The 57671-nt window shown below is 50.7% G+C and carries 57 protein-coding genes and 2 riboswitches (1 of these 59 running past the window's edge); of the genes, 32 read left to right on the top strand and 25 right to left on the bottom strand.

Features of this window, described 5'->3' with window-relative positions; all coding sequences use genetic code 11:
• The 8 genes from amaB to DCCM_RS02740 all read left to right on the top strand — a co-directional run.
• Nucleotides 1-360, top strand: the 3' end of a protein-coding gene (gene amaB / locus DCCM_RS02780) for an L-piperidine-6-carboxylate dehydrogenase (RefSeq protein ID WP_104370940.1). Its footprint begins 1179 nt before the window's first position; the window shows 360 of its 1539 coding nt (coding positions 1180-1539); its start codon lies off the left edge, out of view; its stop codon occupies nt 358-360.
• Between the two features lie 180 nt (nt 361-540).
• On the top strand, nt 541-1260 hold the full coding sequence (locus DCCM_RS02775) for a FadR/GntR family transcriptional regulator (protein WP_104370939.1): 720 nt from the start codon (nt 541-543) through the stop codon (nt 1258-1260).
• 199 nt (nt 1261-1459) lie between these two features.
• Nucleotides 1460-1774: a (2Fe-2S)-binding protein gene (locus DCCM_RS02765; protein WP_104370937.1), complete on the top strand. Its 315-nt coding sequence runs from the start codon at nt 1460-1462 to the stop codon at nt 1772-1774.
• Nucleotides 1761-2834: an NAD(P)/FAD-dependent oxidoreductase gene (locus DCCM_RS02760; protein ID WP_104370936.1), complete on the top strand. Its 1074-nt coding sequence runs from the start codon at nt 1761-1763 to the stop codon at nt 2832-2834. Before DCCM_RS02765 ends, DCCM_RS02760 begins: the two co-directional genes overlap by 14 nt.
• A gap of 16 nt (nt 2835-2850) precedes the next feature.
• Nucleotides 2851-3393 carry a 4Fe-4S dicluster domain-containing protein gene (locus tag DCCM_RS02755; RefSeq protein WP_307718790.1) on the top strand — a complete coding sequence of 181 codons (543 nt, stop codon included), beginning with the start codon at nt 2851-2853 and terminating at the stop codon, nt 3391-3393.
• Nucleotides 3393-3671 carry a (2Fe-2S)-binding protein gene (locus tag DCCM_RS02750; RefSeq protein ID WP_104370935.1) on the top strand — a complete coding sequence of 93 codons (279 nt, stop codon included), beginning with the start codon at nt 3393-3395 and terminating at the stop codon, nt 3669-3671. The genes DCCM_RS02755 and DCCM_RS02750 overlap by 1 nt, the downstream gene beginning before the upstream one ends.
• Nucleotides 3664-4818, top strand: coding sequence for an NAD(P)/FAD-dependent oxidoreductase (locus DCCM_RS02745; RefSeq protein WP_104370934.1), 1155 nt, complete (start codon nt 3664-3666; stop codon nt 4816-4818). Before DCCM_RS02750 ends, DCCM_RS02745 begins: the two co-directional genes overlap by 8 nt.
• Before the next feature lie 13 nt (nt 4819-4831).
• Entirely contained in the window at nt 4832-6085 is a 1254-nt protein-coding gene (locus DCCM_RS02740; RefSeq protein ID WP_104370933.1) for a Glu/Leu/Phe/Val family dehydrogenase, read from the top strand.
• Between the two features lie 111 nt (nt 6086-6196).
• Here DCCM_RS02740 and DCCM_RS02735 read toward each other — a convergent pair whose 3' ends face one another.
• The 3 genes from DCCM_RS02735 to DCCM_RS02725 all read right to left on the bottom strand — a co-directional run bounded on the left by DCCM_RS02735 (nt 6197) and on the right by DCCM_RS02725 (nt 10209).
• Complete coding sequence (locus DCCM_RS02735) at nt 6197-7201, bottom strand: TAXI family TRAP transporter solute-binding subunit (RefSeq protein ID WP_165791995.1); 1005 nt, start codon at nt 7199-7201, stop codon at nt 6197-6199.
• Nucleotides 7202-7345: 144 nt separating this feature from the next.
• Nucleotides 7346-9205 (bottom strand): TRAP transporter permease, encoded by a 1860-nt coding sequence (locus DCCM_RS02730; RefSeq protein WP_165791994.1) that lies wholly within the window; start codon nt 9203-9205, stop codon nt 7346-7348.
• A gap of 233 nt (nt 9206-9438) precedes the next feature.
• Entirely contained in the window at nt 9439-10209 is a 771-nt protein-coding gene (locus DCCM_RS02725) for an IclR family transcriptional regulator (protein WP_128739064.1), read from the bottom strand.
• Nucleotides 10210-10503: 294 nt separating this feature from the next.
• On the opposite strand from DCCM_RS02725, the gene DCCM_RS02720 reads away from it, so the two are divergent.
• From DCCM_RS02720 to DCCM_RS02700, 5 genes are all read left to right on the top strand, one after another.
• On the top strand, nt 10504-11652 hold the full coding sequence (locus DCCM_RS02720; RefSeq protein ID WP_231702620.1) for a 2-oxoacid:acceptor oxidoreductase subunit alpha: 1149 nt from the start codon (nt 10504-10506) through the stop codon (nt 11650-11652).
• Entirely contained in the window at nt 11652-12470 is an 819-nt protein-coding gene (locus DCCM_RS02715) for a thiamine pyrophosphate-dependent enzyme (RefSeq protein ID WP_104370928.1), read from the top strand. The genes DCCM_RS02720 and DCCM_RS02715 overlap by 1 nt, the downstream gene beginning before the upstream one ends.
• 16 nt (nt 12471-12486) lie before the next feature.
• Nucleotides 12487-13011, top strand: coding sequence for a 2-oxoacid:acceptor oxidoreductase family protein (locus tag DCCM_RS02710; protein WP_104370927.1), 525 nt, complete (start codon nt 12487-12489; stop codon nt 13009-13011).
• A 27-nt stretch (nt 13012-13038) separates the two neighbouring features.
• A complete protein-coding gene (locus DCCM_RS02705) occupies nt 13039-14649 on the top strand; it encodes an FAD-dependent oxidoreductase (RefSeq protein ID WP_104370926.1) in 1611 nt (536 codons plus the stop codon).
• A gap of 175 nt (nt 14650-14824) precedes the next feature.
• Nucleotides 14825-15574 (top strand): transposase, encoded by a 750-nt coding sequence (locus tag DCCM_RS02700; RefSeq protein WP_104370925.1) that lies wholly within the window; start codon nt 14825-14827, stop codon nt 15572-15574.
• Here the strand turns inward: DCCM_RS02700 and DCCM_RS19675 are convergent.
• The gene (locus DCCM_RS19675) at nt 15525-15677 is read right to left on the bottom strand and encodes a 4Fe-4S binding protein (RefSeq protein ID WP_373855387.1); all 153 of its coding nucleotides are present in this window, start codon (nt 15675-15677) and stop codon (nt 15525-15527) included. The two genes, DCCM_RS02700 and DCCM_RS19675, sit on opposite strands and share 50 nt — an antisense overlap.
• A 353-nt stretch (nt 15678-16030) precedes the next feature.
• A complete protein-coding gene (locus DCCM_RS02695) occupies nt 16031-16606 on the bottom strand; it encodes a 4Fe-4S binding protein (RefSeq protein WP_104370959.1) in 576 nt (191 codons plus the stop codon).
• A 282-nt stretch (nt 16607-16888) separates the two neighbouring features.
• Between DCCM_RS02695 and DCCM_RS02690 the strand changes: the two genes are divergently transcribed.
• Together DCCM_RS02690 and DCCM_RS02685 are read left to right on the top strand one after the other, a co-directional pair.
• Nucleotides 16889-17731 carry an SPFH domain-containing protein gene (locus tag DCCM_RS02690; RefSeq protein WP_104370924.1) on the top strand — a complete coding sequence of 281 codons (843 nt, stop codon included), beginning with the start codon at nt 16889-16891 and terminating at the stop codon, nt 17729-17731.
• Between the two features lie 12 nt (nt 17732-17743).
• A complete protein-coding gene (locus tag DCCM_RS02685; RefSeq protein WP_104370923.1) occupies nt 17744-17935 on the top strand; it encodes a type II toxin-antitoxin system antitoxin in 192 nt (63 codons plus the stop codon).
• 59 nt (nt 17936-17994) lie between these two features.
• Here the strand turns inward: DCCM_RS02685 and DCCM_RS02680 are convergent, their stop codons facing one another.
• From DCCM_RS02680 to DCCM_RS02670, 3 genes are all read right to left on the bottom strand, one after another.
• Nucleotides 17995-19470, bottom strand: coding sequence for an aldehyde dehydrogenase family protein (locus DCCM_RS02680; RefSeq protein WP_104370922.1), 1476 nt, complete (start codon nt 19468-19470; stop codon nt 17995-17997).
• A 35-nt stretch (nt 19471-19505) separates the two neighbouring features.
• Nucleotides 19506-20921, bottom strand: coding sequence for an aldehyde dehydrogenase family protein (locus DCCM_RS02675; RefSeq protein ID WP_231702619.1), 1416 nt, complete (start codon nt 20919-20921; stop codon nt 19506-19508).
• Nucleotides 20922-21029: 108 nt separating this feature from the next.
• Nucleotides 21030-21146, bottom strand: a riboswitch (molybdenum cofactor riboswitch).
• Nucleotides 21147-21287: 141 nt separating this feature from the next.
• A riboswitch (molybdenum cofactor riboswitch) is annotated at nt 21288-21406 on the bottom strand.
• Nucleotides 21407-21519: 113 nt separating this feature from the next.
• Complete coding sequence (locus DCCM_RS02670; RefSeq protein WP_231702626.1) at nt 21520-22917, bottom strand: sodium:solute symporter family protein; 1398 nt, start codon at nt 22915-22917, stop codon at nt 21520-21522.
• A 481-nt stretch (nt 22918-23398) separates the two neighbouring features.
• On the opposite strand from DCCM_RS02670, the gene DCCM_RS02665 reads away from it, so the two are divergent.
• The 11 genes from DCCM_RS02665 to DCCM_RS02615 all read left to right on the top strand — a co-directional run bounded on the left by DCCM_RS02665 (nt 23399) and on the right by DCCM_RS02615 (nt 31709).
• Nucleotides 23399-24205 (top strand): cell wall hydrolase, encoded by an 807-nt coding sequence (locus DCCM_RS02665; protein ID WP_231702618.1) that lies wholly within the window; start codon nt 23399-23401, stop codon nt 24203-24205.
• Nucleotides 24206-24390: 185 nt separating this feature from the next.
• Complete coding sequence (locus tag DCCM_RS02660; RefSeq protein WP_104370920.1) at nt 24391-24888, top strand: NUDIX hydrolase; 498 nt, start codon at nt 24391-24393, stop codon at nt 24886-24888.
• Between the two features lie 136 nt (nt 24889-25024).
• The gene (locus DCCM_RS02655) at nt 25025-25486 is read left to right on the top strand and encodes a DUF4342 domain-containing protein (protein ID WP_104370919.1); all 462 of its coding nucleotides are present in this window, start codon (nt 25025-25027) and stop codon (nt 25484-25486) included.
• A gap of 185 nt (nt 25487-25671) precedes the next feature.
• Nucleotides 25672-26358: a response regulator transcription factor gene (locus tag DCCM_RS02650; protein ID WP_104370918.1), complete on the top strand. Its 687-nt coding sequence runs from the start codon at nt 25672-25674 to the stop codon at nt 26356-26358.
• A 31-nt stretch (nt 26359-26389) separates the two neighbouring features.
• On the top strand, nt 26390-27562 hold the full coding sequence (locus tag DCCM_RS02645) for a sensor histidine kinase (RefSeq protein WP_231702617.1): 1173 nt from the start codon (nt 26390-26392) through the stop codon (nt 27560-27562).
• Nucleotides 27563-27669: 107 nt separating this feature from the next.
• A complete protein-coding gene (locus DCCM_RS02640; protein WP_165791993.1) occupies nt 27670-28254 on the top strand; it encodes an arsinothricin resistance N-acetyltransferase ArsN1 family B in 585 nt (194 codons plus the stop codon).
• A 143-nt stretch (nt 28255-28397) separates the two neighbouring features.
• Complete coding sequence (locus DCCM_RS02635) at nt 28398-28715, top strand: MGMT family protein (RefSeq protein WP_104370916.1); 318 nt, start codon at nt 28398-28400, stop codon at nt 28713-28715.
• A gap of 43 nt (nt 28716-28758) precedes the next feature.
• Nucleotides 28759-29331: a class I SAM-dependent methyltransferase gene (locus DCCM_RS02630; protein WP_104370915.1), complete on the top strand. Its 573-nt coding sequence runs from the start codon at nt 28759-28761 to the stop codon at nt 29329-29331.
• 73 nt (nt 29332-29404) lie between these two features.
• Nucleotides 29405-30196, top strand: coding sequence for a lipid II flippase Amj family protein (locus DCCM_RS02625; RefSeq protein WP_104370914.1), 792 nt, complete (start codon nt 29405-29407; stop codon nt 30194-30196).
• Nucleotides 30197-30288: 92 nt separating this feature from the next.
• Nucleotides 30289-30897 carry a dienelactone hydrolase family protein gene (locus DCCM_RS02620; protein WP_104370913.1) on the top strand — a complete coding sequence of 203 codons (609 nt, stop codon included), beginning with the start codon at nt 30289-30291 and terminating at the stop codon, nt 30895-30897.
• Nucleotides 30894-31709: a helical backbone metal receptor gene (locus DCCM_RS02615; protein WP_104370912.1), complete on the top strand. Its 816-nt coding sequence runs from the start codon at nt 30894-30896 to the stop codon at nt 31707-31709. Before DCCM_RS02620 ends, DCCM_RS02615 begins: the two co-directional genes overlap by 4 nt.
• Before the next feature lie 290 nt (nt 31710-31999).
• Here the strand turns inward: DCCM_RS02615 and DCCM_RS02605 are convergent, their stop codons facing one another.
• Entirely contained in the window at nt 32000-33379 is a 1380-nt protein-coding gene (locus tag DCCM_RS02605) for an ATP-binding protein (RefSeq protein WP_104370910.1), read from the bottom strand.
• Between the two features lie 269 nt (nt 33380-33648).
• Here DCCM_RS02605 and DCCM_RS02600 point away from each other — a divergent pair, with 269 nt between their 5' ends.
• Together DCCM_RS02600 and DCCM_RS02595 are read left to right on the top strand one after the other, a co-directional pair.
• Nucleotides 33649-34815, top strand: a complete 1167-nt coding sequence (locus DCCM_RS02600) for an iron-containing alcohol dehydrogenase (protein WP_104370909.1) — start codon at nt 33649-33651, stop codon at nt 34813-34815.
• A gap of 195 nt (nt 34816-35010) precedes the next feature.
• A complete protein-coding gene (locus DCCM_RS02595) occupies nt 35011-35661 on the top strand; it encodes a DUF1287 domain-containing protein (protein WP_207655529.1) in 651 nt (216 codons plus the stop codon).
• Nucleotides 35662-35703: 42 nt separating this feature from the next.
• Here the strand turns inward: DCCM_RS02595 and DCCM_RS02590 are convergent, their stop codons facing one another.
• Both DCCM_RS02590 and DCCM_RS02585 read right to left on the bottom strand, forming a co-directional pair.
• The gene (locus DCCM_RS02590) at nt 35704-37110 is read right to left on the bottom strand and encodes a diguanylate cyclase domain-containing protein (protein WP_165791992.1); all 1407 of its coding nucleotides are present in this window, start codon (nt 37108-37110) and stop codon (nt 35704-35706) included.
• A gap of 248 nt (nt 37111-37358) precedes the next feature.
• The gene (locus DCCM_RS02585) at nt 37359-37991 is read right to left on the bottom strand and encodes a trimeric intracellular cation channel family protein (RefSeq protein ID WP_104370907.1); all 633 of its coding nucleotides are present in this window, start codon (nt 37989-37991) and stop codon (nt 37359-37361) included.
• A gap of 200 nt (nt 37992-38191) precedes the next feature.
• Between DCCM_RS02585 and DCCM_RS02580 the strand changes: the two genes are divergently transcribed.
• The gene (locus DCCM_RS02580; RefSeq protein ID WP_104370906.1) at nt 38192-39061 is read left to right on the top strand and encodes a uroporphyrinogen decarboxylase family protein; all 870 of its coding nucleotides are present in this window, start codon (nt 38192-38194) and stop codon (nt 39059-39061) included.
• 26 nt (nt 39062-39087) lie between these two features.
• Here the strand turns inward: DCCM_RS02580 and DCCM_RS02575 are convergent, their stop codons facing one another.
• From DCCM_RS02575 to DCCM_RS02535, 9 genes are all read right to left on the bottom strand, one after another.
• Nucleotides 39088-40926 (bottom strand): ASKHA domain-containing protein, encoded by a 1839-nt coding sequence (locus tag DCCM_RS02575; RefSeq protein ID WP_104370905.1) that lies wholly within the window; start codon nt 40924-40926, stop codon nt 39088-39090.
• 289 nt (nt 40927-41215) lie between these two features.
• Nucleotides 41216-41899, bottom strand: a complete 684-nt coding sequence (locus DCCM_RS02570; protein ID WP_231702624.1) for a CPBP family intramembrane glutamic endopeptidase — start codon at nt 41897-41899, stop codon at nt 41216-41218.
• 156 nt (nt 41900-42055) lie between these two features.
• The gene (locus DCCM_RS02565; protein ID WP_104370903.1) at nt 42056-42316 is read right to left on the bottom strand and encodes a hypothetical protein; all 261 of its coding nucleotides are present in this window, start codon (nt 42314-42316) and stop codon (nt 42056-42058) included.
• A gap of 81 nt (nt 42317-42397) precedes the next feature.
• The gene (locus DCCM_RS02560; RefSeq protein WP_104370902.1) at nt 42398-43876 is read right to left on the bottom strand and encodes a long-chain-fatty-acid--CoA ligase; all 1479 of its coding nucleotides are present in this window, start codon (nt 43874-43876) and stop codon (nt 42398-42400) included.
• Nucleotides 43877-43934: 58 nt separating this feature from the next.
• Nucleotides 43935-44216, bottom strand: coding sequence for an EscU/YscU/HrcU family type III secretion system export apparatus switch protein (locus DCCM_RS02555; protein WP_104370901.1), 282 nt, complete (start codon nt 44214-44216; stop codon nt 43935-43937).
• A 114-nt stretch (nt 44217-44330) separates the two neighbouring features.
• Nucleotides 44331-46760, bottom strand: coding sequence for a hypothetical protein (locus DCCM_RS02550; RefSeq protein ID WP_104370900.1), 2430 nt, complete (start codon nt 46758-46760; stop codon nt 44331-44333).
• Nucleotides 46761-47107: 347 nt separating this feature from the next.
• The gene (locus DCCM_RS02545) at nt 47108-48358 is read right to left on the bottom strand and encodes a hypothetical protein (protein ID WP_104370899.1); all 1251 of its coding nucleotides are present in this window, start codon (nt 48356-48358) and stop codon (nt 47108-47110) included.
• 347 nt (nt 48359-48705) lie between these two features.
• Nucleotides 48706-49512, bottom strand: a complete 807-nt coding sequence (locus tag DCCM_RS02540) for an MBL fold metallo-hydrolase (protein WP_165791991.1) — start codon at nt 49510-49512, stop codon at nt 48706-48708.
• A gap of 1 nt (nt 49513) precedes the next feature.
• Nucleotides 49514-50059, bottom strand: a complete 546-nt coding sequence (locus DCCM_RS02535; RefSeq protein ID WP_104370897.1) for a PadR family transcriptional regulator — start codon at nt 50057-50059, stop codon at nt 49514-49516.
• A 192-nt stretch (nt 50060-50251) separates the two neighbouring features.
• On the opposite strand from DCCM_RS02535, the gene DCCM_RS02530 reads away from it, so the two are divergent.
• Nucleotides 50252-51016 carry an alpha/beta hydrolase gene (locus DCCM_RS02530; protein WP_104370896.1) on the top strand — a complete coding sequence of 255 codons (765 nt, stop codon included), beginning with the start codon at nt 50252-50254 and terminating at the stop codon, nt 51014-51016.
• Nucleotides 51017-51037: 21 nt separating this feature from the next.
• Here DCCM_RS02530 and DCCM_RS02525 read toward each other — a convergent pair whose 3' ends face one another.
• Complete coding sequence (locus DCCM_RS02525; protein WP_104370895.1) at nt 51038-51457, bottom strand: MarR family winged helix-turn-helix transcriptional regulator; 420 nt, start codon at nt 51455-51457, stop codon at nt 51038-51040.
• A gap of 291 nt (nt 51458-51748) precedes the next feature.
• Between DCCM_RS02525 and DCCM_RS02520 the strand changes: the two genes are divergently transcribed.
• Nucleotides 51749-53659 (top strand): AMP-dependent synthetase/ligase, encoded by a 1911-nt coding sequence (locus DCCM_RS02520; RefSeq protein ID WP_104370894.1) that lies wholly within the window; start codon nt 51749-51751, stop codon nt 53657-53659.
• Nucleotides 53660-53763: 104 nt separating this feature from the next.
• Here the strand turns inward: DCCM_RS02520 and DCCM_RS02515 are convergent, their stop codons facing one another.
• The 3 genes from DCCM_RS02515 to DCCM_RS02505 all read right to left on the bottom strand — a co-directional run bounded on the left by DCCM_RS02515 (nt 53764) and on the right by DCCM_RS02505 (nt 56001).
• Entirely contained in the window at nt 53764-54522 is a 759-nt protein-coding gene (locus DCCM_RS02515; RefSeq protein ID WP_104370893.1) for a carbon-nitrogen hydrolase family protein, read from the bottom strand.
• 65 nt (nt 54523-54587) lie between these two features.
• Entirely contained in the window at nt 54588-55490 is a 903-nt protein-coding gene (locus DCCM_RS02510) for a LysR family transcriptional regulator (protein ID WP_307718791.1), read from the bottom strand.
• A gap of 115 nt (nt 55491-55605) precedes the next feature.
• On the bottom strand, nt 55606-56001 hold the full coding sequence (locus tag DCCM_RS02505; RefSeq protein WP_104370891.1) for a helix-turn-helix domain-containing protein: 396 nt from the start codon (nt 55999-56001) through the stop codon (nt 55606-55608).
• A 148-nt stretch (nt 56002-56149) separates the two neighbouring features.
• Between DCCM_RS02505 and DCCM_RS02500 the strand changes: the two genes are divergently transcribed.
• Nucleotides 56150-56389 (top strand): helix-turn-helix transcriptional regulator, encoded by a 240-nt coding sequence (locus DCCM_RS02500; RefSeq protein ID WP_104370890.1) that lies wholly within the window; start codon nt 56150-56152, stop codon nt 56387-56389.
• A gap of 249 nt (nt 56390-56638) precedes the next feature.
• Here the strand turns inward: DCCM_RS02500 and DCCM_RS02495 are convergent, their stop codons facing one another.
• Complete coding sequence (locus DCCM_RS02495) at nt 56639-57025, bottom strand: DUF4280 domain-containing protein (RefSeq protein WP_104370889.1); 387 nt, start codon at nt 57023-57025, stop codon at nt 56639-56641.
• Nucleotides 57026-57671 lie beyond the last annotated feature (646 nt).

Below are 57671 nucleotides of genomic sequence, written 5' to 3'. Positions count from 1 at the left end.
AAAGTGGTTCAGAATGAAACCTTCGCGCCCATTCTTTATTTATTGAAATATAAAGATCTGGATGAGGCCATTGAAATTCAAAATGGCGTTCCCCAGGGATTGTCTTCAGCCATATTCTCCACCAATATGATGGAAGTGGAGAGGTTCCTCGGGCCGGAGGGCTCCGACTGCGGTATTGCCAACGCCAATATAGGTACTTCCGGCGCGGAAATAGGCGGCGCCTTTGGCGGCGAAAAAGAAACCGGCGGTGGGCGCGAGTCCGGCTCCGACGCCTGGAAAGCCTACATGAGAAGACAAACGGTTACCATCAACTGGGGCTCCAGCCTGCCACTGGCCCAGGGAATTAAATTTGGCGAGTAGCAAACAGCGGGAGATACGCTAAATACCCCCTCCGGGCCTGTTTAGCCGATATGCCACAGGCATTAGACATAATAGCATTATTGGCGGCTGATAAAAAGCCGGAGCGGTTATAAGGTTGAAAGGTTGAACGGCATAATTGGTTAAATGTGCTATGCTGCGAAGGTGGGGGCGGATTAGGAAATGAACATAACCAGAAAGAAAAGAACCCGGCTTTACAGGGACATAGTGGCCCAAATAAGACAATTAATCCAGGACGGCTCCCTGGCGCCGGGGGACCAGCTGCTTCCTGAAAGGCAGCTGGCTGAAAAGCTGGGGGTAAGCAGGTCTGCTTTGAGGGAGGCCCTTACCGCCCTGGATTCAATGGGGATGATAGACATCACCCCCGGCGGGGGGGCGTATATAAGGAAAATCGGCGTGGAGAGCCTTATTGAGCCCCTGGCGGCGATAATGCTGAAGGAAAAGGAAAGCGTTTACGAACTGCTGGAGGCCAGGAAAATAATTGAGGTCCAGGTGGCCGGGCTGGCGGCGCTACGGGCCAGCAAAACCGAATTGTATCAAATAAAGGAAGCCGCCACGGAAATGCACAACGATGTGATCAACAACAGGGATGCCGGCGAGTCCGACCTGAATTTTCACCTGGCCATTGCCCGGGCATCGCAAAACGGTGTTTTATATAACATCATGGAGATGCTGTCCGGGCTGATGAGGGAAGCCTACGTGCCCAGCCGGAACGAACTGCTGCGGGACCCCGTTCATACCCAGGTCTGGTGCCAGCAGAATTTCCAGATATATGAGGCCATTAAGAACAAAGATCCCGAGGCGGCTTCGAGACTTATCCGGGAGCATATCAATACGGCGGAAGAAAGATTGAGACTTATTGACGACGGTGAAGCGGAGTGAGCGGGGCAGCCGGGATTGTGGTTTATCCTCTGAGCAATGGCGGTCCCGGCTGCGCCTGTAAAGGTAATATGCCCGGCGGGCGCCGGGCTCATCCGCCTGTGCCGCAAGACGGACAATTAGTTTGTCAACCGATATTTTTTTTAAAAAACGTGGTTTATTCTGGTCTGACCAAAATAATAAGTCAAACGGGGGTGTAAACTTGAGGATTGAAGAACATCCGGTACTGACTTTCCAGAGAGGCGAAAAAGTCAAATTTTATTTTGACGGCAAAGAAATCGAGGGGTACGAGGGCGAACCCATTGCGGCGGCGCTGCACGCCGCGGGTGTAAGAATTCTAAGGCACAGCCACAAGAAAAACCGGCCCAGGGGATTTTATTGCGCCATCGGCAATTGCTCGTCCTGCTTAATGGTGGTGGACGGCACGCCCAACGTCCGGGTCTGCGTGGAAAAGCTTAAAGCGGGCATGCGCGTTGAAACCCAGCAGGGGAGGGGTGAGTTAATTGCTAAAGACTGATATAGCCATTATCGGGGCCGGCCCCGCTGGACTGAACGCCGCCATCAGCGCCGCCTCCATGGGGGCCGGGGTGCTGCTCCTGGACAGGGATGAATTCGTGGGAGGGCAGCTGATAAAACAAACCCATAAATTTTTCGGCTCCCGGGAGCAGCATGCTTCCACACGCGGAATAGACATAGCCGGATTGCTGCATGAGAAGGTCAAGGAATACAAAAATATTGAACTGCGGCTGGGGGCCACCGTATTGGGTTATTACCCGGACGGTGTCATAACCGCCGAGTATCAGGGGCGCCTGCTGAAGATAAAGGCCCAAAGGTATATCGTGGCCACCGGCGCCGCCGAAAAAAGCCTGCCCTTTCCAAACAACGATTTGCCCGGGATATACGGGGCCGGGGCTGTCCAGACCCTAACCAATGTTTACGGGGTGCTGCCGGGACAAAGGGTTCTCATGGTGGGCTCCGGTAATATCGGCCTTATTGTGAGCTACCAGTTGATGCAGGCTGGGGTGGAAGTGGCCGGCATAGTTGAGGCCGCCCCCAATATCGGCGGCTACCTGGTTCACGCGGCCAAAATAAGAAGGGCCGGGGTGCCTGTGTTCACATCGCACACCATAAAGGAAGCTTACGGCGATTCGGTGGTTCAGGGGGCCGTCATCTGGCAGTTGGACGAAAAGTGGCAGCCGGTTCCGGGCACTGAAAAGGACATAAAAGCGGATGTCATCTGCGTGGCGGTGGGACTTACCCCGCTGACCGAGCTTCTCTGGCAGGCGGGCTGCAAAATGAAATTCGTTTCGCAACTGGGTGGACATGTTCCGGTAAGGGACGAGAATATGATGACCACCATGCCGGATATTTATGTGGCCGGGGATGTCAGCGGCGTGGAAGAGGCCAGCGCGGCCATGGTGGAAGGCAAAATCGCGGGACTTTGCGCCGCTGCAAGCATTGGTTGCAGCACCGGTGAATTTGACGAACTTCGCAGCCGGGCATTGAGTCAGCTGGCGGAACTCCGCTCGGGCCCCGCCGGTGAAAAAATCCGCAGCGGCCTTAAATTGCTGGTTTAGGGGACATTCCTTCTGATTGATTAAAATAGGGAGCCAGTTAAAGGAGAAGGAGGGAGACAACAACATGCTGATAAAAACGGGAGTCCCGACGGAAGGGGATATTCAAAGGGTAACCCCTTCCCCGGAGAGAATGGCCGGGGGACCGGTGGCTGTTATCGAGTGTTTTCAAAAAATCCCCTGCAATCCCTGCTATCTTTCCTGCAAACAGGGTGCCATTGAGGAGTTCAAGGATATCAACGACCTTCCCGGGATTGACCATGGCAAGTGCACCGGCTGCGGCATATGCATAGCCAACTGCCCGGGGCTGGCCATATTCGTGGTGGACTACACTTATTCAGATAATGAGGGGCTGGTAAAGATACCCTATGAGTACCTGCCTGTGCCGGAAGTCAATTCCCGGGTGGCGGCCCTGAACAGGGAAGGCCAGGAAATAGGAACGGCCAGGGTTGTGAAGGTGCAGCGGATAAAAGGCCAGGAGCGCACGCCGGTAATCTGGCTCGCGGTTCCCAGGGACCTGGTGATGTCCGTCAGAAATATCAGAGTGGGGGGACAGCAATAATGCCCGATAGAACTATTGTCTGCCGCTGTGAGGATTTAAGCCTGGAGGAAATAAGGGAGCTTATTGACCAGGGCTTTAAAAGTATTGATGAGATTAAAAGGATCAGCAGGTGCGGCATGGGGCCCTGCCAGGGCAGGGGCTGTCGGCAGATAGTGGCCCAGGAAATAGCCGCCGCCACCGGCAAAAAGCTTGACGAAATTGAAATGCCGAAGTTCCGCCCGCCGGTTAAGCCGGTTAAACTGGGCATTTTGTTGGGTGGTGAAAAAGAAGATGAGTAAAAAGGCCGACGTTGTGGTTATCGGCGGGGGCGTGCACGGCTGCTCCATCGCCTATCACCTTGCCAAAAAGGGTTATAAAAAAATCGTTCTGCTGGAGAAAAGCTATCTGGCCAGCAGCGGCACCGGAAGGTCGGCGGCGGGCATCAGGCACCAGTTCGGCACGGAGATCAACATACGCCTGTCAGCCACCAGTGTCAAAATGATGGAGAATCTGGCACAGGAACTGGATTACCCCCGGGGTATCGACCTGATGCAGGGCGGCTACATGATGCTGGCCTATACCGAGAGCCAGCTGGAGCAATTTAAAACCAACGCCGCTTTGCAGAACAGCCTGATGAACGCGGGCACGCGGATATTAACCGTTGATGAAATACTTAAAATAGTGCCGACCCTGAACACCGAGGGTGTGGTGGGGGCTTCCTTCAATGAAAAGGACGGGCACGTGGATCCCTTCCATGTGACCCAGGCTTATGCCGACGCCGCCGCTAGACTGGGAGTGGAGATAATGACCCGGACCGAGGCGGTGGATATCAGGGTTGCCGGCGGCCGGGTCACCGGCGTGGTGATAAACAGCGGGGAAGTAATTGAAACCCCGGTGGTGGTTAACGCCGCCGGGCCTTATGGGGCGCTGATAGGAAAAATGGTGGGCCTGGACATACCGCTGTACCCGGAAAGGCACCAGATACTGGTCACCGAGCCCCTGGAAATGTTCCTGCCCTGCATGGTTATCTCCTTTACCCACGGCACCTATTTCAAACAGACTCCCCACGGCAGCCTGCTGTTGGGAGTGGGAGACCCGGAACACGAGGTAAAGGATTTCAATGAGGAATCCACCTGGCAGTTCCTGGAGGATGTGGCCAGGAAGATTACCTACCACATGCCTGTTTTGAAGAAAGTCCGGGTGGTCCGCCAGTGGGCCGGATTATATGACATGACTCCGGACTCCCAGGCCATTCTGGGCAAAACCGGGGTGGAAGGTTTTTATCTGGACGTGGGCTGGAGCGGTCACGGGCTGCAGCTTGGTCCGGTGGTGGGCAAAATAATGGCCCAGGTAATCTCCGGCGAGGAGCCTGATATCGACATTTCCGTGATGAACCTGGAAAGGTTTAAAACCGGCGCGCTGATACCTGAACCGGCTTGCGTATAACAGGGAGGTTAGTATGTCCATAGCAGCGGAATCGGCCTGGGACACAGCCAGGGGACAGCTGGCTGAAGCCGCCGCCATAGCGGGCTTGAGGCCGGAAACAATAAAGATGTTGAGTGAGCCCCAGCGGGTGCTGATTGTTAATTTCCCGGTAAAGATGGATAATGGCAAAACTGAATTTATGACCGGCTACAGGGTTCACCATAACCACGCCCTGGGCCAGATACAGGGGGGCACCAGGTTCCATCCGGAGGAAACCCTGGAAGACATTAAAGCCCTGGCCCTCTGGATGACGGTGAAGAATTCCCTGAACGGCTTGCCGGCCGGGGGCGGCAAGGGGGGAGTGTGCTGCGATCCCGCGGTATTATCCCGTTTCGAGCTGGAGCGGGTCTGCCGGGCTTACATCAGGGCCATAGCTCCCCTGATGGGTTCCGGCAGGGACTTCCCCGGGGCGGATATAGGCACCAATGCCGAAACCCAGAGCTGGATGCTGGACGAGTGGGAGCAAATTCATTCCATGAACCACGAGCCTTCCGCCGTCAGCGGCAAAGCGGTGGTAATCGGAGGTTCCCAGGGCCGGGCGGCGGCCACCGGGCTGGGTGTAAGCCTGGCCGTCCGGGAGACCTGCCGGGTTACCGGCCGGGATATTAAAGGCTTGCGGGTGGCCATCCAGGGCTTCGGCAAGGTGGGACTCTGGACCGCCAGGATTCTGGAGGGCTATGGCGCCTCCATAGTGGCCGTAAGCGATGTCAAATCGGGTATTTACCGGGAAGAGGGCCTGGATATAAGCGGACTGGAGGAATACGCGGGCTGCGAGCAATGCCTGGCGGGTTTTCCGGGTTCCGCCGTCATCAGCAACAGCGACCTGCTGACCTGTGATTGCGACGTTCTTATACCCGCCGCGGTGCAGGGGGTAATCACCGGGGAAAAAGCGCCCCGGGTAAAGGCGAAAATAGTGGTGGAGGGGGCCAACGGGCCCACCACCGGGGCTGCCGAGGATATTTTCAGAAGCCGGGGCGTGGTGGTTGTTCCGGATATACTGGCCAATGGCGGCGGCACGGTAATAGCCTACCTGGAGCGGGTGCAGGGCAATTACAACTATTACTGGACCGAGGAAGAAGTGCACCGGAAATATGAGCAGATGTTCGTGAGAACCTTTGATTCCGTTTACCGGCTGGCCGGTGAGAAGGGCATAAGCCTGCGCATGGCGGCCTGGGTTATGGCCCTGCGCAGGGTGGAGGAAGCCATGGCGGCCAGGGGCTGGATTTAATATTAATAACCGGCATGAATTATTTTCCACTTACAATGACAAAGACAAGGCTGTACGCAACGCACAGCCTTGTCTTTGAAACAAAAGTTATTTGCCGTGGAAAGGGCCCGTTTATAAAACTCCCTTTTCCTTGTAATATTTCTCAGCGCCGGGGTGGATGGGGATGGAGAAACCATCGGTGGCGGATTCCAGGTTAATGGTGTTGCCTTTCTCATGCACCTTGGCTACATCATCTTTTTTCTCAATAATGGTCTTGATGATGTTATATACCATTTCATCCGACATATCGGCCCTTACGCACAGGGCGGCCAGTGAGCCGGTGGTGGTAATGTCTTCGTCAAAGCCCTTGTAGGTTCCCTTGGGAATGGTGACCGGGTCGGAGAAGAATGGGTATTTTTCTTTAATCTTTTTGATGTTTTCCGTGTCGATGGAAAGGATGCGGATTGGGTGCTGGGTGCTAATGTCGATGATAGACGAGTTGGGGGCGCCGGCGTCAACCAGAACGGCGTCAACCTGGTCGTCCTTCAATAGTTCCATTGAGGGGCCATAGGCCAGGTATTGGGGTTTGATATCATTCATGCTCAGGCCGTAGGATTCCAGAACGGCTTGCATGGCCAGCGGGCTGGAACCTCCCTGTATGCCCACCGCCACCTTTTTGCCCTTTAAATCGGCGAAGGTTTTGATGCCGGAGCTTTCTTTAACCACGGTCTGGATGGTATTGGGATAAAGGGAAATTAATCCGCGGATGTTTTCGACCTTTCCGTCCTTGAATACTTCCTTGCCGTTATAGGCCCAGTCGGCAATCATGGATTCGACGAAGCCGATTTCCGTTTGACCCTGGCCGAGAAGTCGCACGTTTTCCACGGAACCGCCGGTGGATTCAGCGGTAACGTTCAGACCTATTCCGGCATTGGTCAGGGTGTTGGCAATGGCTGTGCCCAGGGGATAATAAGTGCCGCTGGTGGCTCCTGTGGATATTGAAATATTGCTGGTCTGCGCCGGCGCCTTCTGTTCATCGCCCTTTTGCTCACCGCCGCCTCCGCATCCGGCCGCCACCAGTATCACCAGGGCCAGAACCGCTGCCAGGGCAAGAAGCATGGATTTCCTGAATTTCATAAAGTAGACCTCCTCCATCTTTAAAAATTTTGTCTCTAACCGGACAAAAGAAATGATATATGGTGTTTGCCGTATCACCTCCACTTACACCTGAACTCAGGCGGTGTCTTAACCGCCCGTAAAATTTAAAGCAAGAAATTTAAATCAAGCGCCGGTTTTTAAATTGCCCTTGGCGCTGAAACCCTGGTAAACAAACAGCAAAACCAGCAACCCGAAGCCTATGATATCGCTAAAGTGCTCGGGGTACAAAAGCAGCGCTCCTATTACCAGCAAGCCCAGTCTTTCTATGATTCCGCACTTCCGGCGGAAGAAGCCGGTAAAGGCGGCGCTTAAGGCCACCACGGCCAGCATGGCGGTTATTGTAACAATTGCCACCTGGGAAGCCGGGGCTTTTCCCAGCAGGGCCGGAAAATAAACAAACAGGTAGGGGATTAAAAATGCCACAATAACGTTTCGCGAGGCCAGTACACCGGTAATCAAGGGGTTGGCCTTGGCGATTCCGGCCGCGGCGTAGGCCGCCAGAGCCACGGGAGGGGTTATGTCCGCGAATACGCCGAAATAGAACACGAAGAGGTGGGCGGTTAGAACCGGCAGGCCAAGTGCCACCAGGGCGGGGGCTGCGACGGAGGCCTGCACAATGTAATTGGCCGTGGTTGGCAGGGCCATTCCCAGTATAAGCGAAGCAAGCATGGTCAGCCCCAGGGCCAGTATTTCCTTGCCTCCCGCCAGGGCGCCGATCATATTGGAAAATTTAATCCCCAGTCCGGTCATGCTTACGGTGGCCACAATCATTCCCGCGCAGGCGCAGGCCGCTATGATGGAAAAGGAAGTCATGCCCGCGTCTTTAAGGGCGTCCCAGATATCCACAAGCTTCATGCGGGTGGCGGAGCGCAGCATGCTTGCCAGTATCAGCAGGGCGATGCCTATATAAGCCGCCCGGGCGGGGCTGTACCCCATGATCAGTATTGCCACCAGTGATACGATGGGGATTATGTACACCCAGCCATCCTGAAGAATTTTTTTGAGCTTCGGGACTTCATCCTCGGGCAGGCCTTCCATGTTGGTGCGGCAGGCCTCAAAGTGAACATTCATGTAGATGCTGAAGTAGTACAGTATGGCGGGTATGGCGGCGGCGGCAATAATCTGCACGTAAGGTATCTGGGTAAACTCGGCCATGATGAAAGCCCCGGCGCCCATTATGGGAGGCATAATCTGGCCGCCCGTGGACGCCCCGGCCTCAACCGCCGCGGCGAATTCCGGCCGGTAACCCACGCGTTTCATCATGGGAATGGTTAAACTGCCCACGGTGGCGACGTTTGCTATACTGCTTCCGGAAATCGTGCCCATCAGCCCGCTGCCGATTACAGCGATTTTGGCCGGTCCGCCCTTGGCTTTTCCGGCCACGGCCACGGCAAAATTAATAAAGAAATTGCCCCCGCCGCTTTTTTCCAAAAAGGATCCAAATAATACGAACAGGAAAACAATGCTCACCACAACTCCCAGGGGGACTCCGAAAATACCTTCCGTTGTCAGATACATCTGGTTAATAATGCGGGGAATATCATAACCCCTGTGTCCGAAGGTACCCGGTATGTGATTCCCGAAATAGTTGTAGAGCAGGAAAACGCCGGTCACTATGGGTAGGGGCCAGCCTATGGCCCTGCGGGTGGCTTCCAGAACCAGCAGTATGCACAGTCCCCCAAAGAGCAGATCCATTTTATTGGGGGCGCCCATGCGCATTACCATTTCATTAAAGTTAATCAGCACGTATCCGCCAACAGCCAGGCCGCAAAGGGCCAGGGCCGCGTCAAATACTGTAATTCCCTTTTGGCTGTTTTTTCTGAAGGGGTGCACCAGAAAAATGATAAAAAAACTAAGCATCAATATAAATGCCCGCTGAATCATTGCCGTGACAGGAACCGCTATGGAATTGACCAGAATGAAAACAGACATGCCCACAGCGGCTATGGTAATTAAAAATCGTAAAATTCTGTTTTTGTCCACTTGCTTTCCCCCAGTTCTGGCATAACCGTCAATCATTTTAAAAAGAGCTGGTTAATAAGACCTTGTAAAACTGAAACCGGTTGACTCACTGTTAATAATTTCCTGGTAAAACATTGCTCAATTGACTGCTAACTTTGCTTTGTTGCTAAAGGCCGGTATTCCTGGCATTTCCCTCCTTTCAAATGAAGTTGAAATTTATTGGAGCAATGGCAGCGCGTTATAAGGTTTGGACTTTAATCCATATCGGCGCCCAGTTGCCTGGATAATGCTTGCGAGGCCTTTTGCAGTTCCCTGATGTAAATCTTCACCGTATCCTCGGTTGCCCTGTACTGGGGCAGGGATAAGGAAATAGCCGCCACCACGTTACCCGTGCCGTCCCATACCGGGCTTGAAATGCCCGCGCTGTCGGGGGAATATTCGGCGTAACTTAAGGAGTAACCTTTTTCCCGTATAATGGAAAGCTCTTTTTTAAGCCTTTCCGGGTCCGTTATGGTGTTGGCCGTAAAAGATTTGAGATAGCTGTTTTGAATAAAATCGTTAATATATTTTTCAGGCTGATATGCCAGCAGAACCTTGCCGTCCGAACCCGCGTGAAGCGGTGAGCGCTGGCCCACCGGCACCACCGAGCGTATGGTATGGTTGCTTTCAAAGGACAAAACACACAAACGGTAATTTCCGTCAATAACATCCAGATATACCGTTTCGTTTGAAATTGCCTGAAGTTTTTTAAGTATGGGCCTGGCCACGGTGCTTAACTGAATACTGTTTTGCACAATGGTACCCAGTCTGAACAGGCTCATGCCGAGGCTGTACTTTTTGCTGGAGCCCTTGCGCATAAGGTATCCCCTGGATTCCAGGGTATATACCAGCCGGGCGATGGTAGGCCTGGGCAAATCAATTTTTTCACTGATTTCCAGGATGGATAATGCCGTTTCATTTATTGAAAAGCATTCCAGTATGGATAAGGCCCTTTCTATGGACTGAACTTTTTGGGTTTTCGACATCAGCAGCACGCTCCGGTTTTGTCCACCATGCGGACATTTTGTCCATCATGCAAATATTACGTAAAGATTAGCATTATATCAAATAGGGAGTCAAGTTTAAAATCCGGGGAGATTCAAATTTTTGTAAATATTCAGTTTTACGAGGCCGGGTTCCGGGCGAAAAAACCGGATTATTATCAAAATGTGTTGACATCAATTACACCTAATGATAATTTTAAAACGTCCATATTATGATGATAATGTCCGCATTATGAAATTTCAGCGTTAATGCTTAACGAGAAAAGAGGGATTTACTTGCAGCGGGAAGCAAAGCTCATCCAGGGCAACCAGGCCATAGCCGAAGGGGCTATTTATGCCGGGGCCAGGTTTTTTGCCGGCTACCCCATAACTCCGTCCTCTGAGATAGCGGAGGAGTGCTCCCGGGTGATGCCCAGAATAGGCGGCGTGTACATGCAAATGGAAGATGAAATAGCCAGCATGGGAGCCATAGTGGGGGCGTCTCTTACCGGGGCTAAATCCTTTACCGCCACCAGCGGGCCGGGGTTCTCTCTTATGCAGGAGAACCTGGGTTTTGCAGTGATGGCCGAGGTGCCCTGCGTGGTGGTTAACGTGCAGCGCTCCGGCCCCAGCACGGGCCTGGCCACCAAGCCCGCCCAGTCCGACATTATGCAGGTGAGGTGGGGCAGGCACGGGGACCAGGCGGTAATCGCCCTGTCGCCCTCGTCGGTGATGGAGTGTTTTACCCTGACAGTGGAGGCCTTCAACCTGGCGGAAAGATTCAGGGTGCCGGTGATCCTGGCCGCGGATGAAATTGTGGCCCACATGAGGGAGAACTTTACCCTTCCGGCTCCTGGCGAGGTAAAAGTATTCGATAGAAAGAAACCCTCCGTGAATCCGGACAGCTATAAGCCTTTCGAGCCCGGGGAGGACGGTATAGCGCCCCTGGCCGCCTACGGCAGTGAATATGTTTTTCATGTCACCAGTTCCATGCACGGCCCCGAGGGCTTCAGCAACAACAGCCCGGCCAACGCGGCCTGGAAGGTGGCCCAGCTGCACAAAAAGATAGAGCGCTATCGTGATGAAATAGTAATAACCAAAACCTTCGATGTGGAGGACATGGATGTTTTGCTGATAGCCTTCGGCGCCGTGACCAGGGCGGCCCGGGCCGCGGCCCTGGAAGCCCGCAAAGAGGGAATTAAGGCGGGGGTGCTGCAGTTGGTTACCGTCTGGCCCTTCCCGGACAGGGAAATAGCGGAGCTGGGGAAAAAGGCCAAAACCGTTGTGGTGCCGGAGATGAACTACAGCGGCCAGGTGGCCGGTGAGGTGACCCGGGTGCTGGGACCCGCCACGGATATCAGGCGGGTAAATAAATACAACGGCCAGATTATAACACCCGGGGATATACTGGAAGAAATCAAGCGGGGTGCGAAGGAGGTTTTGTGATGTCTCACGCCACAGGCCAAAAATATTTAAAACAGGACAGCCTTCCTTTAATGTGGTGTTCAGGCTGCGGCAACGGCGTAGTCCTTGGCGCGCTGCTCCGGGCCTTCGAGGAAATGGGTTTCAAAAAAAATGAAACCGTGGTGGTCACGGGAATAGGGTGCTGGGGGAAGGCGGATGACTATATTACCACCAATGCCCTGCATACCACCCATGGCCGGGCGCTTCCCTTCGCCACCGGCATTAAGGCGGCCAATCCCAGGCTTAACGTGGTGGTGCTGATGGGGGACGGGGACAGTGTTACCATAGGGGGTAACCATTTTGTTCACGCCGCCAGGCGCAACATAGATCTGACCGCCATTGTGGTTAACAACTATAATTACGGAATGACCGGCGGGCAATTCTCCGCCACCACCCCCAAGGACAGCTATACCAGCACCACCGCTTACGGCAACCCGGAGAGGGATCTTGATATCTGCGCCCTGGCGGATGTGGCCGGAGCCAACTATGTGGCCAGGAGCACGGTTTATCACGGCTATGATTTGCAAAATCACATAAAGGAAGCTATTGCCAGGAAGGGTTTTTCCGTGGTGGAGGCTGTAAGCCCCTGTCCGACCCATTTCGGGCGTAACAACAAAATGAAGGTATCCGTGGAAATGCTTAAATGGCTCAAGGAAAAAGGGGTATCCCGGGAAAAGTACCTGCAGCTGGAGAGCCCTGAGCAAAAAGGTTATTTTGTAATCGGCAAGCTGGTTGACCGGGACGCGCCGGATTTCAGCGCCTGTTATGAAAAAATACGTGTAAGGGCCCTTGTGGTTTGAGAAAGGGGGAGCTGGCATGAAGGACAGATATGAAATAATACTGGCCGGCTCGGGTGGCCAGGGGCTTATCGTCTGCGGCATGATGCTGGGCGAGGCGGCAATACTGGAAGGCAAAAACGTGGTGCAGACCCAGTCGTACGGAATAGCCAGCAGGGGAGGCTTTTCCAAGGCGGAGGTAATAATCGATAAAGAAGAGATAATCTACCAGCAGGTTATTAAACCCGACATGGTGCTGGCCCTCACCGAAGAGGCCATGGAAATATATGCTTCCGGTTATTCGGATATACCGGTTTTTTATGACACCACGCTTTTGGAAGCCCGGGAAGGCGATAACCTGTACGGCTTCCCCTTCACCGAGATGGCCAGAAACCTTGGCCATACCGGGACCGCCAACATGATTGCCCTGGGCGCCATGAGCGCCGTTACCGGGCTGGTTAAGGTGGCAAGTCTGGAATCGGTGATTAAAAAAAGATTTTCCGGCAAGGTTGCGGATATGAATATAATGGCGCTGTGCAGCGGCGTGGACCTTATTGCAAAATAAACGGCGGGAAGGAGTTGGCCATAGCGGATGATGGAAACGACGGCAGAAAACAGGAAAGTGGCGCCGTGCCAGCAGGCCTGTCCCGCTGGTGTTGATGTGCCGCGCTATATCAGATACATAAAAGAAGGTAATTTTGATCAGGCCCTGGCGGTGATCCGGGAAAGCATACCCTTTCCCTCGATCTGCGGCTATGCCTGCGTGCATCCCTGCGAGTCCCAATGCGCCCGCCGGCAGTACGATGAGCCGGTGGCAATCCGTCTGCTCAAAAGAGCCGCGGCGGAAAAGGGAAAGGACACCTGGAAGGATAAACTCAAAACGGAGTCGCCCACGGGTAAGAAGGTTGCCGTTATCGGCGCCGGCCCCTGCGGTTTGACCGCCTCATATTATCTGGCCGGAAAGGGTCATGCCGTTACTGTGTTTGAAGCGCTGCCCCAGCCGGGCGGGATGATGAGGTTTTGCATTCCCGGCTACAGGCTGCCCAACGAGATTATCGACAGGGAAATATCCGTTATCAGGGACCGGGGTGTGGAAATTAAAACCAATGCTTCCGTTAATTCAGCGGAGAGCCTTTTAAAAGAGGGCTTTGACGCGGTGCTGGCGGCGTCCGGGGCGTGGCTGGCCGGAAAGTCCGTTAAACTCAGCGAGGCCTCGGCCCGGGTGATGGACGGGATCGCTTTTCTGGAAAAGGTGAACAGAAACACCCCGCCATATATCGGCAACAAGGTAGTGGTGGTGGGAGGCGGGAACACGGCCATTGACTCGGCCAGGGCTGCGCTGCGCCTGGGAGCCGGGGACGTCACCGTGCTATACCGGCGCACACCGGAGGAAATGCCCGCGAACCCGGAAGAGGTAAGGGAAGCCCTGGAAGAGGGCGTGAAATTCAAATATCTGTGCGCTCCGGCAGCGGTGCGCAACGGAGAAGTAATTTGCCTGAAAATGACCCTGGGCTCCCCGGACGATACCGGCAGGCCAAAACCTGTGCCCGTTGACGGGAGCGAATTTGGCGTGGCCTTTGATACCCTGATAGAGGCCGTGGGGCAGTCCGCCGGCGCGGCGGCCCTTGGTCTTGAGGGCAATGCGGACGGAACGGTGAAAATAGATCGAAGCTTTGCCGCGGCCACAAAGGGTATATTTGCCGCCGGAGACGCGGCAACTGGACCTTCATCCATAATCCAGGCCATTGCTCAGGGAAAATTGGCGGCTTCCTCCATAGACAGGTACCTGGGGGGCAGCGGGGATTTGCGGGAAACCCTTTCCGTCAAAAACGGCGACAATCTGACCCCGGCCCTTCCCATGGGAACCCTCCGCGCAGCGATGGTTCTTCCCGGGATAGAGGAGCGCCTGGGGGGATTCAATCCGGTGGAGCCGGGGTATGACGGGGAGGCCGCCCTTTGCGAGGCCCGGCGCTGCCTTTCCTGCGACCTGAGGGACTATCAGGTGGAGGTTAATTCCCCGGTGTGCAAGGAGTGCGGTTACTGCAGGGAGGTTTGCGGCCCCGGGGTATTCAGCAGCGGTGAAGCGTTCAATTCTTCCGGCTACAAGCCCATGGCAGTCTCCAACACCGAAAAATGCGTAGGTTGTCTAAGGTGCCTGATGGTTTGCCCCGACTTTGCCATTGCCGTCCAGACCAGGCGGTAATTGATATATAAACAGGTTAATACCTGATTCTCACCAAAGCAAATAGTGCAGCCCCCGCCCAGGGCTGCACTATTTGTCTTCAGCGGCGTCAAGGGGATGGCAAGGGGGATGGCAAGGGGACGTTTCGTTTGACAGGTAAATAAGAAAGAAGTAAAATAATTAAGGGTGGCAATTTGTGGCAAGACAATGTAGAGAAAAAAGCAGTACAGGGATATATCATGTTATGTTAAGAGGAATTGATAAGAGAGAAATTTTTCTTGATGATCAGGATCGAGAGAAATTTTTATTTTATCTATCCAGGGCAAAGGAAAAAAGTAATTATATTATTTACGGGTATTGCCTGATGGATAATCATGTACACTTATTGATAGAGGAAGGGCATGAACTTATCGGAGAATCAATAAAGAGAATAACTGTTGGCTATGTGCAGTGGCATAATATAAAGTATTCCCGGACAGGTCATTTGTTTCAAAACAGATATAAAAGCGAAGCAATTGAAGATGATACATATTTCTTGACTGCGTTACGATATATTCACCAAAATCCGATAAAAGCAGGGTTAGTGCAGGATATATCCCATTATAAATGGAGCAGTTATACACATTATATTGAAGGAGCCGAACAAAAATTGGTCAGTGTAGATAGGGGAAAAGGCTTCTTTTCGAGTCAAGATACTTTTTTGGATTTTATGAAAATGCCTAATAACGACCAGTGTCTTGAGTATGAAGTAAACATAAAATATACAGATAAAAAATTAAGTGATCAAATATTAATAATTTACAATAAACCGGAATTGATTAAAAGTTTGCGCAAAGAGGATCGAGATAATGTGATAAAAGAGATAAAACAATGTACGGGTGCGAGCAACCGTCAGCTTAGCAGGGTTTTAGGCATTGGTAGGGGAATAATAGAGAATGTAAAATAATTGTTAGGAGGTGGCAAGGGAAACGTCCCCTTGCCACCTCCTTCGGGCAGGAGCGGGCGCATTCGCCGCACAGGATACAGTCTTCCGCCAGGGAGGGGACCAGTTGCCCCTGAATTCCGAAATCTTTTCTGGCAAGGGGACGTTTCGTTTGCCATATAAGTCAGAGTGGCGATTTGTGGAAAATAGTGTGGAAACACCTAATAACTGCCAGTGTATTGAGTGTGAAGTAAACATAAAACATACAGATAAAAATTAAGAATTTACAATAAACCGGAATCGATTAAAAGTTTGCCAAAGAATAAAGAGAAAGTTAAAAAAACAGATAAAAAGAAGTACAAATACAGGCAATCGCCAGTTTAGCAAAGTAAAAGACATTGGTACGGGAACAGAAGAGCGAATAAGAGGTGTGGTTTGTCAATAATGGCAAACGAAACGTCCCCTTGCCACCCTTTGTTGCTATATTCTGTCCAGGAGTTGGCCCAGGCGCTCTCCGGGATTTCCCCGGTTTATTAAGAGCGATAGGGTTTCAGACAGGTATTTTTTTAAACTGTCTTCGTCCGCCAGTTCTATTCCCACCGTTGCCAGCCGGGGCCTTCGGCCCAGCTTTCCTCCAGCTAATAACCGATAACCGCTTTTTTGACTCCGCAGTGCGCCCACCGGGCATTTTCTTACGCAGACTCCGCAGTTAAGACAGAGCCCGCGGTTTATTTCCGGGCCGCTTTCCATTAGCTCAATAGCCTGGTCCGGGCAGGAGCGGGCGCATTCACCGCACAGGGTACAGCCTTCCGCCAGGGAGGGGACCAATTGCCCCTGAATTCCGAAATCCTTTATTTGCGGCTGAGAGCAGGAATTGGGACAGCCCGCTATGGCCACCCGGAAAATCTGGTGGTGCATGGGGCGGTCTGTTTGTAACCTGGTTTTTTGCTTTTGATTAAAAGCTGTGCTTTCGAAAACCTCCTTGACCAGTTTTTCCACGGCATCCAGATCTATTATTGAGTTGGGGCAGTTGCGGCAGCGTTCAATGCTGTACATAGAGGACAAACGGAACAACCTCCTTTAAGGATATGCTGATTTGGCTTTTGGAAAAATACTTAAAGAATAGTCCTTTGGCCGTCTTATAATGGCTTTGGCCCGGCGCTGCTCCAGGTGGAGAGAAGACTGCAGCTGTATTAATGTTAATTTTTTTATTAAAAATTGCAATGATTTGCGTCACAGCCTGTACCTAAGGGCGGTCAATGCCCTGGCGGACAGTTGACATTTCATATCAAAGTGATATCATATTGGTATGTAATTAATATGAAAACGGAGGTTGCTATGAAAGAGCAAAAGGTTTGGAAGGTTAATGGATTCCTGGCGATTCTTCTTGTTCTTCTGCTGCTCGCCGGTGCAATTTATCTCTTCTTAAAGCTTCATATTATTGCCGGCATCCTGGCTACCCTTGCGACGGTGCTGCTGTTTTCGGGCATTACCATTGTGCAGCCAAACCAGTCCAGGGTGGTGACTTTTTTTGGCAAATACCTGGGCACCATCAGGGACAACGGCATGTGGATGACGGTCCCCCTTACCGTTGGCAAAAAGGTTTCCTTAAGGGTGCGCAATTTCAACAGCGCCAAGCTCAAGGTGAACGATGTGGAGGGGAATCCCGTGGAAATAGCCGCGGTGGTGGTTTTCAAGGTGGTTGATTCAGCCAGGGCCGTGTTTGACGTGGATAATTACGAGGAATTCGTGGAAATTCAAAGTGAAACAGCCCTCCGGCACGTGGCCACCAAATATCCCTACGACACCTTTGAGGATGAGGGCTACTCCCTGCGGGGCAATGCCGAGGAGGTGGCCGCGGAGCTGGCCAGGGAACTGCAGACCCGCCTGGCCGTGGCCGGAGTCGAGGTGATTGAGGCCAGGCTGACCCATCTGGCCTATGCCACCGAAATAGCCAGCGCCATGCTCCAGCGCCAGCAGGCCGCCGCCATAGTATCCGCCCGCCAGAAAATTGTGGATGGGGCCGTGGGCATGGCCCAGATGGCCATAACCCAGCTGCAGCAGAATGGGGTGGTGGAACTGGACGAGGAGCGCAAAGTGGCCATGATCAACAACCTGATGGTGGCCATTGTTTCGGACAGGTCCGCCCAGCCGGTGATTAACACGGGAAGCCTGTATTAATGGGTTGCCGGTATGCCTGCAAAAAAGAGCTTTCCCTTAAGAATCGACCCCAAACTGTATGAGGTTTTGGAAAAATGGGCGGCGGACGAACTCAGGAGCGTAAACGCGCACATTGAATTTTTGCTGCGGGAATCCGCCAGGAAAGCCGGACGTCTGGGGACGGACCGGCAAAATGAAAAACAACCGGCGGACCGGGAAAAATAGAGCCGATTAAAAAGAGCGCCCGCGCATTACACGCTGCGGGCGCTCTTTATTCTTTGCACTTATTCCTTGAACCAGCCTGTGGGGGCTACCTCAAGATTGACGTTTATCTGTTTTACTTCTGTAAATTCGTCATAGCCGAATGTGCCCAGGTCGCGTCCTATGCCGCTCTGCTTGTATCCTCCCCAGGGGGCTTCGTTGTATGTGGGGTGGTAGCAGTTAATCCAGGTGATTCCCGCCCGGAGTTTCCGGATAACCCTGTGGGCCTTGGCGGCGTCATTGGTGAATACCGCGCCGGCCAGGCCGTAAACCGAGTCGTTGGCCATTTTTATGGCTTCGGCCTCGTCTTTGAATTTTTGCACCGCAAGCACCGGGCCGAAAATTTCTTCTTTGACTATGGTCATATCCGGAGTGGTGTTTATAAATATGGTGGGCTCCACAAAGTAGCCGTCGGCGCACTCCCCGGCGGTTATCCTGCTGCCGCCGCAGGCCAGAACGGCTCCCTCTTTTTTACCTGTCTCAATATAATTCAACACTGTTTCCATGTGGGATTTGGATACCAGCGGCCCCATTTCCGTGTCCGGTGAAAGTCCGGGCCCCACTTTGATTTTTTTGGCTTTTTCCACCATGCGGCTTACGAATTGATCGTGGATACTTTCCTCCAGCAATAAACGGGAGCCGGCGGAGCAAACCTCACCCTGGTTGGCGAAAATGCCGAATAGGGCATAGTCCACAGCGGTTTCGAAATCAGCGTCGGCGAATACGATATTGGGAGATTTGCCGCCCAGTTCCAGAGATATTTTTTTGATGTTGCCGGAGGCAGCCACCATGATATTGCGGCCTGTTTCCGTGCCTCCGGTAAAGGCCACCTTGTGCACGTCGGGGTGGGAGGCAATGGCGTTGCCCACCTCGGGACCGGGGCCCAGGATCAGGTTGGTTACTCCCGGGGGAAAACCGGCTTTTTCAAATATTTCAAACAGCCTTACGGAGGTTAAGGGTGTTATGCCGGCGGGCTTGAATACCACCGTGTTACCGGCCGCCAGGGCCGGGGCCAGCTTCCACACCCCCATCAGCAGAGGGTAGTTCCAGGGCACTATGAGGCCGCAAACCCCGACGGGTTCCCTCACCACCATGGCTTGCATGGGGTCCGGCACTTCGTAGGTTTGCCCGTGGGGTTTGGTGGCCAGGCCGGCAAAATAACGGAAGCATCCGGCAGCGTCGCTTACGTCGAAATAAGCTTCTCTCAGCGGTTTGCCGTTGTTCAGGGTTTCTTCCCGGGCTAGCTGGTCCGCATTTTCCTCAAGCAGCCTGGCCACTTCAAAGAGCAGCCGGGCCCTTTCGCTGGCGGGGGTGTCCCACCAGCCGTTTTCATAGAAGGCGGCTTTGGCCGCCGCCACGGCCCGGTTGACTTCTTCCACGCCTCCGTCCGCCGACACTGCAATTACCTCTCCATTGGCCGGGTTAATAATTTCCCTGGTTTTGCCCGAGACGGCGTCTACCCATTGTCCGTCAATATACATTTTGAGCTTTTGTGCCATTATCCAATCCTCCTCAGTTATTTAGTCGCCGGTATTTAGATATTTAAGACAACCAGTTTGGGCTCGGTCATTTCCTCTATTGCGTATCTGGGACCTTCCCTGCCCACACCGCTTTCTTTCACGCCGCCGTAAGGCATTTCATCAACCCTGAAAACAGAGGTGTCGTTAATCATTACCCCTCCCACCTCCAGTTCCTGCACAGCCTGCATGGCCAGGGAAATGGAGCCGGTATATACTCCGGCCTGAAGGCCGTATTTGGAGTCATTGACCATTTTCAGGGCTTCTTCAAAGGTGTTGAAAGTGGATATTGATACCACGGGGGCGAATATTTCCTCACATACCACCTTCATGCTGTTATTTACTCCTGTCAGCACTGTCGGCTTAAGCAGGGGGCCCGTGCGTGAGCCTCCGGTAAGTACCCTGGCTCCCCCGGATACCGCTTCCGCTATCCATTTTTCCGCCCTTTCGGCGTCACGCACAGATATCATGGGACCCACATCCGTTTTGGGGTCCGCCGGGTCTCCCAGCACCAGTTTTTCGGCCTGCCGCACCAGAAGTTCCGTAAACTGTTTCACCACGTCTTTTTGTACCATTATGCGCTGCACGGATATACATACCTGGCCGGCGTTGGCAAATGCCATGCGGCCGCATGCGGCCGCGGCTTTTTCCAGGTCCGCGTCGCTGTGAACGATGGTGGCGGAGTTTGAGCCCATTTCCAGGGTGCATTTTCTCAATCCTATGCGGTTGCGGATTTGTTTCCCCACGGTGGGTGAGCCCGTAAAGGTATAGTAGGCGAAGCGGGGCTCGTCCAGGAGCGCTTCGCCGATTTCCGAGCCTGCCCCGGTGATTGCGTTCAAATGGCCCGGAGGCAGGCCGGCCTCTTCCATTATGCGGCAAAGGTTTAAAGATGATATGGGTGTGGCGGAGGCCGGCTTTAAAACCACGGTGTTGCCTGCCGCAATGGCCGGAGCCACTTTATGCGCCACCAGGTTTAAAGGAAAGTTGAACGGGCTTATGGCGCAGACTACCCCCAGCGGTACCCTGACGGTATAGGCGAATCTGTTTTCGCTTCCCGTGGTGCTTAATGGGACAACTTCTCCTTTAATACGTTTGGCTTCCTCAGCTGATATGCGAAAGGTGTTGGCTGCCCTAGAAACTTCCGCCAGGGCTTCTTTAAAAGGTTTTCCGGCCTCCCGGGCTATGGTCATAGCCAGTTGTTCCTGCTGGGAAAGCAGAATCTCCGAGGTTTTTTCCAAAATGTAGTATCTTTGTAGCGGGGTGAGTTTATTGTTTTGAAATGCCTTTTCCGCAGAGTCAACGGCTTCGAACGCATCGGACGAGGAAGCGCGGCATACTCTGGCCAGCGGTTCTCCGCTGTATTTGTTGAAGACCTCATAATAGCTGCCGGTGTCAATCCACCGGCCGTTAATATAAATTTTAAATGTATCCACGAGTATTCTCCCCTTTGATTGTAATGGTACGGGATAAAAAGGCAACGGGTATAAAATCAACCTGTTCCAGGCAATAGCAAAAACCCGGAACCGTCAATAAAACTTAACGGTCATCATATCAGCTCTCCTTTCCACAATGGGAGGCATGCCAGTTTCCCGGCACACCCTATCGGTTCATCCGCCATGGCGAACTTTAGGCAAATGAACTCGGAGGAATATTGTTTAAATGATAAAAAGCTTTGCCTCCAGGAAAGACAAAGACTTTACACAATTAAATACATGCCATGAAAGGGCATAAGGTTTTTGACGCGGCCGGGTGAAAGACAGCCCGGCCGCGATACAAAACCGTATGCCTGCCGGTGTATTTTAATAAAGCTATGTACTCCTTTCCACGATGGGAGACATATCAGTTTCCCGATATACCCTGCGGCAAGGCCACCACATTTTTTAAACAAGGTATGCCGTGCCCGGAGATTATTTTTTCAATCTTTAAATTCTATTTACACGGTAAAAATCCTTCTTGGGGGGCGTTATCGACATTCACGACGAACAGCAGCCGATAGTGCGGCGGGGCTGCGGGGATATGATTAGAGCTTAATCAGCGCTGCAATTTTTTATCCTTATCGAAACCGGAATACAGTCCCGGGTGAATTAAACCTGAAATTATAATAAGAAAACTGACCGGAAGTCCCGCGTAAAGGGGGTGCAGGGTTCCCGGGAAAAATAACGCCCAGGCGGCTGCGAACAATGGAGCGGCGGATACCGCCAGTACTCCGGCGGCCGGGGGCACCCTGCGGCCGAAAAAGACGGCGGCCAGTAGCGGAGCGAAAACTGTTACCCCCCTCAGGGCGTTGGAAAGGTAGCTCCAGTCGAGAATCAGATCTCCCATGGTGCGGAATGCCATTAAGGTTCCCGCCAGGATGGTGACAAACACTGCCGCCCGGGCTGCCGTCAGCCTTTCCCCGGGGGTGCGTCCCGGCCTTAGCCGGGGGTAAATGTCCTGGCTGAACAAAGCGCTTATCCCCAGGGCCATGGCGGAGGAAGTCAGTACCATGGTCACCAGCAGGGTGGCCAGTCCCGCGCCGCTTATCCAGGGCGGTAAATGTTCAAGCATAAAAAGGGGGAGGGCCATGGCGGGGTCTATATCCGGCCGGGTCATCCGCATGTACATTCCCACCAGCACACCGGCGGCCCCGAAGAGGGGAATGAGTATGGCGGCCGCCAGCGCCCCCGCCCGGGCCGATTTGACGTCCCGGCCGGCAAACACGGGCTGAATACAGGCCTGGGTGGATATAAAACCAATCACCGCCGACAGTCCCCCCGCCAGGTCCAGGGAAAAACCCCTGGGGAAAAGGCTGAACCAGGGATACAGGCCGAAATATCCGGTCAGGGAAGCGCCGCCGCCGGTCAGTGTCCATCCGGCGACGGCAGCCGCCAGAAGGGTTGCCGACAGCAGCAGCAGCTTTAACAATCCCACCAGGCTGCTGCCCCAGATACCTCCTCCCAGCACATAAAAGATGGTCAGCGCGGCGAAAATTAATAATGCGAATTTGGTGGATACGGGTAAAATGGCGGTTAACATGGGAGCCGCGGCCACCATTTGAACCGATACCTGGATAAACATGCCTGCGCCCACGAAAAGAGCTACCCAGGGTACGGCTTTGCTTCCGTAAGTGAGCGCCAGGAACTGGGACACGGTGTCCACTTCTTTTTCCCGCAGCGGCCTGGCCAGGAACAGAAAAAGCAGCAGGCAGGCCGCCCCGGCGCCAAGGGTAAACCATATTCCGCTTATTCCGTAGCGGTAAGCCATTTGAGCGGTGCCTATGGTTACCGTGCCCCCCACAAAGCCCCCGACTATCCCCCCGGCCACCAGCAGGGGCCCCAGCTTCCTGCCGCCCACCAGGTAATCCGAAACGGATTTTACCATTCTAGTGGATATAAGCCCCAGGAGGCAGAAAACCAGCAGGGTTACTCCCAGGCTTATGTAATGTCCCATTCCCAGCAAAAATATCACCGTCTTTTTCCGAATCAAGGCTAACTTATATTAATGCTCTTTTAAAGGTTAGACAAAGGTGTCCGGTATACCTGCCGATAACGGAGGAGCTTCAAACAAATAAACATAGAGCGGGATACCTTGAGAAAAATCAATATCACAAGGGGAGGTTTGGATATAAAAAATGCATGTTTGCAGCCGAGTAGATAGATCCAATAAAAATTGAAGAAAGGCACAATATTGATGATCCACAGTCTGTCCCTGTTCTTTGCCGCCCACTGTAAAAGACCGGCGCAGGGTCAAAAACTCCCGGAAAAATTCCTAAATCTAATAGCTTATGACAATCCCGCAGTGAATCTTGAAAGTAATTAATATGCCATAAAATATACCATATTCTATAAAACCACTAATTACCTTTGACTTTACCGGTTTGGCTAATATATAATACATGAGCCACGGTAAACTTACGGAAGGGGTTGATACTATGGCTTTTTTTATTAATAAGCAATGGTCAACTTTTAAAAAGAGAATCAATTTCATTTATTATAATACCAGGAAGGATTTGCAAGGGCTATGCAATATTATCAATGACGGTATCAAAAATGCTATTGCTATGCAAGGCGTGAAAGGAATTAAAGATTTAAAAAATAAAATTAATTTTTATTCCTTTTTTGATACTTCATCTAAGACCTCGATAGGTATAGCCTTAACCCTGGTTTTTTTCAGCGGAATTGCCTACAGCGCCTCTCCGCCAAGGGCCGGAGGAAGCGCCGGAGCCGTGATGGCATCCGCGGGCGGGCTGTATAACGGGGCTGATATGTATCCGGCGGCAATAAACTCAGTCAACAATGGCCGTGGCGATTTGCCGCAGGATTACAGCAGCACCCGCAGGGATTTCAGGAGAGCGGAAACAGTCCAGGTATCCAGGGGTTGGATAAACAGGGGCGATACTCGCCTGCTGGCCATGGTTATCGAGGGAGAGGCGGCGGACGAGCCGATGACAGGCAAAGTGGCCGTGGGCGCGGTGATCATAAACCGCATGGAGTCCGGAAAATTTCCTCGCAGGTTAAATCAGGTGGTTTACCAGCCCCTGGCCTTCGAGTCCGTGATGAACGGGCAGTATACGCGGCCTCTCAGCAGTGATTCCATAAAGGCCGCCAACATGGCCATGAATGGCTCGGATCCCACCCACGGCGCCCTTTATTTCTGGAATCCTCAAACCGCCAGAAGTAAATGGGTGTGGCAGAGACCGGTTACCATGCAGATCGGACGGCATGTTTTTGCCAGGTAAATTGTAATTGCCTTTTCGCCCGGGGGTTCAAACCTCCGGGCGAAACACATTTTTCCAGCGGAATACGACTGATTGACATGATATTATTATAATGCTACATTACATTTTGTTGAAATTACGATTATTACGCCAAATTTATTATAAAGTCTTTAATTTAGTAAGATTAATGAAAAGGTTGTGAAAAGGTGGAGCAACGTTTCTTTTATTGTCCCAAATGCGGAAGTGGATTATTTTATAAACAATACGGCGAAAGGCAGAGGCTTACCTGCGAAAGCTGCGCTTACATATTTTACGAAAACCCGGTGGTGGGGGTGGCCGCGGTGGTATTTGACCGGTCCGGGCGTATTTTGCTGGGAAGGCGCAGGAGCAGCTACCCGGGGCTCTGGTGTATACCCTGCGGCTATGTTGAATACGATGAGGACGTGTATGAAGCCGTGGTACGGGAATTCAAGGAGGAAACCAACCTTGATATAAAAATAACAGGCATACTGGCGGTGCATTCGAACTTCCACAATCCCGAATCCCATACCGTAGGCATATGGTTCGGGGCGGATATTACCGGGGGGGAGCTTAAAGCCCAGTCCGACCTGGACCGGGTCGGCTTTTTTGATCCGGGCGGCGCTCCTCCCCTGGCATTCCCTACGGACGAAAGAGTTATCAGGGGGTTAATTAAAAACCCTTGATACCATCTGGGCATTTTCCAGCCGGTTACCTGAAAATACTTTTCTAATCAAATTCTAATTTTTGACTAATGTCCCTCTAACTCCGGCTGTTTATGATATCAGCATAAACTAAATTTTCACACGGAGGGCATTGAACATGGAAATTACCCTGGAACAAATTGATCTACTGAGGAAAAGAGCAAATGTGGGCTATAAAGAAGCAAAAGAGGCTCTGGAAAAATGCGGCGGCAACATCGTCGAGGCCCTGGCCTTCCTGGAGGAGGAGAATAAGTTAAAACCGGAAAGAAATTGCTGCGGCCAGTCATCTTTTTTCCAAAAAACCAAAAACATTTTTGGGAAAATAAATAGAATCGGTTTTATCATCTCCCGGGATGAGAAAACAATAGTTAACGTACCTTTGACGATTCCCCTGCTGTTAACCATCCTTGCGCTGCCGCTTACCGTGGCTTTGCTGCTCCTGGCATTGTTTACGGGCTGCAAAATCAGATTCCGCAACAGCAGCGGGGAAGAATGCAGCATCAACAAAAACATTGAAAATATCACCGACACCGTAAACAATTTTACCAGCAAAATGGCCCAGGAAATAAAAAAAGCATAAACCAGAAAGCTCCGGAATGCCTTTTAGGGGCTCTGGCAACACGGCTTGAAACTCAAGCCTTTAAATAAAACCTGCGGTATTTTTCCTGCAGGTTTTATTTTACTTGCGTTTAATTCCTGATTTTATAAATTATAATTTATAATATATTAAGCTTTTTTTATTACGCTTCTTTCAGGGGGTGCAGCATGTCTGATAAAAGGATATTGATTATAGAAGACGAAGTGAAAATAGCCAGGTTCGTTCAACTGGAACTGGAACACGAAGGATATGCCGTGGAGCGGGAGCAGGACGGCAGAGCCGGCCTTGAAAAAGCCCTGCAGGGCAATTACGACTTAATCATTCTTGATGTGATGCTCCCCTCCCTGAGTGGAATGGAAATTTTAAGACGTTTGAGACAGGCCTCCGGGATTCCGGTTATTATGCTCACAGCCAAGGATGATGTGATGGACAAGGTTATGGGGCTGGATTTCGGCGCTGATGATTATTTGACAAAACCTTTCGCCATTGAGGAACTTTTGGCCCGGATCCGGGTGGCCTTTAAACATAAAAGGATACAGCATGTGCAATCCGATGTTCTTCAGATTGGAAATCTCAAACTGGACATGGACAAGTATACGGTGAGCTTTAAGAATGAACCGATAGATTTAACAAAAAAAGAATTTGATTTATTAAAGTTCTTAATGTTTAATAATGAAATCGTGTTAACCAGGGACACCATCCTGGAAAAAGTATGGGGATATGATTACTCCGGTGATACCAACATTGTGGATGTATACATCCGCTACATCAGAAGCAAAATTGACCAGCGTTATCAGCAAAAATATATTCATACTGTCCGAGGGGTGGGATATCAGCTGAAATATGAGGAATAAATTTGTTCTTTTTATGGTGAATTTGTTCAAAATGATTAAAGCACTCCTCATTATATTATCAGCTGTATTTAAAGTATTTTCCCGGTTGATTCATCACCTTTTCAAAACCATAACCAACAAACTGCGCTTTTCTATTACCTTCAAAATTACCGCGACTTATGTATTTTTATTTCTGTTGATTTTTTCCCTTATGAGTGTTGGCATAACTGTCAGCTTCAGTTTTTATATTAAAAATAACGAGCCCGAGTATTATGTGCTTTTCCTGGCCACAATTCTGGTAATATTCAATATTATCGGCCTGGTTTCCATTATTTTTTTCGGATCAAAGGCCAGCAGGAGATTACTGGCCCCCATAAAAGTGATGACCGGGACAGTTAAACAAATATCCATTAATGCGCTGGATAAAAAGCTCGATGTAAGCGGTTCGAAGGATGAGCTGAAAGACCTGGCCAAAACTTTTAATGATATGCTGGATAGAATTCAAAAATCCGTGGAACAGCAAAACCAGTTTGTTTCCGACGCCTCCCACGAGCTGAGGACGCCCATTGCGGTAATCCAGGGCTACGCCGATCTTCTCAACCGCTGGGGGAAAAACGACCCGCGGGTGCTTGAAGAGTCTATCTCGGCCATAAAGAGCGAAGCCGTAAGTATGAAATCCCTGGTTGAAAAGCTTTTATTTCTGGCCCGGGGAGATAAGAACACCCAAAGAGTTGAGAAAACGGATTTCCTGCTGAGCGAGGTAATTAATGAGATATTAAAGGAAACAAGATTAATTGATAAAAGCCACCACATATTAAGTGAGCAAAATGAAGATTTAATAATTCACGCGGACCAGAAACTGATTAAAGAGGCTGTAAGAATATTCATGGACAACAGCATCAAATTCACCCCTGCCGGCGGTACCATAAAGCTGAATTTATACGGTAAAAACAAAAGGGCGTTTATAAGTATTGAAGATACGGGGATAGGAATTTCCAGGGAAGACCTTCCCCATATCTTCAACCGGTTTTACCGGGCCGATAAATCAAGAACCAAGTCCAGCGGAGGCACGGGCCTGGGCCTGGCCATCGCCAAATGGATCATAGACAACCACCATGGAAAAATTGATGTCTGGAGCGAATTAAACGCAGGCACGGTGGTCCGTATCGGGCTGCCGCTCAAGGCCACAGGGAAAAGTGCCACAGGGGGCGGTTCCCGGGTGTAGCATGAAGCGGCGGCTGCAAAATCGTCAATTGCCCGGGAGTCTCCTGGCATAAGCCTGGAATGGCCTGCGGGGCGTAAATTAACCGTGCTTAAATGGAGGGGTAAGATATGTTGATTAGATTGGCTGCCATAAACGATGCGGAACAGATCCTCGGGATATACAGTCCATATGTTGAAAATACCGCCATTTCTTTCGAAATAAGCTCACCGTCGCTGGAAGAAATGGAAAAAAGAATCCAGCGCCTGTCGACAAATTATCCCTGGATTGTATTTGAAGATGGCAATCAAATTTTGGGATACGCATATGCTTCTGCGCATCATGAACGCGCCGCCTATAGATGGGCGGTAGACGTTTCCATTTATGTAAAACAGAACAGCAGAGGCGGAGGAATCGGTAAGGCGCTTTATTCTTCACTATTGTCCATATTAAGACTCCAGGGCTATTATAACGCTTATGCAATAATAACCATGCCCAATGATGCAAGCGTTGGAATCCACGAGTACTTCGGCTTCAGGAAGGCGGCTCAATTTTCCAATGTGGGTTATAAATTCGGAAAATGGCACGATGTGGGATGGTGGGAACTGTTTCTTGAACAGCATGATGCGAATCCAGAAGAGCCGCTTGCAATAAGCAATATTGATCAAAAAAGACTTTTTATTGCGACAGGGGACGGTTCTCGGGTGTCGCATTAAGGAGCGGCCCTAAAGAAATCAGTAATAAGAAAGCTATTGGGATATCGGCCGGGAATCGTCTGTGAAATGTGCGGGTGGAGGAGTAATAAAGCCACCGCTGCTGGAAATGGTAAAAAGAGTATTTGGAGGTAACTTTAAGGAAGATGAAGGATTTTTTTAGAAGAGTGCATGAGCTGGTTGGAAAAATTCCTGAAGGGAAAGTCGCAACATATGGGCTGATTGCAACTCTTCTGGGAGAGCCCCGGAATGGAAGAGTTGTTGGATGGGCCATGAGAAAGACGCCTGATAATTTGAACATTCCCTGTCACAGGGTGATCAGTAAGAGTGGAATACTGGCCCCGGATTACGCTTTCGGAGGAAAGGAAATACAGAGAGCGTTGCTTGAAAGTGAAGGAATAACCTTTGAACAGGATGGAAGGGTAAAGCTGTTGAAGCATCTATGGGATGGAAAGGAAACCTGAATAAAATCAGGTAGGGTTTGGAGCAGTAAAGGGGGTTTTATAAATGAGCACCAATAAAGAGCGACGGATATGTCCCGTTGAAATGGCCGGTGGTCTTGACAATAGAATCAGAAGATGGTTTCAGAATCCACGGAAAATATTAAAGCCCTACGTTAAGGATGGAATGACAGCCCTTGATTTAGGTTGCGGGCCGGGCTTTTTCTCAATCGATATGGCCAAAATGGTTGGTGATTCCGGCCGGGTAATTGCCGCGGACTTACAGCCGGGAATGCTTCAGAAAGTGAGAAATAAGATTAAAGGAACAGTGTTTGAGAAAAGGATTACATTACATAAATGCGAGGAAAACAAAATAGGCGTTACTGAAAAAGCTGATTTTGTTTTAGCCTTTTACATGGTACATGAGGTTCCAAACCAGGTGAAATTTTTTGAGGAGATAAAATCGGTATTAAATCCTGATGGGAACGTATTTATTATTGAGCCCAAATTTCATGTTTCTAAAAAAGCATTTGAAAATATGGTAAGTTCTCTGAAAAAGGCGGGATTTGAAATTATCGGGGAGCCAAGAATTTTAATGAGCAGGGCAATTATATTAAAGAATGTTGATAAGGGGGCTTAGATTGCGCCGCTTCAGGGTTGAGATTTAAAGGGAAGTAGGGTGCATTGTTACACCTGGAAAGGGATGCTGGGCAGTGGAAAAAACACTGATTGAATTGTTGGTGCTGACATTTGTAATTCACCTTATAGATACTCTGGCCTATTCGGTCAGGTTGAACTCGGTTAAAAGCGGGCAGGTAGCCCTGTCATTTTCCCTTTTCAACTTGTTCGTTCTTGTTTCCCGGACTGCCAATACATTTCAAGCCCCGCTCATAGGGAGCATAATCGGAGCCGGTATTTTACACGGAGTGGATCCCCTTGCGGATATTCGTAAAGTGATTTTTGCCTCAACAATCGGCACGCTAACCGGGGTGCTTCTAATCCCAAGTTTTCTAAGGGTTTTTGAAGCGGGGGTAAGGCGGCTGGAGATAACCGGTTCTGTTCCGTCCCTGGTCGTGCAGGCATTGCATTTAAATAATATAAAGCGAATTGTCAAAAGTGCCGCCAGACCGTCCAGGGCGATGCTGACAAGACTGAGATACCGGGAAATACCAAAGCGTTTGCTGATCTTAAACGCCCTGGTGACAGGTATTTACACAATAGGTGTTCTTGCCGCCAATTATTCGGCAGTATTGGTTGAAGAGCAGCACCGTTTGGCGGCTGTGGGATCATCAGGAATGATTAACGGAGTTGCAACGATTTTGTTGACCTTGTTCATTGACCCGAAATCCGCTGTCATTACGGATCAGGCGTTAAGAGGCAAAAGACCGTATAGCGATGTGAAGGCCCTGGTGGTTCTGCTGTTGGTTACTAAAATTACAGGAACAATATTGGGACAGGCATTATTTCTACCGGCCGCCAAAATTATAGCAAGTTTTTACGGTTAATGACGGTTTCAATAAAGTGAAAGGACAACCGGTGGATATGGATATGTCGAAGGCCTGAGGAAATACCCGGGCGTGTTTAGGAGAAAAAAATCATGTTATTTCTCAAAAAGGGTTCTGACACATTAGTGGTTGTTGTTCATGAAATATATGGTATAAATAATCACATTAAAGATGTATGTTTGTATTTGTCTGAAAAAGGGTTTGACGTTGTTTGTCCAAATTTATTAAACACCGGCAGGCCCTTCGGCTATAGTGAGGAAGACAGCGCGTATAGCTATTTTATTAATAATGTCGGCTTTGAAAGTTCAAAGAATAAAATAATGAAGTTATTAGGGGAGTTTAAGAGCCGGTATAAAAACCGGTTTGTGATTGGATATAGCGTTGGGGCTACCATTGCCTGGTTATGCGGCGGCGAAGAACAATGTTGCCATGGAGTTATAGGGTATTATGGCTCCCGGATAAGGGACTATGTTGAGTTGAATCCCAAGTGTCCCGTATTATTATTTTTTCCCGGAAAGGAAATATCCTTTGATGTTAATAGTTTAATTCAGGCGCTGGGTAATAAGGATAAAACAAAAGTATACCGGATGTCCGGGGGGCATGGATTCTGTGATCCTTATTCCCGAAGATATTGCAATGAATCATGTGAGAAGGCAAAAAATTTGATGCTTGATTTTTTGATGGAGGGGAGTTGGGCATGAGTCAGATTCAACGAATTATTTCTCTGGTTCCTTCAAGCACGGAAATACTGTACTACCTCGGCCTGGAGACACTGGTGGTTGGGGTGACGGAACACTGTAATTTCCCGGAGGAAGTTAAATACAAAGAAAAAATCGGTACTTTCGCGCAACCCCGGGTATCCAGTATTCTCTCTCTTAAACCGGATATGGTTGTGGCAGACAGCGCGGTACATGGAAAAATTATAGGTGAACTAAAGAATACAGGTATAAAGGTGCTTGCTTCCGCTCCTTCAAATCTGGAAGCTGTTTTCTATCTTATGAGTGAAATTGGACGGCTTTGCGGTATTGAGAACACCGCCGGGCCGGTCATTGATTCTTTAAGGGAAAGGGTGCTTATGCTTGGCCAAAAGTCAATTTACAAAAGGCCCAGGGTATACCTCCTGATGAGCGCCAATCCCTTTATTACGCCAGGCCACGGTTCATTTCAATATGATGCCCTGCAAACAGCCGGAGCTGAATTAATGAATTTTGATTCCAATAATTCCTATGTGAGGTTGCACTGGGAGCAAATCAAAAAGTTTGATCCGGAAGTGATACTGTTTTGCGGCGTGGAAAAAGGACAGGAGCCTCCTCCAAGATGCAAAGGCTGCGCTGCCGGCAAGCCTCTTTGCCGGAGAACCCCGGAGGATTTCATAACCGGGGAATGGGGGCAAATAACCGCGGTGCGGACAAACCGCCTGTATCCCGTCTCCTGTGACACAATATGCAGGCCCGGACCCAGGTTAATCGACGGCATGGAAAGGCTGCATAGCCGTTATTTGTATACATATTGAGGTGCCAATTTAGCGGTAAAAATTAAGCACGGCCTGTATAATTTCCGGGATCAGTAAAAAATTTTTGCATACAGGGGGCCGGCGGTGAAATAATATAGCAAAACAGTGAAAAGGAGCTGCGTTCATGGGGAAAGTCAACAAGAATGCTTCCAGGGCTCCGCAGAAAGAAAAAAAGGCGAAAAGACAAAAAGCAGCAAAGGAAGCCGAATAAAACAGGAATCCCCGCATAGCTGGCGGGGATTCCCTGCTGTGAGGTATTTTTTCAGGTACGCCGTAAAATTAATTTGAGATTATAATTCTATCTTGCCTTCCATTGAAAGTCCGGCCTCAAGGTGGTCCACGAACTGGCGGGCGGTCCTGCCGGAGCGGCCGTTGTGCCACATTTCCCAGTGCAGCGCCAGCCGGCGCAGCTCTTCGGGCTTAACTTCCAGTCCACGTTGGGCCGCCAGTTCCTCTACAATTTTAAGATAACCCTTCTGGTCGGGATTGGAGAATATAACTGTAATACCGAAACGGTCGGCCAGGGAGAGTTTCTCCTGCATGGCGTCCCCGGCGTGAACGTCATTCCCCTGGCGTTCCGAAAAGGTTTCCTTAACCAGGTGGTGCCGGTTGGAGGTGACGTAAACCAGTATATTGTCCGGCCTGGCTTCAAGTCCCCCCTCCAGTACGGCCTTCAGGGTCTTGTATTCCAGCTCCGCTTCCTCAAAGGACAGGTCGTCAATCAATATAATAAATTTGTGTTTTGGGACCGACAGCATTCTCATCAGCGCCGGGAGGTCTCCCAGGTCTGGCTTGGCAATTTCCACCATGCGCAGCCCCCGGGGGGCGTAGGCGTGCAGCAGGGCCTTTACAGTGGAGGATTTCCCCGAGCCACGGTCGCCGTACAATATCATATTATTGGCCGGTAGATTCTTTAAAAAGCGTTCGGTGTTGTCAAGTATTATTTGGTGCTCGGCGGAAAGTCCGATGAGCTGTTCCAGCAGCACCGGGTCGGGGTGTGGTATCCCCCTCAGCTCTCCCCCGGCGGGCTGTTTTTGCCACCTGAAAGCGGGGTAGCGGCTGAAAATCCCGCAGCCCGCCAGGTTATAATATTCTGCCAGAATGTCCACAGCATCTCCCCAGCAGCTGGCATTTTCAAAACTTGCCCTGGCCTCCCGGCGGCGCTCCTCCAACCACAACCCGGCCGTTCCGGGAACATGCTTTTTTTCCCCGGCCTCCGCACATCCTTCTGCAAAGGCATTTTCCCACCCGGGCCAGGATTCCGGGTCCGGCGGAGTTGAGCTGATAATTTCCGAGGCAATACTTTTTAACTGCCGGGAGTCTATGCCGGCCAGTTCCTGTAGAATGACAAGATCCCTGTCCGCCAGATCCTTTAACCTTTGGCCCACTGCTTCGGGGCCGCCAGTTGAAGCCAGGCGGCTAAAGGGGTTCTCATCGTCCAGCACCATGTCCGGTATGCATTCCGGCCAGCTGTTTTCCAGGGCCAGGGCGCAAAAAATGTGATACTTTCTGAAAATATCGTCCGCCACAGGCTCCCGCTCAGCCAGACCGGCTAATAAATCCTTCAGGGAGAGTAACATCCGGGTATCGGCCAGTTTTCTATAAATTACCAGTGAATCGGGCAGGTACATCAGTCTTTTCAGTTCTGAACGGTTAGGATTGTTGAACATTGAATAGCTACTCCTGTTCGTTAAGCATTGATTGCTTTTTAATACTACCTCATTATTCGCCCCGGTTTCAACACGTTCCTTGAAAAAACCCGGGCATGCTGACGGGCAGCCTGTCCAACGCCCCGTGTTCCTGGTGATAAAAAATCCCGGGCTGAAGTATATGGGCAATATAAATTTATATATCTTTGCGAAGGAAAAGAGGTGGATTTGGAGAATACGACCACAGCGGCAGATTATCTTAATGCAACACGGAAAGGATTGACGTTATAATGCTGGATGTTTTTGGATTTCACCTTCCCACCCGCATCGAGATAGGGGATGGTTTGATAAAATCAGCGGGCCGGCTGGCCCGGGAAGTCGGCGCCGGTAAAAGGGCGCTGCTGGTAACCGACCCCGGAATTATCCGGGCGGGGCTGGCGGACATTGTGCGGGAATCCCTGGGTAAAGAGGGCTTTGAATGCCTGTTGTTCGACAATGTTGAGCCCAATCCCAAGGACCGGGATTGTGAAGCCGGAGGCAAAGCCGCCAGGGAATTCGGGGCGGAAATTATAGTGGCCGTGGGCGGGGGGTCGGTGCTGGATTCGGCCAAGGCTATAGCGGCGCTGCAAACCCACGGGGGAAGGGTTCGGGATTACCAGGGCAGGGGAAAGATTGTCCGGGAAGTCACCCCCCTAGTGGCTGTTCCCACCACCGCGGGAACCGGTTCCGAGGTAACCCGCTCGGCGGTGATAACGGACACCGAAAGAAAATTCAAAATGACCGTCAAGGATGTTAAGCTTGCTCCCAGGCTGGCCGTTGTGGACCCGGAGACCACTTACGCCCTGTCGCCGTCCATAACCGCGTCCACCGGCATGGACGCCCTGGTGCACGCCATTGAGGCCTATACCTGCCGGGTGGCCAACCACCTCTCGGACGCCATGGCCCTGGCGGCCATGGGGAAAATAGCCCCCTCCCTGAGAACGGTGGTAAGTGAGGGAAACAATAAAACAGCCAGGCGCCATATGATGGTTGGCTCGCTAATGGCCGGCATTGCCTTCTCCCACTCCGATGTGGCGGCGGTGCACTGCATGGCGGAAGCCCTGGGGGGAATGTATGACACTCCCCACGGGGTGGCCAATTCCATGTTTCTACCTATAGTAACGGCTTTTAACGCGCCGGCGGACCCCGCAAAACATGCCAGGGCTGCTGCGGCCTGCGGATTTAAGGTTGAGGGACTGTCCAATGAGGAAGCCTCATCCCTGCTTGTGCAAGAGCTTGAAAATCTGGCCAAGGATATAGGCATTCCCCTGTTCAGCGGACTGGACTACGTCAATCCGGAGGATTTTGGCCGGCTGGCCCAGTCCTCGTATCTGAACGGCTCAACCCCCAGCAACTGCCGGGAGATTACCGGGGAAGACTACCTGCGGCTTTTTACAGAGAGCTATGAAAAACGTTAAAGCGAAAAAGCTTCTGGTAAAACTGCCGTAATAAAATTAAATTCCCGGTAAATGCCGGGGATCTAATTAGTTAAAAAGTATAATCACGAACAATTAATAATGAACCAAGGGTAAAAAGCCGGGGGCCGCTTCTGCCCGGGGTGAAAAGGGGGGAAGGGAATAAAAGGGATTGTAAGGACTTGGAACTGCTTTCTGTTGCTATTGTTTGTGGCGCTTTTCTTTTCCGGCTGTGCCACCGGCAATAAACCCCGGCCTGACGTAGCCATACAAAAGGAAACAGTTGTGGATTTGTCCCCGGTGGAGAAAATTCCGGCTGACCAGAGGAATGCTTACGATCTGACGGTAATGGGCGCCAGGCGGGAGGCGGAAAAAGGAGTAACCTACGAGGCAAGTTACGTTCAGATAAATTACCCCGGAGGGGATGTGCCCTCCGACCGGGGTGTATGCACGGACGTGGTAATCCGGGCTTTTCGCAACGCCGGCATTGATCTTCAGAAGCTCATTCACGAGGATATGAAGGCGCATTTCGGATTGTATCCGCAAAACTGGGGCCTTAAAGGGCCGGATTCCAACATTGACCACCGCAGGGTGCCGAACCAGATGAAATTTTTTGAAAGACACGGCAAAACCCTGACCCTGTCCACCGCTGAGCAGGAGCTGTCCCAGTGGCGCTGGGGAGACATAGTGTACTGGAAATTTTCCAACGGCCTGGAGCACTGCGGCATTGTCAGTGACCGGGTCGGCGAACGGGGGCTGCCGCTGGCGATTCATAACGCGGGTTTGGCCCTGGAGGAAGATTGTTTGGACCGCTGGCGGATTATAGGCCATTACCGCTACCCATATTAAGGAATTTGATAAATATCAAACCGGTTGTGATATATGATACCGTCATGTCATGATCCGGTTGCGGCCTCCCTCCTTGGCCCGGTAAAGGGCCTGGTCGGCCAGGCTGATGATATTCTCCGGGGGAGTGTGCTGGTCCGGGACCAGGGTGGCCACCCCAAGGCTTATGGTCACGTATTGGCCGATGGGGGAATCGGAATGCGGTATTTTAAGCTGCTCAACGTTTTTACGGAGTTCCTCGGCCACCAGGGCGGCGCCCTGAGAATCAGTGTCCGGCAGTATAACGGTGAATTCCTCACCGCCATAGCGGGCCACCATGTCTGAGGAACGCTTCAGACAGCCGCTTAAGGCGGCTGTCACTTTTTTCATACAGTTGTCGCCGTTCAGGTGGCCGTGTTTGTCATTATATTTTTTGAAATAATCAATATCGCATATAATGAGGGATAACGGATAATTTCCCCGGATTGCCCTTCTCCACTCCCGGTCAAGGTATTGGTCAAAAAACCGGCGGTTGTATATTCCCGTTAGTCCGTCCAGATAGGACAGGCGCTGCAATTCCCGCTCCTCCCGCCTCCGCTCATTAATCTCGTCCCTGTACCGCTGATCGAAGCTCTGGAATTCTGTTCTCAGCCGGCTCAATTCACGGTACATTTTTTTATAGGGTTCCTTTAAATTTATGTCGGCTACAATTTTGTACATCCAGTAGGAGGAGGCAAGCCTGAGCAGGTGGCCCAGGGCTGCCGCCGTTTCCGGGAGCCAGCCGTATAGCAGGAAAGCTGCCTGGGAGGCGGCGTTGAATAAAAGTAATGTTTTCATCAGCTGCCGCAGGTCCGGCTGCAGTTGCTGGTTTTTGACTGTGAACAGCAATGCGGCCAGCAGGGTTGCCAGTATTAAAAGGCTGGCCTCCTGCTTCGGCCCCGCGGGTCCCGGAGTATTTAACATCTCCGGGGCGGACCCCCAGTAAAAAATAACCGCCAGTAATACCAGGGATAATAACAGGTAAACACTGAACACCAAATCGGCTCTTACCTTCCGGTTTACAAACCAGGGCGCGGCCAGAAGAGAGGCGCTTTCCATGTGCCTGGCTATTATCCAGCTATATACTGACAGGCTGCTATTATTAAAGGGGGAAAAATTAACTTCACCCGTTGCAAGGGTGTGCAGCAAATCAAACCCGCTTACAAAACCGTAGCATATTCCCAAAAACATCAGGTAGTGGTTTTTGGTTATGTGGTATGTATTTAAAGCTATAATAAATACGGCGAAATTAAGGAATACGCAGAGTAATTCCGTAATGCCGTGAAACAGGTAATAATTTGCAGAGGCTGCGTAAAGGGCGGGGAATAACAGGGCCGGGATAAAAATAATATTTCTTTTTATCCTGCCTGTGGAAGTATGAGCCGGTTGTCCATTATATTCTTCGTTAACCGTGTGATTTTGAGATGAGCCCATGTAACTCTGCTCCTGTTTCATTAGGATATATAAAAGTTTCAACTAATATAAAAATTATCCTCTTATATAACAATTAATACAATTATGTAAAATTATGAAAATTAATACTTGATAAATAATAGCCCCTTGTGCCGATATCACATTAACGGTATGGGAATAAATTAGAAGACCGCCCCATCTGACCAGGGGCGGTTTTTTTGTATTGGCTGAAGAATGATTTGAGACAGCTTGCAGCACGGCAGCTGTTGCTATAAATGAGAATTTTCTCCTGAAAGCACGGGTAATGCTTTTATAAGTCTCCATTTGAATTTAATGGCCAATAATCGTAGAATAATAACAAAACCGGCTGTTATCAGCATCACCTGGTTTTGTGAGAGGCTATAATTATAAAGAACAGTATAGACTATTCCGCCGCCAATGCAGGTTATTGCATAAAAATCCCTGGTCAGCACCGCAGGTATTTCATTTGCCAGTATGTCTCTTATTATACCCCCCACAATTGCGGTAATCAAACCGAGCAATACTGCACCGGTGTAAGTAACATTTGCCTCCAACGCCTTGGAAACACCAATGCATACAAAAGTTCCCAAACCCAATGCATCCGCCACAAGAATTATTGAATTTATTTTAAATAGCATTCTGTTAAAAAGAAAAGCGCCGATAGCCGCGATAATGGAGATATAGATATAAACAGGCTCATTCAGTATATACACCGGTGTATTGCCCAGAAGCATATCGCGGGTTATTCCTCCGCCAATGGCGGTAACCAGGGCTAATACAGCGATGCCGAACAAATCCATATCCTTCTTGATTGCCATCAGGGCTCCGGATAGCGCAAAAGCGAAGGATCCGAACAGGTCAAGAAAATATATAATAGACATTTTTTGATTCCCTTCAATAGTATAAGAGGTCCACATAATAATATTAGATATTTGGATGCGGCATTTCAAGTGGGAATCAGTGTATTATCGGTGCCCGTACGGGTTTATGCCAAAGCCGTTTTTGCCGGGGTCCGGGCTTAGAGGGATCCCCGCGCAGGGGTAGAACATATTATGGAGAGCTATATAAGGGGTAAATATAAATGATATTTACAGGCACAAATAATCTGTTGCTAAAAATGAAAAATAAAATTCCCCGGGGTGAATTGTGGATTTCCGCTGAAACACTGGAGGTATTGGGTTTGGGGCAGTCCCAGGATTCGCTGATAGACTTCAGCATCAATATCGGCGCCGATATTTGCTTTTTTAGCTTTACCAGCCCTATTCAAAACCTGCCTGTTGATTCGGAAAAAATGGGCCGGATTGTCGGTAAGGCCCATGAATTCAACCTGGCTTGCGGGGTAACCGTTGACGGGCCATTTGAACGTGCCGTCAGGGAGCACGGATTTATAGAGGTCATTAAATGGTTCAAAAAAGTAGACCTTTTAAAAGAACACCTGGAAAAGGAATCCCAATTGGCGGCCCGGGAGATGGAAGAGGCCGCTAAAGCCGGGGCGGACCTGCTGATTCTGTGCGACGACATAGCCTACAACAAAGGTTTATATTTTTCACCGGTTCAGTTTGTAAACATTCTTATACCTTTTTACAGGGAAATAATAAGCGCCGTAAAAAACGGCAGGGTTATGGGCTTTCATTCGGACGGCAATGTTTGGCCGGTAATAACTCCCCTGCTGGAAGAGGGGTTTTCCGTTTTCTCCCTGGAGCCTGAAGCCGTTGATCTTCATGAACTCAGCCTCAGGCTTCCTGAAGATGTTATCATACTCTCCGGGATAAAATCCGGGTGGCTGATGGGACCCGGCCCGGAGGACGCCGACCCGCCGGAGGTGGAACAGTATATTGACAATATAAAAAGAAACTGCAAACTGATCCTGGCCTCGTCCTGCGGCCTTACCGGCTATAAAAGCCTGGAGCGGTTAAAGAGAATATACCGCCTGGCGGACGGTATTGCCTAAAGGACCGCTTTAAAAGCGGAGCACCGTTATATATGAGGGAAGCTCATTTCATTTATATAGGTGTCGCCGAATTCCGGCATGGCCGCAAGCTCAATGTACTTTATTTTTCCGGCAATTTCTTCAGCTTTCTTTCTGGCGGATAAGGATATTAATGCCATTCTGGCGCCGCTGCCCGCCGCGTTGCCCACCTGCTGAAAACGCTCGTCCGGTATAGCGGGCAGCATTCCTATGGCTTTGGCGCTGTCCAGCAGAAGATGCGTACCAAATGAGCCGGCTACAATAACTCTTTCTATATTCTCTTCTTTAAGGCCGGCCTCTTTAAGCAGAATTTTTGTTCCGGCGGCCATTGCAGCCTTTGCCAGCTGTATTTCGCTAATATCCTTCTGGGTAATTACTATGTCCTGCCCGGCTCCGTCCTCTCCGGACGGCACAAGGATAAATTCGCTGACTTTTCTTCCCGGGTTTAACCTGACCCGGGGATGGCCTTTATCCAGCCGGCCATTGTAACTTACTATTCCTTCCCTGTACAACTCCGCGGTCGCGTCTAAAATTCCGGAGCCGCAGATGCCCATGGGCGGTTTGTGGCCGATGGTCTCGTAGTGGACCCGGCGGCCCCTGTCGATAAGTTTTACCTTACTGACGGCGCCTTCCACCGCTCTCATTCCCTGCTGTATATGAGCGCCTTCAAAGGCCGGGCCGGAGGCGCAGGAGCAGCAAAGCAGCTCCCCGTTCACGGCCAGCACTATTTCCGTGTTTGTGCCGATATCCAGGCCCAGTGTTACCCCGGGCGCCTCATGAATGCGGCTGCTTAATATCATGGCCACGTGGTCTCCTCCCACAAATCCGGCAATGCCCGGCATAAGGAGGGACACCGAGCCTGTGGCCATGGATAAACCCAGCTCCCGGGATTTAATCTCCAGCGGCAGTGTTGCGGCCGGCACGTAAGGAGCCGTGGCCAGTTGCCGCACCGGCAGTTTTAATAAAAGATGATGCATGGCGGTATTGCCTGCTATAACCGCCTCTTCCACATATTCCGGCGAAACGCCGGCCTTTTGGCAGAGGGTTTGCAGAAGGCTGTCCAGCCCTTCCCTCAGCACCCTGGTTATACGGTCATATTGCTCCTCGCCCTCCAGGGCATAAACCAGACGGCTGATCACATCCTCGCCGTATATTATCTGCGGGTTTAAAATACCATCGGCCTCCAGGGTTGAACCGGTTTCCAGATCCACCAGAAACCCCGCTATTTTGGTGGTGCCGAGGTCCACCGCGTAGCCCAGCGGCCCGGAGCCGCCAGGGGCTTTGAAGGCGTTGATTACTTCGGCGCCGCGAATGGTGATGTTGAGGGAGCCTTCCTCCGCCATGGCGTCAACCTTGCTTAGCAGACCGGAGTCTATGCCCAGTCCGGTTCCGGGGCAAATATTTTTTAAAAATAATTGCACTTGCTGCAGGGTTGAATAGGGATAGGCGACGGAGGTGGTTTTAAGGGGTACGGTATATCGTTTGACAGCGGGGTCGGGAGTAACGGTTATTGCCATGCCGTCCACTTGTAAGTTTTGGCGGCCTGTAAGAGTTTCCCGGGGTATTTCTATTTTTGCGGGTCCCAGTAGGATAGCCTGGCACGCCAGGCGGTATCCCCTGTCTATGTCATCCTTTCCCAGCAGTTTAATTTCATTCTCATTGGGCGGTGACAGTTCTCCCTCTTCCAGGCGGATCTTGCAGCGGCCGCACAGGCCCTTCCCGCCGCAAGGAGCGATTACGCCGCCGGATTCGGTATCCAATATGCCCTGCGCCGCCGCCAGCACAGTTTGTCCCACTGCTGCCTCCAGCCGCCGGCCCACAGGCTCAAATTCCACAAGGACATTCAATTTTATAGCACTCCATTCCATTTTTGCGATTAGCTACTCCCCGGCGGCGGGTATGGTTCTGCAAACGGCCTCCGGCCCCGATTGCCGGGTTTCCGGCAACGCCCGGGATAAAAGTGCCCGTGAAGCCCGGCCGGCTGGCCGGGAGAGGCCGTACCACCTCGTCCAGGAGACATCATCTTCAGTTAATTCGATATTTAGCTTATAAAACTCATTAAAGCATACATTTCTAAATATCTCAACTTTCCTGACAAGGTTATATTAATGTCCTTATTATACAGAAGGCCGGTTGTTATAATGAGGCTATTAGAAGGGAGAACGCGTTGCCGGCTGAATGCAGCAGCACCGCGGCGGGAAGTCCGTATTTAAGATAGGACAGGCTGTAAATAACGCTGGAAAAGAAATATACCGCCAGGGTGGCGGGGGAGGGGGCGTGGGCCAGGGCGAAGAGGATTGAAACAACAAAAACCAGGGCCGCCGAGAGCGCTCCTTTCCGGCCTATGCTTAAATTAGATGCGTTTATCAGCCTGTGAACCCTGCCCAGCGCCGCAAACCGGAAGATTAACTCCTCCAGCAACGGCGCGGTAACTGTTATTACAGCCACCAGCAGGACAAAATCAATGCCCCGGGCGTCAAAGCTGTTTATTTTTAACTGGTTGTCCCCGGGCTGAACGGCGAACCCCTGTTTTGCCGCGTATTCCAGGTAATACCTGTTAATAGCGCCAAGGACAAATCCTCCGGCAATAAATAACAGTGTTTTATATAATCCCATCCTTGCAAGAGCAGCAGCCGCTCCCCCCGGGGTTACTTTAAATAACAGCAGCAGTACTCCAATAAGGGCTATCTGGCCGGTGACCAGTTCCAGGATATGCCGGTTATCTGTGAACCTGCCAAGGGTGAGGTAAGAGAGCAGCACAACAAGGTAAAATGCGCCAAAGAGTTTTAAATGTTTTAAATAGCCGTGGTTTTGTTCCATTTTCACCTGTTTGACAGCCCGGCCGCTCCGGCCGGGCTGTCAGCCATTTAATGTATTTTAAACCGAAATACTTTCCATTGGCATCATAAGGGGTTTTTATCCCCGGGCCGGTGTGCTGCCGAAGAACAGTGGACTATTTTCCCGGGTAATTATGCCTTATCCGAATATACTCGGGCCGGCTTCCAGGTTGATAACAAAATTCACGGTGGTTGTGGGGTTGATGAAAATATCTAATTCAAGGGCCGCGGCAAGCCTCCTGGTGCCCGGGGAGAAGGCCAGATCAAAGGGGATGCCCAGCTTTATCAATACGGCAATGGCGGCATTCAACTGATTCAGTTTGATTACGTCCGAACTAATCAACGACTGGAATACATCCGAGGCAAACAAAAGTTCCAGTTCTTTGACAATATTACTCATCGAAAACTTCCTTATGTTGTTCTCTCGTAACATTGTATGAATCATTGTAATAAGTTGTTTCCCTATAATTTATTATTAACGCTATGCTTGATCATTCAAACCCTGGCTTAGCAGACGCTTGAGTATTTTGCCCCCGGTTCCCCTGGGAAGGTCCGGGGTGAAAACATATTCCTCCGGTATTTTATAGCCTGCCAGCCTTTCCTTTAAAAACTGGAACAGCTCCTGTTTGTTGGGGGTATATCCTTCCCCGGGAACAATATACGCTTTCACCACTTCTCCCTTAACCGGGTGGGAAACTCCTATTACGGCGGCCTCCGCCACCGAGGGGTGCAGGACCAGCGCCTCCTCCACCTCCCTGGGATATACATTGAATCCCGCGGTAATGATAAGCTCCTTCTTGCGTCCGGCAATATAGAAATAGCCGTCCTGATCCATGTGGGCCAGGTCTCCGGTGTGCAGCCAGCCGCCCTGCAGGGCTTCGGCGGTTTCCTCCGGGCGGTTGTAATATCCCTTCATCACATTGCCGCCCCTGACCACCAGTTCCCCAATTTCACCCGGGGGCAGTTCCCGGTGGTTTTCATCCAGTATTTTTACTTCCACTCCCGGTAGGGGTATGCCGATGGACTTAATCTTGCGGACCCCTTTTAGCGGGTTCAGGCACACCACCGGAGAGGCTTCGGATAGTCCGTAGCCTTCCACGATGGGGAAATTCCAGGTTTCCTCGGCGGCCCGGATAACCGCCCCGGGGATGGAGTCCCCGCCGGATATGGCATATTTAAGGGTAGGGAAGGTTACTTTCTGGCGGAGCTTCAGCAGCACCGTGAACATGCTGGGTACGCCGCAAAACACGGTTATACCCCCGGTAGCCAGTATTTCCGCCATTTCCTTGGGTTTGAAGTTGTCCAGTATGGTTATGGTGCAGCCCAGGTACAGGGGAAAAAGAACGCAGACAGTCCAGCCGAAGCTATGAAACATGGGCAGTACCGCCAGGAAGTTGTCGTCCCGGCCAAAGTCCGAGGCGTCGTCCATGTACCTGGCGTCCGCCAGCAGGTTGGCGTGGCTTAGCATGGCTGCCTTGGGATGTCCGGTGGTGCCTGAGGTATATAAAAAGGTGGCGATGGATTCGCTGTCCCTGGCGGGAAACTCCGCCGGGGGCGCTGAAAATACATCTTTAAGTAAATTCTCGTCAATAACCAGCGCTTCCAGGGGCAGAGCCGGAAATTTACTCAACAGCTGCCCGATGGCAGGTATGGTGATTAAAAATCGCGCTCCGGAATCCTTGACGATAAAAAATAATTCCTGGGGCGCCTGGAGAAGGTTGAGCGGCACCACGGTGCCACCCGCCCTGGTTATACCCAGATATGAGTATATGAATTCCGGGCAGTTGGGCATGGCCAGGGCAACCCTTTCTCCCTCCCGGAGGCCCCGGTGTTTCAGATATCTGGCAAATTGTTCAACGTTATGCTCCAGCTCGCCGTAGGTGATGGTTTTGTCGTGGAACTTTAGTGCGGGATGTTCCGGGTGCTGAAGGTATTGTCTGTGTAATTCGTGGATGTTCAAATACTGTAATCCTCCTTTGTGGCATTAGACTGACTTTTAGAAAGGATGATAAGACTTATTAGGCCTTTTTTGCGTTTTTATCCAGGCTGTATACAAAAACCAGAACTTCCGCCACGATGCCGTACAGTTCCGGAGGAATTTCCGAGCCCACGTCCACATATGAAAGCATGTTCACCAGGGTCGGGTCCTTGTGGACGGGAACGTTGTTTGCCCTGGCCAGTTCCAGTATGCGCCCGGCCATGTCCCCCTTGCCCGAGGCCACCACCCGGGGGGCATTGTCCACATTTTCATCGAAATGCAGGGCCACAGCCTTTTTGATATTCTTTTCTTCCTGCTTCAAAAGGTTACCCCTTCCGAACCCAAGGCTCACTTATATTAATTAAAGCTCCCAAAGCCCGCATGTATGTGGGGGAACATTCTGTTTCATTATTGCACCGGCGCCGTCTGGATGTAACTATATTGTTACATCCAGCGATTGGAGTCTAAGGGGCGGATAGGCTGTTTCCGGCTGTCCGGTGAAGACAGGGCGTAAATCCTCCTTGACCGGACCCACTCTCCAGCGGCACGGGTGCAGCCGGTAGCCGGCGCCCGCCAGCGCCTCCTGCAGCCGGGGCCAGGCCCCGGTTAGAAGCCCGGCAACCCAGTCGTCCGCAACCCTGCCGCTGGCCGTTACATCCTTTTCCCGCACCTTCAATTCCACCAGCAAAGTACCCAGGTTGTCGGTGTTTAAAAACAGCGCCACCCCGAAATTTTCGGGGTCGATGGCCTTGCCTCCGCCACCTTCCCTGATAATTCTCAGTTGTCCCCAGTTTTCCGAGTCACCGTTCTGAACGAAGGGTATGTTGAAATAAAGGTAATTCTGCTGGTTGTATTCACGGACAAAGCTCTGGTAAATCTGGTGGCCGGCCATCTGCCGCTCTATCATGGCGCCTTCCTGTAAAAGGCTCTGGAGTTGGGGAGGGTTTCCGGCTTCCCGGGCGGCTTTGCGTACCTCTTGAAGCAGTTGGCTGAATCCTTCCAGGAGTTCGCTGAAGCCCCGGCTTTTTATTGAAGCCGTGTCCGGTATATGTTCTTTGCCCGGTAATGGCTGCGCGGACGGATTAATATCCCCGTCGCCGGCGGACGGGCCGGGGCGGTTAACGGTGCCGGACGCCTGATTCTGTGCCGGCGCGTTTGAAAGCAGGCCTTTTTCTCCCTCCAAGGCCGGGATGCCATTTGCCAGGGCATTTGTAAGCAGCTTTACTGCCGCCGGTATATCCGCATTTTCACCTGGCTTTCCAGGTATGATATTCCCGGGGCGTGTGGCTGTCTGAAGAAAATCAAACAGCCGGCGGAAAAGCTCTTCTCCTTCCGGGGAAAGCTTGATTTCCGGAAGATTGCCGGAATCAGGCCGGGGAACCGCTTCCTCCGGTGAATCCAATAACCCGGAAAGATTTTGCAGGAATGCCGAAAGCTTAAGGGCAAGCTCCCCGGCTGCCGGGCCGCTTCCCGGTGCAAGAGAATTGAATGCCCGGGTGTTGCCGCCGGATTCCTGTGCCGGTAATTTTTGAAGCATTGCCTGCCCAGTGTCCGTATTTTCGGTTTTGTTCTGACCCTGTACCGGGACCATATTCTCAGCCTGCTGCGGCAGTTCTGTTTTAACCGGTATTTCCCGGGATATTAACCCCCGGACAATGGCCCGGTTCAGTGGAGTATCCGCAATGCCTGTTTGCCGTATTATTTCTTCAATCCCGGAGAATACGGCCCGGCTTTCTCCCGGGGAAATTCCGGCAAGCCGCTGGGGAGTGGTGTTATTGCCCGGTTCCTCCGCCGTTGCCGGTTCCTTACCGGGCTTCAGGGCTAAAGACTGCAATATGTCCCGCAACTGATTGAATATTTTTGTTCCTTCAGGTGTCCCGGTTTCCTCCGGGGAAATCCCGGCAAGTCGCCCGGAGGTGGGATTATTAAGCTGAACGGCGGCCGTTTCCGGTTCCCCGCCCGGTTTCCGGGCTACGGACTGCAATATGTCCCGCAATTGATTTAATATATTTGTTTCTCCGGGGGGCCCGGCCTCCTCCGGAGAAATCCGGGGTAACTGCGCGGATATAAGATTTTTAAGCTGTGCGGCAACTGTTTCCGGTCCCTCACCTGGTTTAAGTACCACAGCCCGCAGCATATCCCGCAGCTGGTTGAATATATTTGTTCCTTCCGGTGTCAGGGATACGGGCTTTGAAGAGTTCCGCGCGGCCGTTGTCACGTCGCTTCCCGTGCCGTTCCGGGCTGATTCCCCATTAATCGCCGGCACGTCTCCCAGTTTCTCCAGCAATACGGACAACTGGTATTCACTGCCCCGGGCCATTTTCCCCAGGCTGGACAGATACAGTCTTAACGCGTCCATAACCCCGGGCTGTTCCGTTATCCCCGCTTTCAGGGACATGATGGCAATATGTATATTTTCCGGGGTGTTTCCCCCCAGCTTTTGCGCCAGGCGCTCCGCCTGCTTCAGCAATTCGGGCTTCAACGGCAGCTCCTGGGTCACGAATCCCTTTATCAGCTCCCTCAACAGGGGGCTGTCTTTTAAATCCATTTGCTTCAATATGCTTTGTATAAGAACGTCCTGGCCTTCCTGCCCGTGATACAGCCTCACCATGTATTGGCCGTCCCTTTGTCCCTCCACCTGGAAAGTGATGGTGGAATTGGTTTCCATCCGGTAAGGCGACTGGATAAGGGTGTTCTTGCCGTCCACCCGCACCATGTAAAGGTCTTCCCCCGCCTGGCCCAAAACCTTTCCCTGGCAGACCTGGCCCGGCTGCAAATTTAAATCCGCTCCCGAAGTCTTTAATCCGGCATATGTGTTGATCCCGCCGTCAGTTTTTATGTTAATGCCCGTCCAGTTAATATTCATGCTATCCCACCTGCCATACATATTATATCAATTTATTGACCTGCGCCTTTGATAAAATAAAAAAGCCGCCGGGAAGTGTTTTTATTTGCGGCTTATATACCTGTTGATATTTAATTCGGTAGAAATTATAGCATTCTTTAAGCAGTATCGGCAACGGGACGTAACCGGATTGATGGGGGGTATGGGAGGCCTGTCAATACCATATCAATCATTTAACTTTCCCGCCGGGAAGTCCCCATTCTGAGCCTTCCTTACTCGCGAAGCGAGAGTGAAGGGTGGGGATGAAAGGCGGGCATACTTTTCCAGGAAACATTTGTTCCTTATTTGGCTTTCCCGGTATAATATGGTTAGTTCTTTGACAACTGATATGGGGTTGTAGCCTCGCCAAAATCGTAGAATTCCACGCTTTGAACTTTCCAGACACCGTCAACATAGCGGTATGTGGTGTGCAGATAAGTCAAATCGTTCGGCAGCACGGCGGCGATCACTTCCGTTGTGGCAAGCTCGGGCAAAGCGCAGCCAAGGACGCTTTGAAGCTTCATTTCGATAAAGAAGTCCTGGCAGAATTCCTTTTCGTACAGTTTATAATCGGATAACGCCATATCGCATAACCTGACCGTCTTTTCGGAGCCGTTTGCCATGAGCTTCGCGGTTTTATTGCTTTCGTCCACGCTAACATCGAATTCAGTCCCGTCCGTGATCCCCGTGACATCAATTCTTGTAAAGGCTTCATTCTGAAAGCTGTAAAGCTCATAGGCGTTGCCTCCAAACGGCATGCTCATCAGATAGGACGTGATCAGGAAGTCGACCGAATCCTCACTGATGATATGCCCTGCCGTAATGGAGGTTCCAAATCCGTATTCGTTTCCTTTGAAAACTGAAACGGAGGCTTCCGAATTGCCATCTTTGTAGACAAGCGTCCACTTTCTTGTTGCATACTCCGATGCGACTAACTCGATAGTTTCGTTTTTGCCGTCCCCATCCAGATCTGCGGTGAGGGAGGACTTCACGCCGGCTTTAGGGTTGACCGCCAGCGGTGTATCATCCGAATAATAGATTTTATTTCCTGTAACCGAATATCCGGCTGAGGTGTCGATTTCAATAGTATTTGCGGTACCGGGAGCAATATAGAAGTCCAGGGCTTCAGCGAGGTCGGGCAGCCTAAAGCAGTTGTTGTCATCAATGTTGTACGTTGTACATCCCGATTCATAGGGGCGGCTATTTAAATAGATCTTTGATGTAGAAAGAGACGCCGTCCGGCTTTCCATATCTTCCGACGGAACCGGCTCACAGCCCATTTCCGAATAGGTAGAGTTTGCAAGGATGTTTATTTCATTACTCGTCTCGTTAAAGGAAACATCAAAATGCTTTCTTGTTTTGCTGAGTGCCATTGCTATGTCGCGCAGCTTAAAATATTTGCTGCCGCCAATGGTATACGCTTGCAGGGTCATTTGGTTGCCATCAACCGATACCAAGGTCTTTATCGGTATGCCGGTTTTGCCTTGCGGCTTATCCGCAGCAAGCACCGGAGTACCATACATAGAAAGCATGGCGGTAATTATGAGCAGGATCATCAATGTATTTTTAATTCGTGTCATTCGCACAGCCCCTTTTGTGCTTATGTATATATCCTATACATCATGAGGTGAAAGGCTAATATTTTTCTATTGATTTGACGTTTGAACGCATTATTTGTTTCGCAATTTCTGCCTGCGTTATGAAATATTTTTGGGGAAATTATATAAGGAAAAGAGATAGATAACTGAATCAACCCGATTTTTTGCACCGCACCCAGGCATTATTGGAAGGCTTCAGCCTTGAAGCGCCGGCCGTCCCTATGTGCCATATCAAGGACTGGGAGTGTCGGAGGAACAGCTTTTATGACCATGGTTTCCGGTTAATTTGTTACCCTTGCTGATGCAAATGAATCTTTTTATAGAAGATGTTACAACTGTAAAGTATCTTTTATAATAGATCTGATTATATGTATTGAAGCCCATTCGTTAAGGGAAATGTAAGTAAGGGGAGCCCTTTTGGGAAATATCTTTTTGTTTATGGCCTTGATGCTCCAGCCTTTACGGCGCAGTTCCAGCACTTCATCCGTTAGATTCTCCAGATGCTCCAGCTTCATTTCCACTACTTTTCTGCCATTTTCAAGCACTCCCGCGTGCCCGCAATATACCGTGCGGAAATCATGCCGCAGCAAAACCCGCAGGGAATCCATTATCTGATGAATATTTTCGGGCCTCATAATTATCCTGGTTTTGGGGGTAACAACCAGATCCCCGGTAAAGACCGCTCCTTCTTCAGGATCATACAGGGCCACATGGTCAAAGGAATGACCGGGAACTTTTAGCACCTGCAAACTTTTTCTTTCGGTTTCTATTGTTGAATCCAGGGGGCGGGGTGAGAAAGGCTCTCTTTTTCCCCAGAAAAAATGCCTGTATAGCGGAAGACCGGCTTTTTTTCGGCAGATCCCCAGGGCGGACGGATTTATATGCACCGGAATCCCGTGATTACACAGCCAGGGGGCGTTGCCGCTATGATCCTCGTGAAAATGTGTCAGCGCCGCCCGGCTTATACGCTGTGACTGGAAAAAACCCGTATATTCTCCGGCGAACCGGCTGGGACCGGTATCCACCACCAGCCCTTCCAGCAGATAAACAAAAATGTCCAGCCGGGAGCCGAACAATTCCACTGTGGTTCCGGCGTAAATTACTCCATTATGAGTACCTGTTTTTAAAACACTCAAATCAACGACCTCCAAACATTCCCAGCATATCTTTTAACCATTGAATTTTTACCCTTTGAATTTCCAATCCGTAGTCCAGTATTTTAATCCTGAAGGGCGGGACCTTTTTCTGCACCATGCTTAGCCGTGCCCTTTGTAAACTTAAAAGTTTGTTTTCCATGTGCTCAATCTGCTTTTCCAGCTTCTCCCGGGCAGTCTCGGGAGAAGCATGGTTAAAAAAGTTGCATTTATTTAGAAACTCATATTTGTTAAAGAAATCAAACCGCACCGGCTCATTTTCCCCGTCGCCGGACAGCAGCCAGTCATTGAATTCCTCCCGCCCTTTGGGGGTAATATGAATTAACTTTTTGCTGGGGGCCTTGTCCTGATAAACAATCTCCTTTGTTATAAGGCCGTCTTTTTCCATCCTGGCCAGTACGGTATATAATTGGCCGTCGTTCACCTCCGGTGAAAGCGCGAAGAAATCCCGGTACAGCGATTTCAGCATCTCGTACCCGTAGGCCGGCCGGTCCATGAGGCACCCCAGGATAAGATGTTTTAAAGACATGGAAAACCTCCGAAAGCATATTGAAAATCAGGTCTATATTAAATATACTATATCTTAGATTTAAGGTATATCAAAGAAAATTGAAAGCAATTTAAATTTAAATAGCGTTAAACTTATGTCCATATACTCTTAAAAATTAATTTTTGCGACACTTGAGAACCGTCCCCTGTCGCACTGGAGCGGAGTGATGGCATGACAGATACCATTTTTATGATTCACGGCATGATGTGCGGGGATTGGTGCTGGGAAAACTACAAAAAATATTTTGAGGCGAAGGGTTACCGGTGCCTAACCCCGACCCTGCGCTACCACGGCATGGACCCCCGGGATAATCCCGACCCGGATCTGGGAAGCACCAGTTTGTTGGATTATGCCGGGGATTTGGAGAAGGAAATCAATAAGCTGGGGGGCAGGCCCATTATTATGGGTCACTCCATGGGCGGCCTGCTGGCGCAAATTCTGGGCGCCAGGGGATTGGGGGAGTCCCTGGTGCTTTTGGCGCCCGCTGCTCCCTACGGTATTCCGTCTATTAAATATTCGGTGTTGAAGAGTTTTATCGGGGTGATGTCCAGGGGTAGGTTCTGGAGAAAGTCATTCCGCTTTTCATATGATACCGCCGAGTACGCGGTAATGCACAAAATGAACGCCCATGAGCGCAGGGCGGCCTATGAGAGGATGGTTTACGAATCAGGTCTGGCAGCCCTGCAGATTGGATTGTGGTTTCTGGACGTGCACAGGGCCTCCAGGGTTGATGGGGATAAAATAAAATGTCCGGTGCTGGTGGTGTCCGGTTCCGAAGACAGGATAACGCCGGCCCCGGTGGTTAAAAGGGTGGCGGAAAAATACAGGGCGGTTTCCACCTACAGGGAATTTGCAAATCACGCCCACTGGGTGATAGGAGAGCCCGGTTGGGAGGAAATAGCGGGTTACGTGTGGGATTGGCTGGAAAATAAATAATTATTGGTAAACTAATATCAATCAATCTATGCTGTCTGCTATGGTATTTAACCCTTTAACCAGGTTGTTGCCGTTTTGCCCCAGCCGGTCTTCCAGGTATTGATTGAATCTCTCTCCGGCGTCCAGCACTTCCCGGGCCAGCCCGCGACCCCTGTCTGTGAGGAATACCCTTATTATTCTCCTGTCCTGGCTGTCCGGCCTTCTTTCCACCAGCAGCTCCTTTTCCAGCCTGTCCACCATTGTGGTCAGGGATGAGTTTTCAATTCTGGCCCGGCTGCCTATTTCGGATAGGGTTATTCCGTCCTTTTCCAGCAGGCTGAATAATATCAGGGACTGCCCGAAATTAACACCGTATTTGTCCAGTTCCCTGGCCAGATGTTTTTCCAGCTTTTTCATGGTTACCTTTAATGTGTAGCATATAAAACCGGTAAAGTCAGTCATATAATTCACCCTTCTTAAAAGCCGGCGGCACAGCCCCGGTCTTTTTGAGTTTATCCCCGGTCTTTTCCCTTGTCAATAACCAATACCCTATCCGGCTGGCGTGTTATAAAGAAGAGGGCATGAATCGTTTCCATGGAATGTTATAAGCAATAATATCCGATTCGGAAATTACGAATCGAAAGGAATGTTGGGAATTATGTCGAATTATTTCCAATATTACCAATTGCAGCGACTATTCTTCCAATACGGTTGGCGGTCCAGCTGAATAATTAGCACGGGAAGGGATTGGGTATGGATAATAGCGCATTGCCCACAATATGCCAGGGTTTTTACTCTACCGCGGAAAAATATTCAAACCGGCGGGCTCAGCTCTTCAACAATGAATTATATAAGGACAACAACGGCTGCTTTACTTACGGGGAGATGCTGGAGAGGGTGGAAAGCATAGCCCGCGGCCTACTGTCCCTGGGTTTGGAAAAGCAGGAGAGAGCCGCAATCATGGCTGCCAACAGCCCCTACTGGACCCAGGCCGACCTGGCGGTAATTAACTGCGGTTGCGTTACGGTGACTATATACCCTACATTATCTCTTAATGAGGCTTCCTACATAATTAATGATTCCGGCTGCCGGTACCTTTTTGCGGGAAACGGGGATATACTGGCCAGAATTTTACCCGGGCTGGGCGACATGCCCACCCTGGAAAAAATTATCGTGCTGGAAATGGGCTACAAGGGCGACGGAGAGAAAATAATGGGCCTGGGCGAACTGGCGGAATTGGGCCGGAAGGGTGCGGAATCCCTTCACCGGCAGTACACCGGCAGGCGCCTGGGGGTATCCCTTGAACACTGGGCCAGCATTATTTACACTTCTGGCACCACCGGCACGGGAAAAGGGGTAATTTTGACTCACCGGAGCTTTTCCTCCAGGGTGATGGGTGTTCTTGAAAATTTCCCCCAAATGGGTGTAAGCATAACCCGGGAGGATGTCTGCCTTTCCTTTTTGCCGCTTTCCCACATATTTGACCGGGGTTCCGGCCAGATGCTGGCTATATTCACCGGGGCCTGCATAGCATACGGGGACAAACCTTCAACCATTCTGCAGGATCTTCAGAAGTACAATCCCACCTGGTTCAATTGCGTGCCCCGCCTTTACGAGCGGATATACATAACCATCCGGGAGCAGATGTCCCAAAACCCGGTCAAAAAATTTATATTTAACCGGGCGCTGGCAGTGGGGAGGAAGGTGCTGGAATACCGCACCGACGATCATGGCCGTATCAATATGGCCCATGATTTTAACGTGGCGGAAAAACTGCCCCCGCTGCTGCGCTTCCGGTACGCCCTGGCGGACAGGGTCTTCGCCAGGGTCAGGGCCCTTTTCGGCAGCCGCTTCAAACAGTCCTTTTCCGCCGGAGCCGGCATATCCGCGGAGCTGGCCACATTCTTTTATATAATGGGCGTAAGGGTGCTTGAGGGTTACGGTCTTACCGAGACCTGCAACGCCTGCAACTTAACACCCCTCAACGGGATCAAGCCTGGAAAAGTCGGTCCTGTGGTGGCGGGGTCAACCGCAAGGCTGGGGGAAGACGGGGAATACATCACCGGCGGCGCGGGATTGTTCGCAGGCTATCTGAACAAACCGGAAGAGACCGCCGGGGCGTTTACCCCCGATGGCTGGTTTAAAACCGGGGATGTGGGGGAAATCGACCGGGACGGCTATCTGAAGATAGTGGACCGCAAAAAGGCCATTATTGTCCTCAACACCGGGAAGAATGTGGCCCCCGCCAAGATTGAAAAGCTGTTCGCCACCAGCAGCTGCGTGGAGCAGGCGTTTGTGGTGGGGGATGACAGGAAATATATCGGCGTCCTTCTGGTGCCTAATTTTAACTATTTTATCGAGTTGTATCAAAGGGAAAATATATCTTTCGACAAAAGCAAGCTGGTTTATTCAAACATCGCCGGGGCGGAAATTTGCGTACAGGTGGGCGAGGATTTCGTTTCCCGGGGTATTCTGCGGGAGATGCTGGATAAAGAAGTGGCCCGGGTCAACCGCAGGCTGGAGGAATATGAAACGGTAAAAAAATATGCCGTAATCACCAGGCGCTTTACGGAAGAAACCGGGGAACTCACCCCCACCCTCAAACCGAAAAAAAGGGTTATATTGGCAAATTACAATGATGTGGTGGAAGGTTTATATAAATAGCCCATCCTGGCCTTTGGGGCCATATTTGTTTTTGGACGGCCTTCAGGATGACTCCCCGGCGCCCTGGGGAGCCCTTTTCCGGGTGAAGGGAATAGGGGGCAGGATCACCTGTGAAGGCTTTGCACATCCGCAAGATATTTCCAGCGTTCCCGGGCCTTTTCAATCAACTGCAAGTCAATTTCCGTAAAATAAACCCCCGGCAGGTCGCCGCAATCCCGGAAGAAGGCGCCCTCCGGCCCGGCGATAAAGCTTTTGCCCTTCACTTCCCGGCCATCCGGGTAGCGGGTGCCGGTATTGTTGGCCATGGCCAGAAACACGGTGTTTTCGGCTGCCCTGGTGATGCCTATATTATGCCAGAGGCCCATGCGGACTGCGGGGATGTTGGCGGGGTTGAAAATAACGGCTGCTCCCCTTAATGCCAGGCGGCGGACAATTTCCGGATAAAAAAGGTCCACGCAGACCACCGCGGCCACGGTAATTCCCCGGTGGACAAAGAGGGGCTGCCGGGTGCCGGGCAGGATGATATTCCTCTCCCCGATGGCGTGGGAGGGGAATATTTTGTCATAATGGGTTGTTTCAGCACCGTTCAAAAAGGCCCCGGTGGAAATGACCCCTTCCCGGCAGCGCACATAATGGGCGCCTGATACCAGCAGCGCGCCCGGGGGCAGTAACTTTTTCAGCTCTTCCAGCATCAGCATGTAATGCCGGTGCTCCAGTATCTGCGGACCCAGCCAGCCTTCGGGAAGAAGTATTATATCCGCGGGACTGCCGATGTTCTCCAGCAGCCCGGACATTTTTTCAATATTTATTTCCGGATTGCCGCTGCCGCGGTGGAACTGAACGGTGCAAAGGGTTAATTTCAAAATTTCCCTCCTCTAAATTATCCAGGTATGCCGTAAACCTTTTCGTTCGCCCTGGGAACGAAGGGTTATTTAATCGTCTCTCCGGCCAGGTCCAGCAGGGCCTGCAGTGCCGGAGAAATCCATTTGTCCTTGTGGTATACGATCTGGGTGGTCATGTTGAAATCCGGGCCGGACCAGTTAAGGTCCACAAGCTGTCCCTCCGCTACTTCCGCTTCCACCGCCACCCTGGGCAGCAGGGTTATTCCCAGGCCGCTGATGACGCATTTTTTGATAGCCTCCACGCTGCCGAACTCCAGTGAGGAGGAGGGCCGCACACCGGCCTTGTTCAGCATGTCTTCAAAGGCCGAGCGGTAACTGCAGCCTCTTTCCGAGAGTATAAGATACTCCCCCTGCAGGTCATAAAGCCCAATCTGTTCCTTTCGGGCAAGTGGGTGGCCGGACCCGGCAAGAACGGCCATGGGTTCGTAAATAAGGGGTCTGGCTATTAAGTCCTGTATGTTCATTTTCTTTTCCAGGAATAATGCAACGTCAATTTCGTTGCTTCTAAGCCATTGGATAAAATCAGCGCAGGTGCCGATTTTAAGGGTTATTTCCACCGCGGGGTACATTTTGCGGTATTTATGAAGCAGGCCGGGCAGCCGGTACACGCAAAGGGATTCCGGCGCGCCGATGGAAAGGGCGCCCCGGGGCGCGGCGGAGCCGGAAAGCACCTCCCTGGCCTCCGCGGACAGTTTGAGAATCTGGTCGGCATAGGCAAGCAGCTTTTCCCCTTCCCTTGTCAGCACCACTTTCCTGCCCAGGCGTTCGAACAGCCTGTTGTCCAGTTCTTCTTCCAGGGACTGCACCTGGGCGGTTATGGTGGACTGGGCGTAGTCCAGCATTTCGGCGGCTTTGGTAAAGCTGCCCACCCTGGCCACGGTTACAAAGGATTTGAGCTGGCGGATTTCCATGGCTACCTCACTTACCATCAAGAAATATAATTAAAATCCCAAAAGTTATCGTTTCTATTAATTTAAATATAAATGAAAGGTCTGTCAATTGCTTAGTTAAATGGCAACAGTTATTACTCCGCCGGCCGACAGTTTAACCTTTTTCCTTTTTTATGGCTCTCATGGCTATTTTAACAAACTGTAAAATATCCTCCTTGTCCCCGTCGTCCAGCAGCATTCCGTCGAGCATGACATTTGATTCCCTTATAATTTTTTCCAGCTCCACCGGCGGTGTCTTTGCATTAGCCCCGGAAGAGCCGCTGTCCAGGTAGCCTGCGGCCTCCATAAGCTTAACGTAGGGATAGTTATAGGCCCCGGACAGTTTTTGCAAGGTTCCGGCGGTTGGCTTGACGGCATTTCCGCTTCTGGGATCAATGCCTTTTTCCAGCATATTGAGGTACGTGTGGCTGATGCCGATCCTGGCCGCCGCCTTACGCAGCGGTTCCTCGGCCCTTAACTTTATGAGCAGTTTGCTGAGGGAGTATTTCACGATTCAATCCTCCTATGTAAAACATGTTTTCCTTATTGTAAAGCATGGAGTGCAAAAAAGAAAGAAAAATTTACTAAAAGTAAATAAAAACATGCTTTGCTAATTGGAAAACATGCTTTACAATAATAACCGGAGGTGCGGTAAAATAATGGAGAACAGACTGAGAGAAATTAGAAGAGCCAGTGACATATCCCAGGAGAAACTGGCCGGAGCCATATATACCACCAGGCAGACCATTATCGCCATAGAAAAGGGCCGTGTAAAGCGGCCTTCCGACGAATTGATGGTGGCCATCGCCAAATATTTCGGGATGAGAGTGGAGGAAATTTTCCCCACCCCCCTTGTCCAGCATGTTTCGCGGGAAAATGCTGAATATCCCTACCGGTAATCCCTGGTTTGAAGCTGACGGGCAGGGAACTGAGCGACGTGGAGCGGGCCAGGCCTGCCGGCCTGCTGCCGGGAGATTGATAAGCCGAGTGGGGCGGGGCGGGATTATTGACCTGGGAAATGAGTCCGGGAGACATCTTCCGGGCTCATTCCCCAGGCTCATTTATAGGAGTGTTCATATTATCAGGCCTTTTCTTTTTATAATGAGAGAAAAAATATTACATGGTTCAGAACCCTGTGAAAAAATATCTCAAGGTATCATTGTTTTAAACTGTCCCGGACTAATAATTTGTATTACCCCTCCATATGCGCACATTAGCTTTGAAGAGTTATTAAGCGCCGGCATATTTGCCACAAGGACGGTGGGGCAGCCGGGCACCCACGGCGCCGGTATAACCGGAGTGCAGGGCATGGGTGTCAACACTCCAAGCGCCGCGGCCGTGGCCGAGGCCACCGCCGGGTTGGCAATAGAGCTGCACATCCCGAAGGGCAGTATGTTGACAAAGGGTATGTTATCCATAATGTTGGCATAAGGCATGGTGGTCATTACCCTGTTCTTTGGCAATATCATAAGCGAAGACGGCGCCACACCGAAACTGCACTGTAAATTAGCGCCGCCGCATACAGCAACACCCAAAATTATTACCCCCCGCCGGCTGTTAAATTAAAAATTACAAAAATTTACCTCTGTGGCAATTATAATTTTTTTAGACTGAATAAACAACTGGACACATCAAATAAAAATGCATGGCATGCATTTTTATACACGATCCGGGTTGCCGGGCTTGCCATGATATTGGCCACCGGGGAAGACGGCTGGTTATGTTGGCGAACAAGTTTAATATTGTATATATTTCCTGTTAGCTTTCTGATGATGGTTAAATGCTATTAAAAAATATAAAGATTGGGAAAATGAAAAAGCCTATCCCCTCCGTGATGAGGGAATACCTAACAATGAAAATACCTTGTTGTTGGTGAATCATACAATTCAACAATCTTTGACAAAATTACATAATGTTCCAAAAGGATTTGTTTGGAATTATATTGAATATATCCCTATTTAAAGGATGTGCACATATTTATTCCTGAAAAATATGTGTTTTCCGTTTACATGGGGAGGAAATTCAAGTGAAGAGAGTTTTAGTGCTATTTCTGACAGTTATCTTTGCGGCGGCGCTCTGCACCACCTCGTATGCGTCCTATGGCAAAAATGAAAACATTAATTTACCACAGGTCAAAAGAGAAGAAATTACCTCCCTGAGTAATGAGGATTGCAAGTTTTA

Source organism: Desulfocucumis palustris, from assembly GCF_002933875.1.
In the GTDB taxonomy this organism is placed as follows: domain Bacteria; phylum Bacillota; class Desulfotomaculia; order Desulfotomaculales; family Desulfocucumaceae; genus Desulfocucumis; species Desulfocucumis palustris.
This window is presented reverse-complemented; position numbering and strand designations above follow the sequence as displayed.

What these genes read in the sequence shown, in the direction of transcription:
- DCCM_RS02530 (WP_104370896.1), top strand. Translation starts at nt 50,252, where the DNA reads ATGACAGATACCATTTTTATGATTCACGGCATGATGTGCGGGGATTGG.
- DCCM_RS02620 (WP_104370913.1), top strand. Translation starts at nt 30,289, where the DNA reads ATGTTATTTCTCAAAAAGGGTTCTGACACATTAGTGGTTGTTGTTCAT.
- DCCM_RS02590 (WP_165791992.1), bottom strand. Translation starts at nt 37,110, where the DNA reads ATGGGCTCATCTCAAAATCACACGGTTAACGAAGAATATAATGGACAA.
- DCCM_RS02715 (WP_104370928.1), top strand. Translation starts at nt 11,652, where the DNA reads ATGTCTCACGCCACAGGCCAAAAATATTTAAAACAGGACAGCCTTCCT.
- DCCM_RS02710 (WP_104370927.1), top strand. Translation starts at nt 12,487, where the DNA reads ATGAAGGACAGATATGAAATAATACTGGCCGGCTCGGGTGGCCAGGGG.
- DCCM_RS02500 (WP_104370890.1), top strand. Translation starts at nt 56,150, where the DNA reads ATGGAGAACAGACTGAGAGAAATTAGAAGAGCCAGTGACATATCCCAG.
- DCCM_RS02695 (WP_104370959.1), bottom strand. Translation starts at nt 16,606, where the DNA reads ATGTACAGCATTGAACGCTGCCGCAACTGCCCCAACTCAATAATAGAT.
- DCCM_RS02735 (WP_165791995.1), bottom strand. Translation starts at nt 7,201, where the DNA reads ATGAAATTCAGGAAATCCATGCTTCTTGCCCTGGCAGCGGTTCTGGCC.
- DCCM_RS02525 (WP_104370895.1), bottom strand. Translation starts at nt 51,457, where the DNA reads ATGACTGACTTTACCGGTTTTATATGCTACACATTAAAGGTAACCATG.
- DCCM_RS02580 (WP_104370906.1), top strand. Translation starts at nt 38,192, where the DNA reads ATGATATTTACAGGCACAAATAATCTGTTGCTAAAAATGAAAAATAAA.
- DCCM_RS02600 (WP_104370909.1), top strand. Translation starts at nt 33,649, where the DNA reads ATGCTGGATGTTTTTGGATTTCACCTTCCCACCCGCATCGAGATAGGG.
- DCCM_RS02640 (WP_165791993.1), top strand. Translation starts at nt 27,670, where the DNA reads ATGTTGATTAGATTGGCTGCCATAAACGATGCGGAACAGATCCTCGGG.
- DCCM_RS02520 (WP_104370894.1), top strand. Translation starts at nt 51,749, where the DNA reads ATGGATAATAGCGCATTGCCCACAATATGCCAGGGTTTTTACTCTACC.
- DCCM_RS02545 (WP_104370899.1), bottom strand. Translation starts at nt 48,358, where the DNA reads ATGACACGAATTAAAAATACATTGATGATCCTGCTCATAATTACCGCC.
- DCCM_RS02635 (WP_104370916.1), top strand. Translation starts at nt 28,398, where the DNA reads ATGAAGGATTTTTTTAGAAGAGTGCATGAGCTGGTTGGAAAAATTCCT.
- DCCM_RS02510 (WP_307718791.1), bottom strand. Translation starts at nt 55,490, where the DNA reads ATGGTAAGTGAGGTAGCCATGGAAATCCGCCAGCTCAAATCCTTTGTA.
- DCCM_RS02565 (WP_104370903.1), bottom strand. Translation starts at nt 42,316, where the DNA reads ATGAGTAATATTGTCAAAGAACTGGAACTTTTGTTTGCCTCGGATGTA.
- DCCM_RS02745 (WP_104370934.1), top strand. Translation starts at nt 3,664, where the DNA reads ATGAGTAAAAAGGCCGACGTTGTGGTTATCGGCGGGGGCGTGCACGGC.
- DCCM_RS02705 (WP_104370926.1), top strand. Translation starts at nt 13,039, where the DNA reads ATGATGGAAACGACGGCAGAAAACAGGAAAGTGGCGCCGTGCCAGCAG.
- DCCM_RS02615 (WP_104370912.1), top strand. Translation starts at nt 30,894, where the DNA reads ATGAGTCAGATTCAACGAATTATTTCTCTGGTTCCTTCAAGCACGGAA.
- DCCM_RS02645 (WP_231702617.1), top strand. Translation starts at nt 26,390, where the DNA reads ATGATTAAAGCACTCCTCATTATATTATCAGCTGTATTTAAAGTATTT.
- DCCM_RS02570 (WP_231702624.1), bottom strand. Translation starts at nt 41,899, where the DNA reads ATGGAACAAAACCACGGCTATTTAAAACATTTAAAACTCTTTGGCGCA.
- DCCM_RS02605 (WP_104370910.1), bottom strand. Translation starts at nt 33,379, where the DNA reads ATGTTCAACAATCCTAACCGTTCAGAACTGAAAAGACTGATGTACCTG.
- DCCM_RS02680 (WP_104370922.1), bottom strand. Translation starts at nt 19,470, where the DNA reads ATGGCACAAAAGCTCAAAATGTATATTGACGGACAATGGGTAGACGCC.
- DCCM_RS02535 (WP_104370897.1), bottom strand. Translation starts at nt 50,059, where the DNA reads ATGTCTTTAAAACATCTTATCCTGGGGTGCCTCATGGACCGGCCGGCC.
- DCCM_RS02690 (WP_104370924.1), top strand. Translation starts at nt 16,889, where the DNA reads ATGAAAGAGCAAAAGGTTTGGAAGGTTAATGGATTCCTGGCGATTCTT.
- DCCM_RS02655 (WP_104370919.1), top strand. Translation starts at nt 25,025, where the DNA reads ATGGAAATTACCCTGGAACAAATTGATCTACTGAGGAAAAGAGCAAAT.
- DCCM_RS02740 (WP_104370933.1), top strand. Translation starts at nt 4,832, where the DNA reads ATGTCCATAGCAGCGGAATCGGCCTGGGACACAGCCAGGGGACAGCTG.
- DCCM_RS02685 (WP_104370923.1), top strand. Translation starts at nt 17,744, where the DNA reads ATGCCTGCAAAAAAGAGCTTTCCCTTAAGAATCGACCCCAAACTGTAT.
- DCCM_RS02665 (WP_231702618.1), top strand. Translation starts at nt 23,399, where the DNA reads ATGGCTTTTTTTATTAATAAGCAATGGTCAACTTTTAAAAAGAGAATC.
- DCCM_RS02550 (WP_104370900.1), bottom strand. Translation starts at nt 46,760, where the DNA reads ATGAATATTAACTGGACGGGCATTAACATAAAAACTGACGGCGGGATC.
- DCCM_RS02725 (WP_128739064.1), bottom strand. Translation starts at nt 10,209, where the DNA reads ATGTCGAAAACCCAAAAAGTTCAGTCCATAGAAAGGGCCTTATCCATA.
- DCCM_RS02750 (WP_104370935.1), top strand. Translation starts at nt 3,393, where the DNA reads ATGCCCGATAGAACTATTGTCTGCCGCTGTGAGGATTTAAGCCTGGAG.
- DCCM_RS02650 (WP_104370918.1), top strand. Translation starts at nt 25,672, where the DNA reads ATGTCTGATAAAAGGATATTGATTATAGAAGACGAAGTGAAAATAGCC.
- DCCM_RS02585 (WP_104370907.1), bottom strand. Translation starts at nt 37,991, where the DNA reads ATGTCTATTATATATTTTCTTGACCTGTTCGGATCCTTCGCTTTTGCG.
- DCCM_RS02775 (WP_104370939.1), top strand. Translation starts at nt 541, where the DNA reads ATGAACATAACCAGAAAGAAAAGAACCCGGCTTTACAGGGACATAGTG.
- DCCM_RS02630 (WP_104370915.1), top strand. Translation starts at nt 28,759, where the DNA reads ATGAGCACCAATAAAGAGCGACGGATATGTCCCGTTGAAATGGCCGGT.
- DCCM_RS02670 (WP_231702626.1), bottom strand. Translation starts at nt 22,917, where the DNA reads ATGGGACATTACATAAGCCTGGGAGTAACCCTGCTGGTTTTCTGCCTC.